The organism is Bacteroides sp. B1-V-101, assembly GCF_023656585.1.
GTDB classification, from domain to species: Bacteria; Bacteroidota; Bacteroidia; order Bacteroidales; family Bacteroidaceae; genus Bacteroides; species Bacteroides thetaiotaomicron.
Window position 1 is genome coordinate 1 of record NZ_JAMOKH010000038.1, and the last position, 57,671, is coordinate 57,671.

General features: G+C 43.8%; 40 protein-coding genes (1 of these 40 running past the window's edge). 26 read left to right on the forward strand and 14 right to left on the reverse strand.

What is annotated here, in order from left to right:
- Window positions 1–122: 122 nt before the first annotated feature.
- On the reverse strand, window positions 123–2,261 hold the full coding sequence (locus NBH01_RS21205; protein WP_250700283.1) for a glycoside hydrolase family 31 protein: 2,139 nt from the start codon (window positions 2,259–2,261) through the stop codon (window positions 123–125).
- Window positions 2,262–2,524: 263 nt separating this feature from the next.
- On the opposite strand from NBH01_RS21205, the gene NBH01_RS21210 reads away from it, so the two are divergent.
- The 6 genes from NBH01_RS21210 (at window position 2,525) to NBH01_RS21235 (ending at window position 9,897) form a co-directional block, all read left to right on the forward strand.
- Window positions 2,525–3,328 carry an alpha/beta hydrolase gene (locus NBH01_RS21210; RefSeq protein WP_185981466.1) on the forward strand — a complete coding sequence of 268 codons (804 nt, stop codon included), beginning with the start codon at window positions 2,525–2,527 and terminating at the stop codon, window positions 3,326–3,328.
- Window positions 3,329–3,438: 110 nt separating this feature from the next.
- Complete coding sequence (locus NBH01_RS21215) at window positions 3,439–4,764, forward strand: ATP-binding protein (protein WP_225678765.1); 1,326 nt, start codon at window positions 3,439–3,441, stop codon at window positions 4,762–4,764.
- Window positions 4,765–4,926: 162 nt separating this feature from the next.
- Window positions 4,927–6,573 carry a glycoside hydrolase family 32 protein gene (locus NBH01_RS21220; RefSeq protein ID WP_074858350.1) on the forward strand — a complete coding sequence of 549 codons (1,647 nt, stop codon included), beginning with the start codon at window positions 4,927–4,929 and terminating at the stop codon, window positions 6,571–6,573.
- A 52-nt stretch (window positions 6,574–6,625) separates the two neighbouring features.
- A complete protein-coding gene (locus NBH01_RS21225) occupies window positions 6,626–6,967 on the forward strand; it encodes a cupin domain-containing protein (protein ID WP_011108621.1) in 342 nt (113 codons plus the stop codon).
- 128 nt (window positions 6,968–7,095) lie between these two features.
- Window positions 7,096–8,043 carry a cysteine synthase A gene (cysK, locus tag NBH01_RS21230; protein WP_008767344.1) on the forward strand — a complete coding sequence of 316 codons (948 nt, stop codon included), beginning with the start codon at window positions 7,096–7,098 and terminating at the stop codon, window positions 8,041–8,043.
- Window positions 8,044–8,136: 93 nt separating this feature from the next.
- The gene (locus NBH01_RS21235; protein ID WP_225678764.1) at window positions 8,137–9,897 is read left to right on the forward strand and encodes a CotH kinase family protein; all 1,761 of its coding nucleotides are present in this window, start codon (window positions 8,137–8,139) and stop codon (window positions 9,895–9,897) included.
- A gap of 173 nt (window positions 9,898–10,070) precedes the next feature.
- Here the strand turns inward: NBH01_RS21235 and NBH01_RS21240 are convergent, their stop codons facing one another.
- From NBH01_RS21240 to rnr, 3 genes are all read right to left on the reverse strand, one after another.
- Entirely contained in the window at window positions 10,071–10,250 is a 180-nt protein-coding gene (locus tag NBH01_RS21240) for a hypothetical protein (protein WP_055219021.1), read from the reverse strand.
- A 1-nt stretch (window position 10,251) separates the two neighbouring features.
- Window positions 10,252–10,731, reverse strand: coding sequence for a pyridoxamine 5'-phosphate oxidase family protein (locus tag NBH01_RS21245; RefSeq protein WP_117978333.1), 480 nt, complete (start codon window positions 10,729–10,731; stop codon window positions 10,252–10,254).
- 148 nt (window positions 10,732–10,879) lie between these two features.
- Entirely contained in the window at window positions 10,880–13,036 is a 2,157-nt protein-coding gene (gene rnr, locus NBH01_RS21250; protein WP_008761713.1) for a ribonuclease R, read from the reverse strand.
- 263 nt (window positions 13,037–13,299) lie between these two features.
- Between rnr and NBH01_RS21255 the strand changes: the two genes are divergently transcribed.
- A complete protein-coding gene (locus NBH01_RS21255; RefSeq protein WP_250700284.1) occupies window positions 13,300–14,307 on the forward strand; it encodes an NAD-dependent epimerase/dehydratase family protein in 1,008 nt (335 codons plus the stop codon).
- Window positions 14,298–15,263, forward strand: a complete 966-nt coding sequence (locus NBH01_RS21260; RefSeq protein WP_008761715.1) for a phosphatase PAP2 family protein — start codon at window positions 14,298–14,300, stop codon at window positions 15,261–15,263. Before NBH01_RS21255 ends, NBH01_RS21260 begins: the two co-directional genes overlap by 10 nt.
- A gap of 2 nt (window positions 15,264–15,265) precedes the next feature.
- On the opposite strand, the gene dusB is transcribed toward NBH01_RS21260, so the two are convergent.
- Entirely contained in the window at window positions 15,266–16,258 is a 993-nt protein-coding gene (gene dusB, locus NBH01_RS21265) for a tRNA dihydrouridine synthase DusB (protein ID WP_011108618.1), read from the reverse strand.
- Between the two features lie 137 nt (window positions 16,259–16,395).
- Between dusB and NBH01_RS21270 the strand changes: the two genes are divergently transcribed.
- The 4 genes from NBH01_RS21270 to NBH01_RS21285 are packed head-to-tail and all read left to right on the forward strand — an operon-like array spanning window position 16,396 to window position 20,485.
- On the forward strand, window positions 16,396–17,679 hold the full coding sequence (locus tag NBH01_RS21270; protein WP_008761719.1) for a peptidase U32 family protein: 1,284 nt from the start codon (window positions 16,396–16,398) through the stop codon (window positions 17,677–17,679).
- Between the two features lie 3 nt (window positions 17,680–17,682).
- The gene (locus tag NBH01_RS21275; RefSeq protein ID WP_008761720.1) at window positions 17,683–18,087 is read left to right on the forward strand and encodes an acyl-CoA thioesterase; all 405 of its coding nucleotides are present in this window, start codon (window positions 17,683–17,685) and stop codon (window positions 18,085–18,087) included.
- Window positions 18,084–19,205, forward strand: a complete 1,122-nt coding sequence (dprA, locus tag NBH01_RS21280; RefSeq protein WP_250700285.1) for a DNA-processing protein DprA — start codon at window positions 18,084–18,086, stop codon at window positions 19,203–19,205. Before NBH01_RS21275 ends, dprA begins: the two co-directional genes overlap by 4 nt.
- A 29-nt stretch (window positions 19,206–19,234) precedes the next feature.
- Window positions 19,235–20,485 (forward strand): thioredoxin family protein, encoded by a 1,251-nt coding sequence (locus NBH01_RS21285; RefSeq protein ID WP_195741178.1) that lies wholly within the window; start codon window positions 19,235–19,237, stop codon window positions 20,483–20,485.
- A 100-nt stretch (window positions 20,486–20,585) separates the two neighbouring features.
- Here the strand turns inward: NBH01_RS21285 and NBH01_RS21290 are convergent, their stop codons facing one another.
- Both NBH01_RS21290 and NBH01_RS21295 read right to left on the reverse strand, forming a co-directional pair.
- Complete coding sequence (locus NBH01_RS21290) at window positions 20,586–21,641, reverse strand: NHL repeat-containing protein (RefSeq protein WP_011108615.1); 1,056 nt, start codon at window positions 21,639–21,641, stop codon at window positions 20,586–20,588.
- A 13-nt stretch (window positions 21,642–21,654) separates the two neighbouring features.
- Entirely contained in the window at window positions 21,655–23,763 is a 2,109-nt protein-coding gene (locus tag NBH01_RS21295; RefSeq protein ID WP_011108614.1) for an NHL repeat-containing protein, read from the reverse strand.
- Window positions 23,764–23,870: 107 nt separating this feature from the next.
- On the opposite strand from NBH01_RS21295, the gene NBH01_RS21300 reads away from it, so the two are divergent.
- From NBH01_RS21300 to NBH01_RS21335, 8 genes are all read left to right on the forward strand, one after another.
- On the forward strand, window positions 23,871–25,382 hold the full coding sequence (locus tag NBH01_RS21300) for a putative Ig domain-containing protein (RefSeq protein WP_008761722.1): 1,512 nt from the start codon (window positions 23,871–23,873) through the stop codon (window positions 25,380–25,382).
- A gap of 469 nt (window positions 25,383–25,851) precedes the next feature.
- Entirely contained in the window at window positions 25,852–26,073 is a 222-nt protein-coding gene (locus tag NBH01_RS21305; RefSeq protein ID WP_008761724.1) for a DUF4248 domain-containing protein, read from the forward strand.
- A 959-nt stretch (window positions 26,074–27,032) separates the two neighbouring features.
- The gene (locus NBH01_RS21310; protein WP_008761725.1) at window positions 27,033–27,530 is read left to right on the forward strand and encodes an HU family DNA-binding protein; all 498 of its coding nucleotides are present in this window, start codon (window positions 27,033–27,035) and stop codon (window positions 27,528–27,530) included.
- A 271-nt stretch (window positions 27,531–27,801) separates the two neighbouring features.
- A complete protein-coding gene (locus tag NBH01_RS21315; protein WP_250700286.1) occupies window positions 27,802–29,079 on the forward strand; it encodes a DUF3575 domain-containing protein in 1,278 nt (425 codons plus the stop codon).
- A gap of 7 nt (window positions 29,080–29,086) precedes the next feature.
- Entirely contained in the window at window positions 29,087–30,043 is a 957-nt protein-coding gene (locus NBH01_RS21320; RefSeq protein ID WP_048692154.1) for a DUF5119 domain-containing protein, read from the forward strand.
- Between the two features lie 52 nt (window positions 30,044–30,095).
- On the forward strand, window positions 30,096–31,079 hold the full coding sequence (locus tag NBH01_RS21325) for a fimbrillin family protein (RefSeq protein ID WP_118307068.1): 984 nt from the start codon (window positions 30,096–30,098) through the stop codon (window positions 31,077–31,079).
- A gap of 340 nt (window positions 31,080–31,419) precedes the next feature.
- Complete coding sequence (locus NBH01_RS21330; RefSeq protein ID WP_016269112.1) at window positions 31,420–32,262, forward strand: helix-turn-helix domain-containing protein; 843 nt, start codon at window positions 31,420–31,422, stop codon at window positions 32,260–32,262.
- Between the two features lie 346 nt (window positions 32,263–32,608).
- Window positions 32,609–34,135, forward strand: a complete 1,527-nt coding sequence (locus tag NBH01_RS21335; RefSeq protein ID WP_008767327.1) for a sulfatase — start codon at window positions 32,609–32,611, stop codon at window positions 34,133–34,135.
- A 71-nt stretch (window positions 34,136–34,206) separates the two neighbouring features.
- On the opposite strand, the gene NBH01_RS21340 is transcribed toward NBH01_RS21335, so the two are convergent.
- The 6 genes from NBH01_RS21340 to NBH01_RS21365 all read right to left on the reverse strand — a co-directional run bounded on the left by NBH01_RS21340 (window position 34,207) and on the right by NBH01_RS21365 (window position 42,422).
- Window positions 34,207–35,436 carry a DUF4934 domain-containing protein gene (locus NBH01_RS21340; RefSeq protein WP_225680558.1) on the reverse strand — a complete coding sequence of 410 codons (1,230 nt, stop codon included), beginning with the start codon at window positions 35,434–35,436 and terminating at the stop codon, window positions 34,207–34,209.
- A 161-nt stretch (window positions 35,437–35,597) separates the two neighbouring features.
- Entirely contained in the window at window positions 35,598–36,353 is a 756-nt protein-coding gene (locus NBH01_RS21345; RefSeq protein WP_008761731.1) for a succinate dehydrogenase/fumarate reductase iron-sulfur subunit, read from the reverse strand.
- 36 nt (window positions 36,354–36,389) lie between these two features.
- Window positions 36,390–38,369, reverse strand: coding sequence for a fumarate reductase/succinate dehydrogenase flavoprotein subunit (locus NBH01_RS21350; protein ID WP_008761732.1), 1,980 nt, complete (start codon window positions 38,367–38,369; stop codon window positions 36,390–36,392).
- A gap of 37 nt (window positions 38,370–38,406) precedes the next feature.
- Window positions 38,407–39,111 carry a succinate dehydrogenase/fumarate reductase cytochrome b subunit gene (locus NBH01_RS21355; RefSeq protein WP_008761733.1) on the reverse strand — a complete coding sequence of 235 codons (705 nt, stop codon included), beginning with the start codon at window positions 39,109–39,111 and terminating at the stop codon, window positions 38,407–38,409.
- 120 nt (window positions 39,112–39,231) lie between these two features.
- Window positions 39,232–40,107, reverse strand: a complete 876-nt coding sequence (locus NBH01_RS21360; RefSeq protein ID WP_032814147.1) for a helix-turn-helix transcriptional regulator — start codon at window positions 40,105–40,107, stop codon at window positions 39,232–39,234.
- Window positions 40,108–40,865: 758 nt separating this feature from the next.
- A complete protein-coding gene (locus tag NBH01_RS21365) occupies window positions 40,866–42,422 on the reverse strand; it encodes a sulfatase family protein (protein ID WP_113748024.1) in 1,557 nt (518 codons plus the stop codon).
- Window positions 42,423–42,746: 324 nt separating this feature from the next.
- Here NBH01_RS21365 and NBH01_RS21370 point away from each other — a divergent pair, with 324 nt between their 5' ends.
- Window positions 42,747–43,712, forward strand: a complete 966-nt coding sequence (locus NBH01_RS21370; protein WP_008767322.1) for a glycoside hydrolase family 18 protein — start codon at window positions 42,747–42,749, stop codon at window positions 43,710–43,712.
- Here NBH01_RS21370 and NBH01_RS21375 read toward each other — a convergent pair.
- Entirely contained in the window at window positions 43,681–47,811 is a 4,131-nt protein-coding gene (locus NBH01_RS21375; RefSeq protein ID WP_130041099.1) for a hybrid sensor histidine kinase/response regulator transcription factor, read from the reverse strand. The genes NBH01_RS21370 and NBH01_RS21375 overlap by 32 nt on opposite strands.
- Window positions 47,812–47,995: 184 nt before the next feature.
- On the opposite strand from NBH01_RS21375, the gene NBH01_RS21380 reads away from it, so the two are divergent.
- The 5 genes from NBH01_RS21380 to NBH01_RS21400 form a co-directional block, all read left to right on the forward strand.
- A complete protein-coding gene (locus tag NBH01_RS21380; protein WP_117979851.1) occupies window positions 47,996–50,683 on the forward strand; it encodes a hypothetical protein in 2,688 nt (895 codons plus the stop codon).
- Between the two features lie 354 nt (window positions 50,684–51,037).
- Complete coding sequence (locus NBH01_RS21385) at window positions 51,038–52,336, forward strand: IPT/TIG domain-containing protein (protein ID WP_117978494.1); 1,299 nt, start codon at window positions 51,038–51,040, stop codon at window positions 52,334–52,336.
- A gap of 22 nt (window positions 52,337–52,358) precedes the next feature.
- On the forward strand, window positions 52,359–55,454 hold the full coding sequence (locus NBH01_RS21390; protein WP_074858381.1) for a SusC/RagA family TonB-linked outer membrane protein: 3,096 nt from the start codon (window positions 52,359–52,361) through the stop codon (window positions 55,452–55,454).
- 39 nt (window positions 55,455–55,493) lie between these two features.
- Window positions 55,494–57,476 (forward strand): RagB/SusD family nutrient uptake outer membrane protein, encoded by a 1,983-nt coding sequence (locus NBH01_RS21395; protein ID WP_250700287.1) that lies wholly within the window; start codon window positions 55,494–55,496, stop codon window positions 57,474–57,476.
- A gap of 48 nt (window positions 57,477–57,524) precedes the next feature.
- Window positions 57,525–57,671, forward strand: partial view of a BT_3044 domain-containing protein gene (locus tag NBH01_RS21400; RefSeq protein WP_225695094.1) — the 5' end (the start) only. 741 nt of this gene lie beyond the right edge of the window; 147 of the gene's 888 nt are visible here — the first part of the coding sequence; it begins with the start codon at window positions 57,525–57,527; its stop codon lies off the right edge, out of view.

Below are 57,671 nucleotides of genomic sequence, written 5' to 3' on the forward strand. Positions count from 1 at the left end.
GAACGATAGAAATCGCCAAGAAGTTCAAGCTGATAAGGACTAAAGGTCATGTCACTCTTTTTCATCTTTTATTCATTTTAGTTGATACTTATAGTAGTCAACCAAATCCAGGGTAAGACAAATCAATTGATGAACTCGTAATCTGTCAGTTGATATCTTTTCTGCTTGTATTCTTTTGTTCTTTTAAGTTTTACCTTTCCTTTTGCGGCTTCCAGCGTTACTTCGTTGAATTGTCCTTTTTGGAAATCGTAACTTATACCGTCATCTTCGAGAAGGAGGAACGTTGCCGAAGGAGCGCCGTATACTTTGCAATGCAGATCTAATACGGTTTGAGCATCTACATAGGGGACAGGTGCGGCCAATGGCAATAACGTTCCCTGGCGGACGTAGAGTGGCAACTGATCTAATTCCGTCGTAATCTCATATTCACGGTTGCCTTCATATTTCTCATTGGTATTGAAGTTGTACCATGTTCCTTCGGGGAAGTAGACCGTTCTCGTTTTCTTGTTCTGGTATAAAGGGGCAGCCATCAATCCGTCTCCCATCATATACTGGTCACTGATAGTGCGCAAACGTTCATCTTTGGGATAATCCATCAATAACGGACGGAAAGGAGGTACACCTTCTTTATAATATGTATAAAAAGCACTGTACAGATAAGGAATCAGCTGCATACGCAGATTAATCAGTGTGCGGGCATATTCTTCATACCTCTTTGCTTCCGGCAGGAACTCGCCACGTTCGTTCTTTCCACGGTCGAATTGCAGCCACGGAGCGTATTGCAGATACCATGCATTGACCATAGCCTGCGGAGAAAGAATCACCGTTTGCAGACGATGGAAGAAATCTTCGGCAGAATGTGCCTCACGCACTTCAGGACACCACAACAGTCCTCCGAATGCCGAGTTGCAAAGTGCCTGAATGTACTCTTTGGGATCGTATGTATCACTATAAAGTACAGCGTTGCGTGAAGACATGAACATACCGGACGACCGGTAATCCTGATAGGTGCGGGTATTTTTTTCACGATAGATACTGTCCATCGCATTCACATAAAGGGAACCGAATACCTGGTGCATCTTTTCTCCGTCGATGCCCGAAGGGAACTGTGCCATATCCGGGAAGCACCATGTGGCGGAAGCAAAAGATATGTTCGAGTTGTCACATTCGTCCAGTTTGAAGCCGGAGATGCCTTCTTCTATCAGTGTGCGGTGGTAATCGGTAAATATTTTGTGTGCTTCCGGCTGGATGAAGTCCGGTACCAGTCCGTTCCATACAAGGAAATCGCCTGAGTAGGGCTCCAGCGCCTTCCGGATGGGGGAAGAAGGATGAACATACGCGTGTTCCCACAGGTTTACTTTGTATCCTTTCTGCTGCAACTGGTCCAGCATTTCTTTGTGCCTTGGAAAACGGTCGTCGCTCCAGCGATAAGAACAGGAGTAAGTGGCCGTCTGCCATCCCGGTTCGAGTCCCAGTACGTCGCACGGAATCTGTTTCTCGCGGAAATAGTTGGCAAAACGCATGACGGAGTCTTGCGTCGCATCTCCTTTGACACGGTATTTGAATCCGAGTCCCCACATCGGAGGAAGACATCCGCCGCCGGAGAGGAGGTTGTATCTCTTGACTACATCCAGCACTTCCGGTCCGGTGATGATAAATACCTCAATGCCTTTGGCGCCGGGTACGTCGATATGGACTTTATTTCCGTTGCTTCTGTTCTTATACAAGTCTTCTGTGGTGGTAGCAATGTGTTTTCTTTCTTCCGCTTGCAGTTGACGACTATGCTCGGTTTTCTGATTGGAGCCGCATAGGAAAGTGGTATACCGTGCCGTGTTGACCAGAATACCGTACCCTTTGGTAGAGACGTAGAATGTCTGCGGAGCATGTGTATATCCGAGTCCGTTCAGCGGATTGTCGTTTACTATCGGGCGCTTGCGCAGGCCACGCTGACCGAAAGTTTCGAATTGAAGTCCGAAACCGTATATTTGTTCGTTGTCCTCCAGAGGGACTTCGATCAGACAGCCACGGTCGGTTATCTTTATTTGCACTTCGTCGGGGCTGAAGGGCGGCTTTGCAGCCGGGAGTTGTTTCATTGCTTCTACGGCAGGTTTCCCACCGAATAAGGAATAAGGGGTAAAAGTGTCAATTTCTCCCGCTTGCAGCTTGATGATTCCCGGAGCAATTTCTTTTTGAGCGAATGCTTGTCCGGCAAACAGGAGACCTACTGTGGATAGAAAAAGGTTGAGTAATAGTTTTCTCATTATAGTTTATTTTATCATGGTTATATTAAAATAGACTTCTGAAATGCGATTTTCCACTAAAATGCAATAAAAGAATATTGCAAATATAGGAATAAAACAGATGCGGTATCAAGTATTAATACCTGAGAAGTCAGATAAAGTGACCTGTCATGGCATATATTAATGTTTGTGACGGGAGATATTAATATCTTCTTTTTTTGACCGTGATTCTAAAAATAAGGTTTTATATTTGTCCTTGTTTAAGAATGAAAAAGAATAAAACCATGAAAAAGAATTGTTTTCTCCTTCTCTTTTTGCTTTGTACCTGCCTCGTTCAGGCACAGGATACGTATCGTACCGACAAGGATGTACCTTACATTTCCGGCTCCGAAACAGATGCTTATCGTCTGGAACGTTGTAAACTGGATGTTTATTATCCCGAGAATAAAAAAGATTTTTCCACCATTGTATGGTTTCATGGCGGTGGTATGGAAGGAGGAAGTAAATTTGTTCCCAAGGAACTGACGGATCAAGGCTTTGCAGTAGTGGCGGTTAATTATCGTCTGAGCCCGAAAGCAAAGAACCCGGCTTATATAGAAGATGCCGCCGAAGCTGTGGCATGGACATTCAAGAATATCGAAAAGTATGGCGGTCGCAAGGATCGTATCTTTGTTTCCGGCCATTCGGCGGGAGGTTACCTTACGTTGATTCTGGCAATGGATAAGAAATACATGGCTGCATACGGAGCCGATGCGGATAGTGTAGCTGCCTATCTTCCGGTCAGCGGGCAGACAGTCACTCATTTTACCATCCGCAAAGAACGTGGCCTGCCCAACGGAATCCCCATCATTGACGAATTTGCTCCAGTAAACAAGGCCCGCAAGGATACCGCCCCTGTTGTACTGATTACGGGGGACAAGAATCTGGAAATGGCTGACCGATACGAAGAGAATGCACTGCTGGCATCGGTATTGAAGAATATCGGCAATCGGAAAGTCTCTTTATATGAACTGCAAGGATTTGACCACGGTCAGGTGCTCGGCCCTGCCTGCTATCTGATCGTTAATTATGTGAAGAGGTTCAAGTAATAGACCTGTGATATTCTTTCATTTGATATGGATAATGTGTATATTTGCACGAAACTCGTATCAAAAATGTGTAAGTTCTCACATTTCTGATATTAAAAATGTGATTCGGTATGTTTGAAAGAGGAATTATTCAGCTGTTAGCGGCTTGGAAAACGGATGTAAACAGGAAGCCTTTGGTTATTCATGGGGCGAGACAAGTGGGCAAGACATGGGCTTTGAAGTATTTCGGTCAGAAATACTTTGAAGATGTTGCCTATTTTAGTCTGGATAAAGATGAAAGCGGACTTTGCGATATCTTTAAAACGACTAAAGACCCCGAGCGCATTATACAGCAATTGTCCTTTTTGCATGGACGAAAAATTAATCCTCAAACTACTTTACTGATATTGGATGAGATTCAGGAGTGCAATGAAGCGTTGAACTCTTTGAAATATTTCTGCGAAGAAGCACCCGAATATGCAGTGGCTTGCGCTGGTTCTTTACTTGGAATTTACCTGAATCACATAGGCAATTCCTTTCCGGTTGGAAAAGTAAATCATCTGTCTATGTATCCGCTGACTTTTACGGAGTTTCTGAATACGAAAGATCCGGCGATGTATCAATATATGTGCTCTGTCAAAGAAATAGCGCCTCTTCCCCAAATCTTCTTCGACAAACTGCGGGAAGCCTTCATTGCCTATTCTATTTGTGGCGGTATGCCCGAACCTGCTTCTTTGATGGTTGACTTTAATGATATGCAAAAAGTGGATTCATCGCTTCGGGATATATTGAATGACTACGCTCTGGACTTTGTGAAACATACTACACCTACGTTGGCGCCCCGTATCAATTATGTATGGAACTCTCTGCCCTCTCAATTGGCGAAAGAAAATCGTAAGTTTGTTTATCAACTGGTTCGTCCCGGAGCACGTGCGCGTGAATACGAAGATGCTATTTTATGGTTGGAACAAGCTGGTCTTGTCAACAAAGTCGTTCTGAGCAAGTCACCCAGACTGCCACTGAAAGCCTACGATGATTTGAGCACTTTTAAGCTCTATGCATTAGACATAGGGTTGTTGAGGCAATTGTCCGAACTGGATGCAAGTGTCTTGCTATTGTCCACTCCCGGATATACGGAATACAAAGGGGCATTGGCAGAGAATTATGTATTGCAAAGTCTTACAGCACAATTTCAGGCTTCGTTCCGTTACTGGACTTCCGGTAATAAAGCAGAAGTGGATTTTTTACTTCAGCATGGTAATCATATTTATCCGGTAGAAGTGAAAGCAGACCAGAGTATAACAGGTAAAAGTCTGATTCAGTACGAGAAACTTTATCAACCTGCTTGCCGGATTCGATATTCGATGCTGAATTTGAAACAAGACGGCAATCTGATTAATATTCCTTTATTTCTTGCGGATAAGACGAAAGAACTGCTGAATAATAACGTGGGATAAAGAATAGAGAGAAACGGCCAAGTGATGAAAAATACAGGTCATTTAAGGAAAATATCTGTGAAATGTAACGTTTCTCATAGTCTGTGAATCATTTATTATATCAGAAATCGGTCGTATTGGCTACATTTACTCCGATTTTACAAACTAATAAATAAAATAGCTATGAAGACATTAAGCAGAACTGTACTTACTCTTTTTGTTTTATCCTTCTCCTGTTTGGCAGCGATAGCCGGAGAAGTATCTTTTAAAATAACCAAGCAATATCTGAACTTCCCCATCTCCCATAAAGAGAACAGAGGAAGGATGACTTTTGAAGTAAACGGCAAGCCGGATTTATCCGTCGTTATCCGTCTGGCGCCGGATGAAGCGGAATACTGGGTGTTTAAAGATGTGTCGGCTTTCAAAGGAAAGACGATCAAGATAACCTACGACGGCAATGAGAAGGGATTGAGTAAAATATACCAGTCCGACGAAATCGAAGGACAAGCTGAACTGTATAAGGAAAAGAATCGTCCGCAATTCCACTTCACTACCCGGAGAGGCTGGATCAATGACCCTAACGGATTAATCTATTATGAGGGCGAATACCACCTGTTCTACCAGCACAATCCTTTTGAAAGAGACTGGGAGAATATGCACTGGGGCCATGCGGTCAGCAAGGACCTGATACACTGGACAGAATTACCGGACGCTCTGTATCCCGACCATTTAGGAACGATGTTCTCCGGTTCGGCAATCATCGATTATGATAATACCGCCGGCTTTAATAAAGGCAAGACTCCCGCCATGGTTGCCGCCTTCACCGCTGCCAGCAGTGACAGACAAGTGCAGGGGATAGCCTACAGCCTTGACAAAGGACGTACCTTCACGAAGTACGACAAGAATCCGGTGATCAACTCCAAGGAGAAATGGAACTCTCAGGACACACGCGACCCGAAAGTGTTCTGGTATGCGCCCTCCAAGCATTGGGTACTGGTACTGAACGAGCGCGACGGACACTCCATTTATACCTCTTCCAATCTCAAAGACTGGAAATACGAGAGCCATGTTACAGGCTTCTGGGAATGTCCCGAATTGTTCGAACTGCCGGTTGACGGTGACAAGAACCACACGAAGTGGGTGATGTACGGTGCTACCGGTACGTATATGCTAGGCTCTTTCGACGGCAAAGTATTTACTCCCGAAGCCGGAAAATACTGCTATACCACCGGAAGTATCTATGCAGCCCAGACCTTTACCAATATTCCGGCAAGCGACGGCAGACGCATCCAGATAGGCTGGGGAAGAATCTCCCACCCCGGTATGCCTTTCAACGGAATGATGATGCTCCCCACTGAACTGACTTTGCGTACCACCAAAGACGGCATCCGCCTTGTCAACGTTCCCGTAAAGGAGGTCGAATCTTTGTGTAAGCCTCTTCGTTCCTGGAAATCTCTTTCTTCGGATGAGGCCAACCGCCACTTGAAAGAGTTTTATGATGCCGACTGTCTCCGCATTAAGACAACGATCAAACTCTCTCATGCCACGGATGCCGGATTCAACCTTTTCGGCCAGCGCATGATCGGCTACGACATGAACTCCAATACCCTGAACGGCCGTTTCTACTCTCCCCAAGACCCGACCAGCATGGAGTTGAGTGCCGATATTTACATTGACCGCACCTCTATCGAAGTATTTATCGACGGCGGACTGTATTCTTATTCCATGGAACGCCGCCCTGACACTAACAACAGAGAGGGACTCCACTTCTGGGGAAACCGTATCGAAGTGAAAGACCTGCAAGTCTTTTCCGTAGAATCCATTTGGTAGACGGAAATCAAAAGCTATCTTTGTTTTCAGTTATTTAAATAGGAAAGAGAATATGAAAACGCGTAGTGAAGTTTTTCAGTTTGAGAAAGAGTTGAAATGGGAGCACCCCGCTCCGGGAATCCGTCGTCAGATAATGGGATACGACGGACAGTTGATGATGGTCAAGGTAGAATTTGAGAAAGGAGCGGTCGGTACGTTGCATGAACATTACCACAGTCAGGCTACCTACGTGGCAAGTGGAAAGTTTGAACTGACCATCGGCGACCGGAAAGAGATACTGTCGACCGGCGATGGCTACTATGTAGCACCCGACGAACCGCATGGATGCGTCTGTCTGGAAGCGGGAGTATTGATAGACACATTCAGTCCCATGCGGGCTGATTTTCTGGAATAGTTCCTGATGAATGGTAGGTTACCGGATAATGATGGTATAAATTTACCACATATATGGTATTTCCTGTCAACAAAAACTGCACTATCTTTGTAATATCTTAAAACAAAGGAAATTAAAAACAGATATATATGGAAAAGATTGCAAGGAAATTGACGGATTTGGTAGGTAACACTCCGTTGTTGGAACTAAGTAATTATAATAAGAGTAACGGCTTGAAGGCTCGTCTGATCGTGAAAATCGAATCATTCAATCCTGCGGGCAGTGTAAAAGACCGCGTGGCATTGGCAATGATTGAAGATGCCGAAGTGAAAGGCGTCTTGACTCCCGGCGCAACGATCATCGAGCCTACCAGTGGAAATACGGGAGTAGGATTGGCATTCGTTGCTGCCGCCAAGGGGTACAAACTGATTTTGACGATGCCCGATACGATGAGCGTCGAACGTCGTAACCTTTTGAAAGCTCTGGGAGCGGAACTCGTGCTCACTCCCGGTGCCGACGGAATGAAAGGGGCGATTGCCAAAGCGGAAGAGTTGAAAGCTGCCACTCCGGGCAGCGTTATCTTACAGCAATTTGAAAATCCTGCTAATCCCGCTATGCATCTACGCACTACCGGACTGGAAATATGGAGAGATACCGAGGGGAAAGTCGATATCTTCGTTGCCGGTGTAGGTACTGGCGGGACAATTAGCGGAGTAGGAGAAGCATTGAAGATGCGCGATCCCAGTGTGAAGGCGGTGGCGGTAGAACCTGCCGACTCTCCGGTACTGTCCGGCGGAAAGCCCGGACCTCACAAGATTCAGGGAATCGGCGCCGGTTTCGTACCGAAGACTTATAATGCTTCTGTCGTAGATGAAATTATTCAGGTGCAGAATGACGATGCTATCCGTACCAGTCGTGCGCTGGCGGAGAAAGAAGGGCTGTTGGTCGGCATATCTTCGGGAGCAGCCGTCTATGCGGCTACCGAACTGGCGAAACGTCCCGAAAACGAAGGGAAGATGATCGTAGCCTTATTGCCTGATACGGGAGAGCGTTATTTATCCACTATCCTGTACGCGTTTGAAGAGTATCCTTTGTAAAGGAACGTTTTTTTTGAAAGAAATATAGAGAATAATCCTGTGGTTACTTGGCAAAACCGTATATTTGCCAAGTAACCATTTTTATTTAATACTATGCAAAACAAGACGTTAGGGATTCTGATGATTATTCTCCTGCTGCTTTCTGCCTGTAAAGATGAAGAAACTCCTCTCTCTTCAACGAAGCAATTAATCAGTTTTTCGATTCAGAAGAGTGACAATCAAGGTAAAATTAAGAATGATGTGAGAGGTTCCATTAAAGGGAATGTGATAACGCTGTCAATGGATCAATATGATGACCTGAAGTCATTGATTGCTACATTCAAGTATGAGGGAACGTCTGTAAGTGTGAATGGAGTCGGGCAGGAATCCGGCATCACTTCGAATGATTTTTCCCGGCCGCTGATGATTCTCGTAGAAGCAGAAGACGGCAGCAGGGAACAATATACAGTCGAAGTTGTCTTGAAAGATGCGCAGGTGTTATCCGAATTTCGCTTTTTGAGAAAAGATAATGCTTTGCTGACTGCTGATGTCTCATGTACGATTGAAGATGAGACTATTGTATCTTCCTACACATTTCCACAATCGAAACTGATTCCTGTCTTTACGACTGATGCCGTGAAAGTAATGGTAGATGATGTAGAACAGGTCAGCGGTGTGACGGAGATTGATTTCACCTCTCCAGTCACTTATCAGTTTGTGATGCGGAATGGAGAAGTAGTCCGATACATCCTGACGCTGGACTTTATCCTGATTCCTCAGTTTACGATCACGACAGAAGACCCTAGTATAACGGAAATACCAAGTAAGGATTATTATTTGAATGCGACTCTCACCGTGGATGGCAAGGGGATTTATGAGAACTATACAGGCAAGACAGAGGTGAAAGGAAGGGGAAACTCCACATGGGGATATCCGAAGAAACCTTACCGGTTAAAGCTTGATAAGAAATCTGAGATTTGTGGTTTGGGAAAAGCGAAGAATTATGTATTACTGGCTAATCATATCGATCCTACCTTGATGCTTAACTCAGTTGCCTTCAAAGTCGGGCAATTGCTGAATATTCCTTTCACCAATCATGCCATTCCGGTGGATGTGGTTCTGAATGGCAAATACAAGGGTTCCTATCTACTGACGGAACAGATAGAAATCAAAGAAAACCGTGTGGATTTGGATGAGAATAACAGCGTGATGTGGGAGCTTGATTCCTATTTTGATGAAGATCCGAAATTCAAGTCCGAAGCATTCAATCTTCCGGTGATGGTGAAAGACCCCGATTTGACTACAGAGCAGTTTGAGTATTGGAAGAAAGATTTTAATGCATTTACCGTGCAGTTTGCAAAGGAGCCGTTAGAAGGAAATATGTATGTGGATATGATTGATATTGAATCGGTTGCAAAATATCTGATTACCTTTAATTTAGTACACAATATGGAGATTAACCATCCGAAAAGCATCTTTATTCATAAAGAGGGGAAGGGTAAGTATGTTATGGGACCGATCTGGGACTTTGACTGGGCGTATGATTATGAAGGTAAAGAGACACATTTCGGGAGTTATGAAACTCCGCTCTTTTCTGATGATATGAATGGAGTGGGAACCGCTTTTTTCCGACGCTTCCTACAAGACAGTCGGGTGAGAACTATTTATAAAAACTTTTGGCAAGACTTTAAGTCAAATAAATTAAATGAGTTGTTGCAGTATATAGATGATCAGGCCAAGCTTATTAAACCATCTGTAACGAGAAATAGTGAATTATGGGAAAACACCCGTTCCTTTGATGCGAAAGTGATAGAACTGAAGAATTGGTTGAAAAATAGGGCAGAGTATATAGATGGTGAAGTAAATCAATACTGATAGAGTTTCATATATTAGCATTTCACTTCTCAGTCATTGACACTTGACTTTCGTTGACACTTGACTTCTCAGATAGAGGCTGACTAAAAAGTCGGTTGTATCTCTATTCTCCTCCTTCGGGAAGGAGGAGTACCCGTAGGGGGAGGTGGTAGGTGAATACATAACTCTGTCATTTACAATAAAATAGGAACATACATCATTTTTCCTACCACCTCGGTCTTCGACCACTCCTCCTTCCGGAAGGAGGAGAGTGTAGATACTCCCGACTTTTTAGTCACTCCCTGCCTGATAGACTGACTTATAACATCATGAAAATACATGATTTTGCAAGTGATTCCATGAGATTTGTACATCTCATGGTTTTTCGTCTGCCCGCAGACCGAAAACTTTTCCTGTCATCTGATCTACAGGTACTTTCCATACTTTGACATTCCGTACGGCAGGATCGGAATAGCTGAACTGATCCTTCGTGTAATGGCGCATGATAATGTCCAGTGCACGGCGCTTTTCCTCCATATCTTCTATGAATTCTACTTTTCCACGGCACATTGCACTCTCCGAGCGCATACTGTAGCTGCAAGCTACCTGCTTGTGCTGATAGACAAGTTTGTGTCCGAGGCTGAACGTGATACACACGTTGTTATTACGTTGCAGCATTTCTATCTTTCCCCCTTCGGGGCCGGAATGGAGGTAAAGAGTATCGTTTTCATAACCGAAGTTCATAGGAACTACGTATGGATTGCCTTCTAAGTCTGTTATGCCTACAAAGCAGGCATCAGCTTGAAGAATAACGGATTCGATTCGTTGCTTGTCTTCGATAACGATTGTTTTCATTCTAATGTCGGTTTTTAAAGGTTTGTGCCAAGCCTTTGGCACAGTTGTGCCACCGCATTGGCACTACTATGCCAAGCCCTTGGCACAAGCGTGCCAATAGGGTGGCACAGAAGAGTATACTATTAATTCGTTTTTACAGTACTTGTTTCTATTTCTCAATCAGCGCAAAGTCTAATTGCTTCTTCTCCAGATTGGCGCGTGCCACACGAATGGTGATGGCATCTCCCAGGCTGTATATCTTGTTCTTACGGCGTCCGCGGAGGCAATAATTCTTTTCGTCGAATTCATAATAGTCATCATCCAGGTCACGGATCGGAACCATGCCTTCGCATTTGTTCTCGTTGAGTTCAACGTAAAGGCCCCATTCCGTAACACCGGAGATCACACCGTCATAAATCTGTCCGAGACGTTCGCTCATGAATTCTACCTGTTTGTATTTGATAGAAGCACGTTCGGCATTGGCTGCAATCTGTTCCATGTTCGAACTGTGGTCGCAGAGGTCTTCGTATTTGCTTTCGGATACGCTACGACCGCCGTCCATATACTTCGTAACCAAGCGGTGTACCATCATATCCGGGAATCGGCGGATGGGTGAAGTGAAGTGGGTGTAATAGTCGAATGCCAGTCCGTAGTGACCAATATTGTGCGTAGAATAACGCGCTTTCTGCATGGCGCGGATGGATACGGTTTCAATCAGGTTTTCCTCCTTCTTGCCATGAATATCGTCCAGCAAATGGTTGATAGACTTTGATATATCTGTTTTCGTTCCGCTTGTACGTACCTTATAGCCGAAGCGGGCGATGAACTGTGACAGGTTTTCCAACTTTTCCGGATCGGGCAGATCGTGGATACGATAAGGAAGTACTTTAGGTTTCTTGTTTTTAGGCACTCGTCCCACTTTCTCTGCAACTGTTCTGTTGGCAAGCAGCATGAATTCTTCTACCAGCTTGTTGGCATCTTTGGATTCTTTGAAGTATACGCTGATAGGTTTTCCCTTTTCGTCGATTTCGAACTTCACCTCATAGCGGTCGAAGTTGATAGCTCCTGCTGCGAAACGTTTCTCGCGAAGTGCTTTGGCGATGGTATCCAGCATGAGAACTTCTTCTTTAAAATCGCCCGTTTTCGTTTCGATGATCTGTTGCGCCTCTTCGTATGTGAAGCGACGGTCGGAGTTGATGACGGTATGTACGATGCGGGAGTCTCTTACTTCTCCTTTTTCGGTAATGTCAAAGATGACGGAGAATGCGAGTTTCTCTTCATTCGGACGCAGGGAGCAGATGAAGTTGCACAGGCGTTCGGGAAGCATCGGAATGGTGCGGTCCACCAGATAAACGGAAGTCGCCCGCTTCTCTGCTTCTTTGTCGATGATGCCGCCTTCTTTTACATAGTGAGTCACGTCGGCGATATGTACGCCTACTTCCCACAATCCGTCTTTGATGGGGCGGATCGAAAGTGCGTCGTCGAAGTCCTTGGCGTCTTTCGGGTCGATGGTGAAAGTCGTTACCTTACGGAAGTCTTCGCGTCTGGCTATCTCTTCCGGAGTAATTTCTGCGGGGATCTTATCAGCTGCTGTTTCTACCGCTTTCGGATATACGTAGGGCAGGCCGAACTCAGCGAGGATAGCGTGCATTTCTGTTGTATTGTCTCCTGCTACCCCGAGGATGTCGATCACTTGTCCGATAGGATTCTTTGCTTTGTCGGGCCATTCGGTTACTTTCACGATTGCCTTGTCACCGGTTTTTCCTCCTTTCAGCTTCTCTTTCGGGATGAAGATGTCGTTGGCAAGCGTACGGTTTTCCGTAACTAAGAATGCATACGACTTGGCTACTTCCAGTGTACCTACAAAGGTGTCATTGGCACGTTCCAGAATCTCGATGACTTCTCCTTCCGCGTCTTTATTCTTCCGCTTGGCGTAGAAAGTGATCTTTACTTTGTCATTGTTCATGGCATGTGCCGAATTGCGTTCGGCAACAAAGATCGGATCGCCTCCACCTTCGGGGATAAATGAGTTCTTTCCGTTGCTCTTGCGTTGGAAGGTACCGATCATCTCCGTTCCGTGATTGTTGAGGCGGAACTTTCCTTTTTCAATTTCGGAAATATAATCGTCATCTGAAAGGTCGTGTAACAGGTCAGCGCATAGCATTTTCTGCGGATGGGTAGTGAGATGCAACTCCGAGAAAATATACTTCATACTAAGCGTTTCGCTGGGTTTGGCATGGAAAAAGTCTATCAATAACGCTGCCAGCTCTTTCTTACTCATCCTTTTGCCGGCCTTTTTCTCTTTCTTTTCTTTCTTTTTCGCCATAATGTATAGAATTGATTTATTTGAAAATTCTTTGATGGGAGTACAAAGTAAACAAATATTTGAATTTGATAGTTATGAATTGGATAAAACTTTCGCTGACTTCGATAATTTCGTCCTTATTAAAATAAAAAGTATTCCTTCTAAGGTGATTTAGGAGGAATGCCTATAAGAGAGAATAATTGAGAAATGCAAAATGGCTTTTATTTTATATTTATTGTATCTTTGTAGCATCATTCTTTTCTTATACATTGAGGTTATAATTAATGGAGAGTATCTTAATAACAGGAGCAAGCGGATTTATAGGAAGTTTTATTGTCGAAGAGGCATTAAAACGAAAGTTTGGTGTGTGGGCGGGGATTCGTCCTACCAGCAGCAAAAAGTACTTGAAGAACCGGAAGATCCACTTTCTGGAACTGGACTTTGCCCATCCCAATGAATTACGTGCCCAACTCTCCGGACATAAAGGAACCTATAATAAGTTTGATTATATCATCCATTGTGCGGGAGTCACGAAATGTCCGGATAAGAATACCTTTGATTATGTGAATTATCTACAGACCAAATACTTTATTGATACACTGAAAGCGCTGAATATGGTTCCGAAGCAATTCATCTATATCAGTACGCTGAGCGTATTCGGGCCTGTACGCGAAAAAGACTATTCGCCGATAGAAGCCGATGATGGCCCGATGCCTAATACTGCCTATGGTTTTAGTAAGCTCAAGGCTGAACTCTATATTCAGAGTATTCCCGGTTTCCCTTATGTCATTTATCGCCCTACAGGAGTTTACGGCCCTCGTGAACTGGATTATTTCCTGATGGCGAAGTCAATCCGGCAGCATGTTGACTTCTCTGTCGGCTTCCGGCGGCAGGACCTGACTTTTGTTTATGTAAAAGACATTGTGCAGGCCATCTTCCTTGGAATAGAAAAAAAAGTGACTAGAAGAGCCTATTTTCTGACTGACGGGAAGGTGTATAATAGTCGTGTATTTTCGGACTTAATACAAAAAGAACTGGGTAATCCGTTTGTTATTCATGTGAAATGTCCATTAATTGTGCTAAAAGTTATATCTTTGCTCGCTGAATTCATTGCAACACGTTCCGGCAAGAGCAGTACGCTGAATTCTGATAAATATAAAATAATGAAACAACGTAACTGGCAATGTGATATAACCCCTGCCATTAATGAGTTAGGGTATGCTCCCGAATATGACTTGGAGAAGGGAGTCCGTGAAACCATTGACTGGTATAAAAACGAAGGATGGCTTTAGACTTATTTAAGCGAGTGGAAACCCGGAAGGGGTTGTTTGCTGTGGAGAAGATAACATTGATTTATAATCTGTTGACCTCCATTTTGATTCTGTTCCTGTTTCAGCGAATGGATCATCCATGGCACATGTTGCTGGATAGGGCGATGATCGCTGCAATGACTTTTCTGCTGATGTATCTTTATCGGTTGGCTCCTTGCAAGTTTTCGGCGTTTGTACGTGTTGCTATTCAGATGAGCCTGCTTTCCTACTGGTATCCGGATACGTTTGAGTTTAACCGGTTCTTTCCGAATCTCGACCATGTGTTTGCTATAACCGAGCAGTTTATCTTCAATGGGCAACCTGCTATCTGGTTCTGTCATACATTCCCGCATCTTTTGGTCAGTGAAGCATTCAATATGGGATATTTCTTTTATTATCCGATGATGCTCATTGTGACGGTGTTTTATTTTATCTATAAGTTTGAATGGTTTGAGAAGATGTCGTTTGTACTGGTAACTTCTTTCTTTATCTATTATCTGATTTATATCTTTGTTCCGGTAGCAGGGCCGCAGTTCTACTTCCCGGCTATAGGTTTTGATAATGTATCTAAAGGAATTTTCCCGGCTATCGGCGATTATTTCAATAACAATCAGGAGTTACTTCCCGGTCCGGGCTATCAACATGGCTTCTTTTACAGTTTGGTAGAAGGTTCGCAGCAAGTGGGAGAGCGTCCTACGGCAGCTTTCCCCAGTTCGCATGTCGGTATTTCTACCATTCTTATGATTATGGCATGGCGTGGAAGTAAGAAGTTGTTTGCCTGTCTGATCCCTTTCTATATGCTGCTTTGCGGGGCTACCGTGTATATTCAGGCACACTACGTTATCGATGCGATCGTAGGTTTCTTCTCTGCATTCTTGTTGTATGTTGTGGCGACGTGGATGTTCAAGAAGTGGTTTGCGCAGCCGATGTTTAAGTAAAACTAATCTAAAAGAGAATTTACTTTTTCAGGAATTGTTTCGAATATCCGGAACAATTCTTCTTTCGTTTCTGCCCGCAACATGGCAATACGAGTCTCTTTAAAATTAGGAATCCCTTTGAACAACGGACTGGCAGCCAAGTGGCGGCGCACGTGCAAGATGCCCCTGCGTTCATCAAGCAGATTCACACTGTCAATCACTTCCTGGCGAAGTACCTCCATACACCATTCAAAGCTGAGTGGCGGCAATTCCTCCCCTGTTTCCAGATAATGCTTTACTTCCTTGAATATCCAGGGACGTCCGAAGCTGGCACGACCGATCATGACGGCATCTACTCCGTAGCGGTCAAAACACTCCTTGCAGCGTTGGGGCGTTGTCACATCTCCGTTGCCAATGATAGGAATGTGCATCCTTTGATTGTTCTTTACTTCTCCGATCAGTGTCCAGTCTGCTTCTCCGGTGTACATCTGCGCACGGGTTCTACCGTGAATGGTCAGTGCGGCAATGCCGCAATCCTGTAGTTGTTCTGCCAGATCTACAATGATTTTATTGTTGGCGTCCCATCCCAAACGGGTTTTTACTGTGACAGGTATTTTGACTGCGTCCACTACGGCACGGGTAATTTCCAGCATCTTCGGAATATTCTGCAGCATTCCTGCTCCTGCTCCTTTTCCTGCTACTCTCTTCACGGGGCAGCCGAAGTTTATGTCGAGAATATCGGGCTGCGCCTGCTCTACGATCTTCGCAGCTTCGACCATCGTTTCCGTATCTTTACCATAAATCTGAATGGCTACAGGGCGTTCTTCATCGCTGATACTCAGTTTCTGTGCAGTCTTGCTGACAGCGCGTATCAGTGCATCGCTCGATACAAATTCAGTATATACCATGTCAGCTCCGAACTTTTTGCACATCAGGCGGAAAGCAGGATCTGTCACGTCCTCCATCGGGGCGAGTAGTATAGGGTGTTCTCCCAGGTCTATATGGCTTATTTTCATAATCGATACTTCTTTTTGCGGTGCAAAGGTACGGATAAAAACTGAAAGAACTATTTGTTGAGGTAAGTTTCACGGATACGGATTAATTCGTACCTTTGCATTCTCCTATCACATTTAAATGATTATCAGATAGTAAAATGAATATAAAAGATTTTGAAATAATGGCGCCTGTCGGTTCGCGTGAATCCCTTGCGGCAGCCATTCAGGCTGGAGCCGATTCTATCTATTTTGGTATAGAAAACCTTAACATGCGTGCCCGTTCTGCCAATACGTTTACCGTTGATGACTTGCGTGAGATAGCTCAGACGTGTGATGAACATGGAATGAAAAGCTATCTGACCGTTAATACCATTATCTATGATAAGGATATTCCTTTGATGCGTACCATTGTGGACGCGGCTAAAGCGGCAGGAATATCAGCGGTGATCGCTGCCGATGTAGCGGTAATGAACTATGCCCGTCAGATCGGTCAGGAAGTACACCTGTCTACTCAATTGAACATATCGAATGCGGAAGCCTTGAAATTCTACGCCCAGTTTGCCGATGTCGTAGTGCTGGCCCGTGAGTTGAATCTGGAACAGGTGGCCGAGATTTATCGTCAGATTCGGGAAGAGAATATCTGCGGTCCGAGCGGAGAGCAGATTCGTATTGAAATGTTCTGTCACGGTGCCTTGTGCATGGCAGTCTCCGGTAAGTGCTATTTGTCTCTGCACGAAATGAATCACTCGGCCAATCGGGGTGCCTGTATGCAGGTATGCCGCCGTTCTTATACGGTTCGCGATAAGGAGACGGATGTGGAACTGGATATCGACAATGAATATATCATGTCACCGAAAGACTTGAAGACCATTCATTTTATGAATAAGATGATGGATGCGGGTGTGCGTGTATTCAAGATTGAGGGACGTGCCCGCGGTCCTGAGTATGTGCGTACGGTGGTGGAATGTTATAAAGAAGCGATAAAGGCCTATCTGGATGATACGTTTACAGACGAAAAGATTGCCGCTTGGGATGAACGTCTGAAGGCAGTCTTTAACCGTGGCTTTTGGGATGGCTACTATCTGGGACAACGCTTGGGCGAATGGACACGGAATTATGGTTCGGCCGCTACGGAACGTAAAATCTATGTGGGCAAAGGTATCAAATACTTCTCCAATATCGGTGTCTCTGAGTTCTTGGTAGAAGCTGCCGAAGTCAGTGTAGGTGACAAGCTGCTGATAACGGGACCTACCACCGGCGCAGTCTTTATGACACTGGACGAAGCGCGTGTCGATCTGAAGCCGGTAGAGACGGTAAAGAAAGGTCAGCGTTTCTCAATGAAATCAGAGAAGATACGTCCCAGCGACAAATTATATAAATTGGTATCTACCGAAGAATTGAAGAAATTCAAGGGACTTGATGTAGAACAGAAAAGAGGATAAACGATGAGCCAGTATATCTACGAATTGGAGATGAAGGTGCGTGATTACGAATGTGACCTTCAGGGGATTGTCAACAATGCCAATTATCAGCATTATCTGGAGCATACCCGCCACGAGTTTCTGACCTCGGTAGGTGTTAGCTTTGCGGCGTTGCATGAACAGGGAGTCGATCCGGTAGTGGCACGTATCAATATGGCTTTCAAGACTCCGTTGAAGAGTGGGGATGAGTTTGTCTCCAAACTGTATATGAAGAAAGAAGGCATCAAATACGTATTCTATCAGGATATCTTCCGCAAAAGCGATCAGAAAGTAGTAGTGAAATCCACTGTTGAGACGGTATGTGTGGTAAACGGACGTTTAAGTAACAGCGAATTGTTCGACAATGTCTTTGCCCCATACCTGAAATGACCAATAACGAACAAGAACAAATATATAGCATCGCTCTGACAATGGTGCCCGGTATCGGGCACATTGGAGCGAAACGTCTGGTAGAGGGCATGAAGAGTGCCACCGATGTGTTCCGCTTCCGGAAAGAACTGGCGCAGCGATTATCCGGAGTACATGAATGGGTGTCGGATGCACTGGACTGTCCGTCAATTATTGCCCGTGCTGAACAGGAAGTCGCATTCCTGCAAAAGAATCATATCCAGTGCCTGACATTTCACGATGAGGCATACCCTTCCCGCTTGCGGGAGTGTGAAGACGCTCCTGTTGTATTGTTTTATAAGGGAAATGCCGATTTGAATGCTCTCCATATCATTAATATGGTGGGCACCCGCCACGCTACTGATTACGGTACGCAACTCTGTACTACTTTTCTCCGTGACTTAAAAACTTTGTGTCCTGATGTATTAATTATCAGCGGCCTTGCTTACGGCATTGATATCAATGCCCACCGGAGTGCATTGGACAATGACTTGCCTACAGTCGGTGTATTAGCTCACGGACTGGACCGTATTTATCCTTCTCTTCATCGTAAGACAGCCGTTGAAATGCTTGATAAAGGTGGATTGTTGACAGAATTTCCCGTCGGTACAACACCGGATAAACACAATTTTATCAGTCGCAACCGTATTGTGGCCGGTATGTGTGATGCTACGATTGTGGTAGAATCGGCTGCCAAAGGCGGCTCTCTGATCACAGCCGAGCTTGCGGAAAGCTATCACCGCGACTGTTTCGCCTTCCCTGGTCGTGTGACCGACGAATATTCAAAAGGATGTAACCAACTGATCCGTGACAGTAAAGCATCCCTTCTGTTGTCTGCCGAAGACTTGGTGGAGGCGATGGGATGGACGTTGGATTCACATCCAGTAAAGGTAGAGAATGTACAGCGCAGCCTGTTTCTGGAACTGACAGAAGAGGAGCAAAAGGTAGTTCATACGTTGGAAAAACAAGGAAACTTACAGATTAATACCTTAGTGGTAGAGACAGATATTCCCGTACATAAAATGAGTGCAATTCTCTTTGAACTGGAAATGAAGGGAGCCGTACGGGTATTGGCAGGAGGAGTTTATCAATTATTATAAATCTAATAACCAACCTAAAACAATTTGAAATGAAACGACATTTTCTAGTATTCATGGCAGCAGTATGCCTGTTATCCGTTCAGAACACACGTGGACAGCAAATGGTGCCTGCGCAGAAAATCTCCGCAACACCTGCTGCCGGCACACAAATGACTCTTGCACAAGCTGATGGGATTGCTTTTCGTGTACTTTCTTTTTCTGAGGCTTTAAAAAGAGCGGAGGTGGAAGACAAACTGCTTTTTGTCGACTGCTTCACGACTTGGTGCGGTCCTTGCAAGAGGTTATCCAAAGTAGTTTTTAAAGATTCCCTGGTTGCCGATTATTTTAACCGTCATTTTGTGAATCTGAAGATGGACATGGAGAAAGGTGAAGGAGTGGAACTCAGAAAGAAATATGGGGTACACGCATATCCTACCCTTCTTTTCATTAATTCAAGCGGTGAGGTCGTATACCGACTGGTAGGTGCTGAGGATGCTCCTGAATTGCTGAAGAAAGTGAAACTGGGTGTAGAGTCCGGTGGACTTTCGGGACTTAAGAAACGTTATGAAGCTGGTGACCGTGATTTGGCTTTTATCTGCGGATATATCAATGCGCTTTCTGCTGCCAACCGTGAACAGGAGGCAGGAAAGGTGGCAGCTGATTTCTTGCAGGGAAGTGAGCAGAAAATGCTGGAAGATGAAGATTACTTCTTGGTATTCTATTACTATGTGCATGATGTCAACTCTTCCGCATTTCAGTATGCGGTAAACCATAAGAAAGAAATTACTGATAAATTTCCCCGTCAGGCCGCTTCTCTCGACCGCAGACTGCTCGAAGACTGGATAGCCGGTTCATATGCCTACCTGAAAGTGGACGAGTCCAATCACTGTACATTTGATGAGCAGGGACTGGATGCCTACGTGGCGAAGATGAAACAGATGAATGTGGCGGAAGCTGACATGATAGGCGAGAGTCTGCGCCTCAGCAGAGACGGTATAATGAAGCAATGGGATTCATTTGTGAAACGTGGCGATAAGATACTTGCTTCGCACACCATTTTGGGTGACGAAGGGCATTTATTGCAATGGGTGAACTGGCTCAATAAGGAATGTGCAGATATGTCATTGCGTGAGAAAGCTGCTCAGTGGTGTGATAAAGCCTGCGAAGAATTGATAAAGAAGAATGAGGAGATCAAAAAGAACTTGCCTCCCGGAGCTATTCCGGCCATCTCCATGGTAGACCATAAAGGGCAGTTACTACAAGTGGCAGAGAAGCTGAGAAAACTGATGCAACAAAGTTGAGACCCTGTAGGGATTCATAAATAAGAGGGTGTGCCAAAACTCCCCTTTTAACGAAATCATCCTCGCTACAACTATCTTTGTGGCGAGGATGGATTTTTAATTAATATTCCCGTATTTCATTCTTATAGATTTTTACTTCTACCAGCTTTTGGGCGTTTACATCCGAGACCCAAAGAGTGTTTTGGTCTACCAGCAGCTTCTCGGGTTTCTTAAAAGTATATCCTTTGACGGACTTAAAACTGTTTTCCCAGTTCCCTTTGGTTCGGTCATAGATAAATAGAGACCCGTTTTGGGCAGATAGAATCATTCGATTTTCATGCAACGCGATGCCGCAGGGATTGAAGCTCAGAGGGAGCGTTTTTTCTGTGTCAATCAGTATCTTCTGATCTCCTTTTTCTATCAGTGTGGTGTCGATGGCTTGAATTTTCTGATTGCCGTATTGCCCGAAATCAGCAAGATAAACGATACCGGTGGAATCCTGCACCATCTGATGAGAATGGAAACCGTTATTCACATCCATTCCATCTCCTTTACTGCGGCAATAGAAAGGAACTTTCTGATAATTCTCCAAAGTTACGTCAGCTTCCCGGTAGACTAACAGATTCTTTTTGGTACGAATCATGATATTTCCGTCCGGTGTGATAGCCATAGCGTGAGAGTGTACCATCTGATTGATTCCGTCTCCCCAGTTACCTGTGCCGATGCGTGTGATGAACTCCAGCGTCCGTACATCGAATACATCTATTCGGGAACTTATGTTTGCAAGGTACAGCCGGTTACCGGATATTCCGATCGCTTCAATCTTATCCGGAAACTTCTGTTCTGCCTCTTTATATTTCCAGCTTTTGAGCGAAGCCAGATGTCGGTTCTTGTTCCGGTCATAAAGTTCCAGACTAAAAGCTCCGCTTTGAATATTGGCTACAAAAAGAGTATCTCCTTTTATGTAAGTAGGTCCGGGGGTGAATTGACCTTCAGCCAAGGCGAAGTCTGTGGCGGATAACTGTCGTGCCGCTTCGTATGAATAGTAATAATAGCTTGTATATGGCTCTGCGGGTTTTGTAGCCGGGCGGACTTCCGGGTTTTCTTCTTCCGAGCAACTACCTGTGATTAATGCCATTAGTAACAGACATCCGGTATATAATTTTTCTTTTCTCATGTCTTCTTTTTTTTTAATTCAACTTTTCTACAGGGATTCCCGTTACTGTATGTGCATTCCGGTCTACTATGAACAATGTCTGCCGTGCCATTGACATCTTTTCCACGTTACTGAAGGTGTGTCCTTCGACAGTTGTGTAATCCTTAATCACAGTCCCTGTCTCCGGATTGACTTCGGCCAGGGCGATAGGCTGATTCTTGCCTGTAGCAAAGGAGACGAACATTCGTTTGCCGATAAATGCAATGTCGTACGGCGAATAAGAGGTCAGATTAATGACCCGTTGGGCTTTCCATTCCACCTGTTCGCGCATTGCCTGAAGGTCGAATACATAAATCTTCTTATTTCCCTGGTGGGTGGTATAAAGTAACCCGTCGTTGCCGATTGTCTGCCCGTAAGTACCCATTGCCTCTCCCATATTCGATGTCCGGCAATAATTGGGCACATTTTTGAAGCTTTTTCCGGGGACAATATCGTCTTCGATAAATACACATACCCGTTTCTTATCTCGGATAAACACACATCCCCGGTGTACCAGTACATCGAAAGCATGAACCGTTTGGTTGCTTCCTTCTCCCCAAGAGCCTGTGCCGATGGTTGCCACCAGTTCAAAAGTCTTTTCATCAAAAATATCAGTCCGGCTTTGTTCGTTTGTAACGTAAATCTTACCGTGGGCTACGGTCACGCCGTTCGGTGTTGCGGCAAATCCCTTTGTTGCCCCTCCTTCCGTCCACTCTTTCAGGCTTTTTATGTGCGTCAGTTTGCCGTTCTGCTCTTCCAGAATCTCCAGACTGAAATTTCCGCTGGCATTGTTCACGATGTAGATTCGGTTGCCATATACACAGACATCCTTGGGCGCAAAAGTCGATTCCGTGGCTTGGGGAATATCTTTGTAGGTGATGATGCAGGAGAGTGGTGTTCCTTGCGCAGTATCCTCATCCTCTTCTTTCAATATCGGCGATAGTCCACCGTCGATTGCATCCAGTTCAGGGTCTTCAATGATGTATCGGGAAGCGTTGTATTTTGAGCTGCCATAAAGTTTGCCATAGCGGCGGGTGTGCATGAATCTTCGTGAGTACACCGGAAGTTTCTTTTCGATGCATAGTTTGTTGTATACGGTGGCGCAGAGGGTAATCCATCCGGTTCCCGTTTGTTCGTAAGTCATGTTTCCGCTGTGCCCGTAGCCGAGGCAATGACCCAACTCGTGAAACGTGGCGCTGGTGTGCGCTCCGTCGTCTGCGTAGTGTTCCAGAAAGCACCATTCGTTGAGTCCATAAGTTTCTCCGCCTCCCAGTCCGTCTACGGTTGTCACTTTCCCGATAACGAAGCCGGAGTGGTTGATTACTTTTTTGAGGAGCATATCGATGTCAATAACAGTTTTGTTGGCGTCACTATGCAGTTTGCCTCTGTATTTTTCCAGTTCTTCGGCAAATTCCTTTGACGAGAACATATAGCCGTAGTTCAGCATCATTGCTACCGCTTCCCGGGCGTGAGCCGGATAAAGTGGATAGGCCCATGAACCGGTCTGACTATAGGCGGAGAAACGTACGTTGTATTTGGACTTGGTGGAAAGCAGTTTTTGATAGTATTTGTCATTACATTCTATTTCCAGTTTGAAGTCGGCTGCGGACAGGTGTGGATTTGCCATAATCTGGATTTCTTTTCCTGAACGGGTGATGTAACGCTTGCTTTGCGTCAGCATCGGCAGTTCCTTATGAAATTCAGTGAAAGCTGGGAGCACATCGAACTTTGCCAGTTGGAATGCTTCTTCATATCCGCTGATGGTTGCCCACACAGTCACCTCCTTGACAGGACGGGGCGAATAGAAACGGATAAATAACTCTTGCTGCTCGGTGATGCTGACTTGCAGGGGCTGGTTTACTCTGAATCCCCGCTGGGTGTTATTGAATAGAATCGTGGCAGGCTCATCATCCTGAAGCATTAATTTGAAAACATCCGGAGTCAGGTCTTTCTCTGCTATCCGGATTATTCCATACGGGTTCTCTGTTGTTTCGCTGTCTGTGTCTGCCGGCGTTTCTATTAAGTCGTCTTTGGTGCAGCTTTGCAGTCCCCATATACAGAAAATAAGAAAATAGGTGAAACGAAAGATTCTGTGGAATATCATATTTCTTTTTTTAGTTTGCGGGCGGCAAAGGTATAAAAAAAATGTTTATCACCATTCATCCTGCTTTTTTTCCCTTATCTTAGTGGCGTAATAAAAAACAAACAACTATGAATCAAACACGTTGTATTGTAATTTTGTCTATTCTTGCTCTTTTTGTAGCAAGCGTATCTGTTGCCGGAAATATCTCTTTGCCGGATGCTTCTCAAAAGGTTTTTGAAGGAAAACCATGTATTAACTCTCCCCGGGCGATTGGCAATTATCCTGCCAGTCCTTTCCTCTTTTATATTCCTACTACCGGTCAGCGGCCGATGGAATGGAGTGCGGAGAAACTTCCGAAAGGATTGAAACTGGATTCGAAAACAGGGATTATCACAGGATCAGTAGCTTCTAAAGGTGAATATACCGTCACTCTTAAAGCTAAGAACGCATTGGGGACCAGTACGGAAAAGCTCGTGATCCGCATTGGTGATGACCTGTTGCTGACTCCTCCCATGGGTTGGAACAGTTGGAATACTTTCGGGCGACATCTCACCGAGGAGTTGGTTTTGCAAACTGCGGATGCGCTGGTAGCCAACGGAATGCGGGATTTAGGCTATTCCTATATTAATATCGACGACTTCTGGCAGTTGCCCGAACGGGGAGCTGACGGACATTTGCAGATCAATAAAGATAAGTTCCCGCGTGGAATAAAGTATGTGGCAGATTATCTGCACGAACGTGGCTTCAAACTCGGAATTTATTCGGATGCAGCCGATAAGACTTGTGGTGGTGTATGCGGCAGTTACGGCTACGAAGAAGTGGATGCGAAAGATTTCGCTTCGTGGGGTGTCGATTTGTTGAAGTATGATTATTGCAATGCTCCTGTCGACCGGGTGGAGGCTATGGAGCGCTATGCAAAGATGGGAAAGGCGTTGCGTGCTACGGGACGTTCCATCGTGTTCTCCATTTGTGAGTGGGGACAGCGCGAACCTTGGAAATGGGCAAAACAGGTAGGCGGACATTTGTGGCGCGTTTCGGGAGATATAGGCGATGTCTGGAACCGGGAAGCCAACAAGTTGGGCGGGCTTCGTGGTATCCTGAATATTCTTGAAATCAATGCTCCTTTGAGTGAATATGGCGGTCCTTCCGGTTGGAATGATCCGGATATGCTGGTAGTTGGTATCGGTGGTAAGAGTATGAGTATCGGATATGAATCGGAAGGTTGCACCCACGAACAGTATAAGTCTCATTTTGCATTATGGTGTATGATGGCTTCTCCATTACTTTGCGGAAATGACGTGCGAAGTATGAATGACAGTACATTGCAGGTTCTGTTGGATAGGGACCTGATTGCTATCAACCAGGATGTGTTGGGCAAGCAGGCGGAGCGCAGCATCCGTGCAGATCATTATGATATTTGGGTAAAGCCGTTGGCTGACGGTCGCAAAGCGGTAGCTTGTTTTAACCGGGCGGATACTCCACGTACTATAGAATTAAATTCAAAAACGGTGGAAGACCTGTCTTTGGAGCAGGTGTATAGTCTTGACAGCCGTTCTATGGAAAATGCTGCGAATAACATAATGGTGGACTTGGCGCCTTACCAATGCAAGGTTTATATCTGTGGAAAGCCGAAAAAATAGTCAATGACAGTACTGGAATGACAGTAATAAATCTCTGAGGTAAAATAAAGAAAGGTTGAGGCATAAAAAAGGAGCAACGCCTTGCTCCAACCTTTGTTAACCTTAAATCTAATACTATGAAAAAAATCACATGACAAATGTAAGTCTTCTTGCTATTCCTTCCAAATAATATTCTTGTATTTGCGTCTCTTTTGATTTCTTTCACGGATTTTCACTGTTATCGCACACAATGGGTCTGAATTGAGGAATCTCAGCCTTTTTATTAACTAACAAGTTTGTTACTAACAAAGTTGTTAGTAACAAACTTGTTAGTCATTGACGATGCAATCCTTGCTTATGTGCCAGTACTCCAGTTTTTTAATTTGTTATTAACGCTCGAAGGTCTTGAGGACTTGACAAAGGCTTTTTTATGTTGTATATTTGTAGTCGTAATAACAACAATAAAACTCAAATCAAAACTTAGAAACGAATGAGAGGAATCTTATCTTTTGCTGCACTGGCTGCGATGTACTTCCCCGGATGTACAACGAGTAAAAATGCGGTGCATTGTCTCAGCCGATGGATTAAAGGTTGTAACCCGTTGGTCAAAGAACTTATACCGACAGGTTACTTGCCGTACAATCACCGGTTTTTGACATCAAAACAGTATAAGATCATAACAAAACATCTAGGAGATCCTTATGAGGATTAGGGCATAAGTAGCTCGGAAATGAGCAAAAGGCTGCAAACTTTTACGGAGTTTGCAGCCTTTTTTGTTGCATAAATTCAAGAAAAAGAGATTTGAAAGGCGTATCGGCGTTTTTAATAAACTTGGGAACCGTTTCTAATAAACGATGAAAGAATTTATTAGAAACTCAAATACGGTTTTAGTATACAGTGTCTATGTTTTTCATTGTGGGTAAATCGGGAGAAGGCAGTATCGTATTCATTGGATTAGTATATTGGTAAATTTGCATGACTATTTTTACCTTTCTCTCATAGACCGTTTTGTATGACAAAGTATCATGTTGCTTTTTTGTTGGTTATACTATAATGCAGCTAATTTGTACGTAATTCTATTTGAGCAAACAGAATAATTCGTTTATTCGCATATGATAAATACCGAAATGAGTATTATTGCTCTATTATATATATGTATATTCGGTTTTCTAAAATTATAAAGCTATGAGAAAGCACACTTTTCTATTTATTATCTTTTTGTATGTTGGCATCTGCATACAGGTTAAGGCAACAGATCAAAGAGGAGAATATCTCGTCATAGGTAAAGATACATTGGAAATGCTTACTTGACCATTGGGAGATAGTGAGACTCTGAGTAAGCAGGTAAAGAATTGTATTTCGAAGCGCTCCTTCTCTACTGATTGCGGGCGGGGGTATGTCGGTATATGGAGACTGGAAACCGACAGACTCTATTGGGAGAAACAGCAATGAACGCACTTTGGAAAAAAAATATTCATCTGTATAGTCGATTGAAAATAAGCGAATTACTTTAGGATATTTACTGCTTTAAAGCCATTGAAAGGAGACACAAGGGGGACTAAAGGGGACTGGACGGTTTGCGCCCTGTTATATCTTTGCAGAGTCATTCAGACAAAACGGAATGGCAAACAGATAACCTTTATTTTTTTAACCATTTAAACTTTAACAATTATGGCTTTAGAGTATGTAGTAACAAAAAGAGTGTTCGGTTTTGACAAGGACAAAAACGAAAAGTATGTAGCAAAGTCGGTTCGTTCCGGCAGAGTAAGTTTTTCCAAGATGTGTGGCAAGGTGAGCCGTCTTTGTGGAGTTCACCGCAAAGTTGTGGATCTGGTCGTCAGCGGTCTTGTCGATATGATGGCGGAGGACATTGACGACGGAAAGAGTGTTCAGATGGGTGAGTTCGGCATCTTCAGCCCTACCATTCGCGCTAAGAGTGCGGATGACGAGAAGGAAGTATCATCTAAGTCAATCGTCCAAAGAAAGATCCTTTTCTATCCTGGAAAAATATTCAAGACCACGTTGGATGATATGAGTATTACCCGTCGTGCGGAGTTGGATACGGACTATACGGACGGAAGTAGTAACAATGGCAGCGGTAGCGTAAAACCTAATCCCGGTGGAGACGGAGGAAAGGGTGATGAAGAAGCGCCGGACCCGACTGTATAAATCTTCTGTACTTTCTTTTTAGGTAGCAGACAGCGTGGGAAAGGCTTATTGAAAAGTTGCAAATGCACAGATAATCGGTTATACTCGATTTTCTGTGCATTTTTTCTTTATATAATGCCTTGGTGTATCTATTGTTTCCTCCTTATTTGCTTCTAAACTTGCAAATTCGTTCCAATCGTTTCACAGAACCTTCCATGTCCTGTTTTTTGTTCTGCTAGTATGATTTAGTTTATATTATAACTTCTATATTTGTTCACAGAAACGAACAATTATGCAACACGGAATCTATACATGCGTTATTCTCATGGCATTTCTTGCTTTATCAGAAAGTGTGTATGCAGTGGTTCCGGTTTTCACGATTGCGAGTGACACTATCAGGCGGGTGGTGATATATTTCGATCAGGAAGAAACAGATGTTGATTCCTGTTATAAAACTAATAATCAAGAAATTAATGTTTTAGATTCTTTGCTTGAGGAAAGAATAAATTCAAGATATATCACTGCGCTCAATGTGGTCACTTTTGTATCGCCTGACGGAGATTCGGTTTACAATGCCGCATTATCTGTCCGAAGAAACAATTCGATGAGAGAGTTCTTAAGGCAACGTTATCCGTATGTTGATGTCGAAAAGATTAAACTTACTTCTGAAGGAGAAGACTGGTCTGAACTTCGTAAGTTGGTGGCGTCGGATTCAGACTTGCCGGACCGGGAAGAAGTCTTGATGTTGATAGATTATCATCGGGATAACATCGTGAAGCGAAAAGAACTGTTGCAGAAGTTGAATCAGGGAATGGCTTACCGATATATTGTCCGCAACGTGTTACCTAAGTTGAGACGCGCTGAGATTACGGTTGTCCGCAAAGTTCCGGAAATGGAAAAGAATATTTTTGAACCGGTATCTTCTGTCTCCGGATTGTTTGTTTCAAAGCAGGAAGAGGCGCTTCCGAGCGATCAACCTGATAAGCCGGAGGGAGAAAGTAAAGAGAGTATGGCTTATGAGGTGGTAGTGTCGGAGGCAGAAGGGCCGGTTGAAAGTAAAACGGTGCTTGCAGTGAAGAATAATCTGTTGTACGATTTGGCGTTGGCGCCAAATCTGGAAGTAGAGATTCCGGTAGGCAAAAGGTGGTCTTTAAATGCTGAATACAAATGTCCGTGGTGGCTGAACAGTAAACATGATTTCTGTTATCAGCTTCTTTCGGGAGGAGTGGAAGGACGTTGCTGGTTGGGCAATCGTCAGAAGCGCAACCGGTTGACAGGGCATTTTGTTGGGCTTTATGCTGAAGGTGGAATTTACGATTTCCAGTGGAAGGGCGACGGTTACCGGGGCGATTATTACGGAGCTGCGGGAGTGACCTACGGGTATGCGCGGCAACTGGCTCGCCATCTGTCGCTCGAATTTAGCTTCGGCATCGGGTATCTGACAACAGAATATAAGAAATATACTCCTTACGAGGGGGATATCGTGTGGACAACTAGTGGACGTTATAACTTTATAGGTCCTACCAAGGCGAAAGTCTCTCTGGTATGGCTGATAAAAAGAGGGAGATAAGGACGTTATGCAAGATACAAGATACATACTTCTTGTGCTTCTGTCCTCGCTGCTGATGCTGACCGGATGTAGCCGTCGCGAACTATTGGATGATTATCCCGTAAGCGGGGTAGATATAAAGTTAGATTGGAACGGTGTTACCGATAAGTTGCCGGAAGGGGTTCGGGTGATTTTTTATCCGAAGAGTGCGGAAGGCAGAAAGATTGATACATACCTTTCAGTAAGAGGTGGAAAAGTAAAGGTGCCGCCGGGGCGTTACTCGGTAGTGGCTTACAACTACGACACTGAAACGGTGCAGATCAGAGGAGAGGAAGCCTATGAGACGATTGAAGCATTTACAGGCTATTGCAATGGTCTGGGAATAGCGGGAACGGAAAAAATGGTATGGGGACCTGATCCCTTATACGTAGTGCAGATCAATGATTTACATATAGCGAACAGTGAAGAAGAGCTTCTACTGGATTGGAAACCGAAATTAGTGGTAAAGACCTATTCTTTCAAGATCAAGGTGGAAGGGCTGGAATATGTTTCTTCAATTGTAGGCAGTGTGGAAGGTATGGCGGGTTGTTACTGTTTGGGCAGATGTTGCGGGATGATGAACGATGCTCCTATCTACTTTGAAGCGCAAGGGTGTTCGGGCGAAGTAACGGGTAGTTTTACTGCTTTTGGGTTACCGGAAGGGGCGATGAGTCGGGCAAGTCTTGCTATAAAGTTTACGCTGGCATTTGTGAAGGTGGATAATACGGTACAGAAGATAGAGGTTGATATAACGGATGTGATTGTTAATTCGGAGAGTGGTGAAGGGGGAGGCAACGATGAGCCTTCTAAAGATATAGAGTTACCGCTTGATGATGATGAGGTGAAGGTTGATAAGCCGGAAAATTCGTCTGGTGGTGATGGTGGTATTGGCGGTGATGTTGGTGATTGGGGGGAAGAGGAGGAGGTGCCTTTGCCCGTAATTTGAGATAAAGCATAAGCAAAATATAACAATATTATAAACTTAAAAAAATACGATTATGAAAAAGGTATTATTGGCGATTGCAGCAGTTGCAACAATTACAAGCTGCTCACAGAATGAAGAATTTGAGAATCCAGCACAGAATGCGGAGATAAATTTTAGTACTATTGTAAGTAAATCTACAAGAGCCGTTATAATAGAGAATAAGGACTTTAAGAAATTTACAGCCTATGGGTATTCTCATGGTGAAACGAATTTTACGGGAGTTGTTACATCTACTATAATGTCTAGTGCTGAATATACTAAAGGTGAAGATGGAGGCTGGACTACATCAGGGCGTTATTATTGGCCGACATCTGGTAAGGTTACTTTCTTTGGATATGGAGGAGTGGCTACTGCAACGTATGCTAAAGAAGACGGTAAGTTTCCTACTTTAAAATATACTGTGTTAACGGATATTAATAAGCAAGAAGACTTACTAGTAGCACAGCAAGCTAATAAAAGTAAAGAAAACAATAATCCTTCTGTTAATTTGAATTTTAAGCATGCATTGGCTCAAGTTTACTTTAAATTGAAAGGTAATGACGCAGACCTTACATATACAGTTTCTAAGATTGAACTAAATAAGGTAAGAACAGAAGGTACTTTCACATATGGGGGTGATCCTGATACATCTATTGGACAGTGGGCTGTAGAGGATAACGCTTCTACTGGAAATTATGCAATCACATTAAATGATCAGAAAGTTATAGGAGAAGCAGAAGCCACAATTTTAAATGATGCCTTAACACAGGTAATGATTCTTATGCCCCAATCCTTAGCCGGAGTAGAAGTTAAAGTAACATATAGTGCAGAAAAGGGTGGCCTTGAAGTTCATAGTGCGAGTGAACCTGTTACGGTAAAATTGACAGGGAACTGGGAAGCTGGTTCTAAAACAGCTTATGTATTATCTTTAAATGGTGATGCTATAAATTTGACAGGGTCTTCTGATGACACTTCATGGTCAGAAAAAACAGATGTAAATACTGATGTAAATAAATAATTTGGACGTATTTATTAAGAAACAAATGTCTGTTTTGATTATTTGAAAATAAAATATTCCGGGGACTTTATCTGATGATATTTCAGATAGTCCCCTAATTTTAAATTAATTCTAGTTATGTTTGAAAGTCAAAATCTAGTGTAAAATTTATATTTAGGAATTTTTGATAATATAAAATAGTGAATAGCTTTTTTAAAAGTAAAAATACTCTCCTTTTTATATTACAAAAAAAATGTAAAAATAACCTCTTTTTCACTTTTCCTCCCTTTTCTATTGCCATGTAAAAGATTTCATATATTTTTGTTGCAAACAGGAACAAATCAAACGCCAACACAAATATATGTCATCAATCTGTCAGGGTACTTGGGATTGTCAGAACTGTCCGAAAGCCGTAGACAATGCTATCATTCACACTACCCATACAAGGGGCTACCATCAACCAGCCCGGAAGTGTGAAGATAATTTCATCCTTTTTTTGATAAAGGGAGAGCTCTTGGTTAATAGTCAGGAGTATGCAGGTACGATGTTGAAAGCAGGTGAATTTATTCTTCAGGCTATTGGTTCAAAATACGAGATGCTTGCGATGACCGAGTGCGAATGTATCTATTATCGTTTTATTCAGCCGGAACTATTCTGTGACTTCCGTTTCAATCATATCATGAAGGATGTACCTTCTCCGCTTATCTATTCTCCTTTAAAGATAATTCCTGAATTGAAATACTTTTTGGATGGTTCCAAATCCTATTTGAGTGAAAGTAAAGTCTGCCGGGATCTGCTGTCTTTAAAGCGCAAAGAACTGGCGTTTGTGCTAAGCTACTATTATTCGGATTATGACTTGGCTAGTTTGGTGCATCCACTCTCGAAATACACCACCACTTTTGAATACTTCATCCTTCAGAACTATAAGAAAGTAAAAACGGTAGAAGAACTGGCTCAACTGGGAGGTTATACCGTCAGCACCTTGCGGCGTATCTTCAATAATGTATTCCACGAACCGGTATACGAATGGATGCAGGCGCGACGTAAGGAAGGTATTTTGGATGACTTGAATAACTCTGAGTACAGTATCTCCGAAATATGCTATAAATACGGTTTTGAGTCTCTGCCTCACTTCTCCAATTTCTGTAAGAAGTTCTTTGGAGCTTCTCCACGTATGCTTAGAACAAGCAAGAAGAACGTCTGATAATTTTTCAGAGAGAAAGTCAAAAACTATTTTTTTCTTTGTGGGTGTAGTACATTTGTTGTATATTGCTAGCTGTTTCCTTTAAAACCAGTCTAATACATCTTTATTATAAAGTCAGATCACTTCAAATAAAGCCATGATAAGGTGGATACGGAAATTAAATTTTTTATTTCAACGAATTAAAATCAGGTTTCAAAGCAGAATAATAACATGATAGATTATGCTGAATGAATGAAAGATAATAGGATATTTTTCTAATACTCTTTTGTGTAATCAGAAGAGAATCAGGGTTTGAAATCTATTATGGCACGTACAATACTAGGATATAAATCATAAATACTATGTAATGAGAACAAAACGAGCTTTTAAGGAATTTTGTGTATTGGGTGGTTTGGCATCTTCCGTTTGCGGAGTAGCTCAGGAGCGCCCGAATATTATTGTTTTCCTTGTAGATGACATGGGACTTATGGATACGTCGGTTCCTTTTATCGCAGATGAGAGTGGTCAGCCGGTGCGTCATCCGCTGAATGACTGGTATCATACTCCGAATATGGAGAGACTGGCTAAACAGGGTATTTGTTTTTCTACTTTTTACGCACAGAGCGTGAGTTCCCCTTCCAGAGCTTCCATCATGACCGGACAGAATGCGACCAGGCATGGAGTCACTAACTGGATTAATGCTGAGAGCAACAACCGGAATCCTTTCGGACCGCCCCAATGGAACTGGAAAGGTCTCAGAAAAGATATGCCTACCATGCCGAGAGTCCTGCAACAAGCCGGATATAAAACCATTCATGTAGGAAAAGCACATTTCGGCTGTATGGGAAGCGAAGGAGAGAATCCGCTGAATATCGGCTTTGATGTAAATATCGCAGGTTCCGGCATTGGACATCCCGGCAGCTATTATGGCGAATGGGGATACGGGCATATCAAGGGACAGAAGATTAGAGCAGTTCCTGACCTGGAGAAATATCACGGTACAGATACCTTCCTGAGTGAAGCGCTGACTATAGAAGCGAATCGGGAGATCACCAAAGCCGTAGAAGAAAAACGACCTTTCTATCTGAATATGGCCCATTACGCAGTTCATTCACCTTTCCAGGCAGACAAACGTTTCTTGTCACGCTACACCGACCCGGATAAGAACGAGCAGGCAAGAGCTTTTGCTACATTGATAGAAGGCATGGATAAATCATTAGGCGACATCATGGACCAACTCGAAAAGCTGGGAATTGCCGAAAATACGCTGATTCTCTTTTTAGGAGATAACGGTGGTGATGCTCCATTGGGAGATGAACGTGGCTATGGTTCTTCCGCTCCGCTGAGAGGTAAAAAGGGGACGGAGTTTGAAGGTGGTATGCGTGTTCCTTTCATCGCAGCTTGGGCAAAGCCTGAGAAGAAGAGCAAAGTACAGAAGAACTTGCCTATTGAAGTAGGAAGTATGCAGACACAGTTGGGCACAATCATGGATATCTATCCGACTGTTCTGTCTGTGGCAGGATGCGAAGTTCCCCAAAACTACGTGATAGACGGATTCGATCTGAAAAAGCAACTGAGCGGTAAGGTGGACAAGAAGCGTCCCGAGTCTTTCCTGATGCACTTCCCTCACGCACACCGCGGCAGCTACTTCACCACCTATCGCATGGGCGACTGGAAACTGATTTATTATTATCTTCCCGAGACTCCGAAACAACCCAAAGCCTTGCTTTACAATCTGAAAGACGATCCGGAAGAAAGGAATGAGCTGTCTGCCGCACATCCGGATCAATGCAGAGAGATGATTCGGGAAATGTCCGCCCGGCTAGAAAAGGAAGGAGCTCTTTATCCGGTGGATAAACAAGGAAATGAGTTGAAGCCTTTTGTTTACTTTTAAATAGGTGCTACTATTTCAACTGTCTGTTTTGCCAAAGCATATCTATTAGGCAAAACAGACAGAATTATATATCATTTGTCAGATACAATTGCTATGACCGGATTGGCATCCTCATCCAATTGGCTCATCCAATGGGGAATATTCTCATTTTTATTGTCAGATTGTTTTTGAGAAGCATCAGGAATACTGGCAGCTTCCAGAATAAATCCATATTCTCCTTTATAACTGCACAATGCCGACAGGTCAACTTTCAGTTCCTGCTCTGAAGTGAGATCGTCAACAATGAATTGCTGGCACTTTGCAAACTTAGTTTGCTGTGTTTCTTTATTATACAAACCATTATAGACTTGTTTGTTTTTTACGTATTGAAAAAATACAGAATGTGTGTTTTCCAATACATAAGCTACGTAGATACTTTGCGGATTACTATACCATAAAGGATTGGCGGATGAATGATCTGTATCTGTATGAAAAACCATATATGGATATAGTTTCCTGTTTTTAATTGTGTATATCGTGTCTGTGAAGGTTTCTCTGAAACGTACTTCATTCTCGGACGACCATAGGCTGGGATTATAGAGAGGCAGCAGTAATTCTCCTTGCTCCTTATCTTTGATAATCATTACCCCTCTTCTTCCCAGATTTCCAAAGAAACCTGCTCCTCTTTTTATGATAGAAAGGCTGGATATATTATCCGGAGAAGGGATAGAGGGCGATTTTAATAAATTGGGAATTGAATCCAGCTTTTCTCCAAAGGAGTTGAGGAAAAGCAAAGAGTTGCTGGATTCCAATCCTATACTACTATTACAATGGGCAATAATGGTAGAGTCGGAAAACGCGAAAAAGTCGGGTGCGGCAGGTATATGTGGAATTTGAATTTTCCCGGTCATTTCTCCTTTCTGATTATATTTTAGCAGCTGGTCCGGTGCGCGAAAGAAGTAAAAAAGACCTGCATCATCTATCCAGTAATTTGTCGAGCTATATCCACTTGGATCATCACCGATATGGCCTATACTGCATATATACTTCCCGGTCTGTTTGTGGAATAAGAAACATTGGTCTGTAGTGCTAAGCACAATCTTATCTTTCAGTAGCGCTATATGGGGATTGTCTCCTATCAGGCATACTTCGTTGGTTTCCAAAGGTACATAACGTACAGTATTTCCGAAGTCAGATAACTTTAGGCTTTGGGAATCAGTTGCATCCGTAAGATTTACAAATAATGTATCCTTGGCATTCTCCTGATTTGTGATGCATGAGGTTAGTAAGACTACTATCCATATCAGCAATAATTTATTCATCGTATTTAATTTATTTGATTGTCTGGCCTTATGTCACAAAGAAAAGAATAAAAAACGGATAATGAACAAGCTATCTATAAATAATTGGTCAGTAAAAAGAAAATCCCCCGCCAGCCAACGCCGACGGGGGATTTATGCTATTAATCAAATCAAGCTCACGCTTAGTCTTTCAGTTTAGCGATGATGAAGTCGCGGTTCAGGCGGGCGATGTTGCTGATAGAGATGTTCTTCGGACATTCAGCCTCGCAAGCGCGGGTGTTGGTACAGTTACCGAATCCGAGTTCATCCATCTTAGACAACATAGCTTTCGCACGGCGCAGAGCTTCCGGTTTACCTTGCGGAAGCAAGTTCAGCTGGCTGACCTTTGCAGAAACGAACAACATGGCAGAACCATTCTTACAAGCAGCTACACAAGCACCGCAACCGATACAAGAAGCGGCATCCATAGCTTCGTCAGCGATGGGCTTCGGGATCAGGATAGCGTTGGCATCCTGCGGAGCACCTGTACGAACGCTTACGTAACCACCGGCCTGCATGATCTTGTCATAAGCAGTACGGTCTACCATCAAGTCCTTGATGACAGGGAAACCGGCCGAACGCCAAGGTTCAACAGTGATGGTGTCACCATCGTTGAAACGGCGCATGTAAATCTGGCAAGTAGTAGCACCTGTTGCAGGACCGTGCGGATGTCCGTTGATGTAAAGAGAACACATACCGCAGATACCTTCGCGGCAGTCGTGGTCGAATACAACCGGTTCTTTTCTTTCGCTGATCAGCTGTTCGTTCAGAATATCCAGCATTTCGAGGAAGGAAGTATCACCGGGGATATCTTTCATTTGGTAGGTTTCAAAAGCGCCTTTAGCCTTCGGGCCTGCTTGACGCCATACCTTCAGTGTAAATGATATATTTTTATCCATTTTCGTCTAATTCTTTTAAATGTTTAACTTCACCGATTAGCTCTTGTAGTTACGGGTCTGAACCTTGATAGCTTCGTATACCAGCGGTTCTTTGATCAATACAGGAGCCTTTTCATCGTCACCCTGATATTCCCAGCAAGCTACGTAGAAGAAGTTTTCGTCATCACGTTTTGCTTCTCCTTCTTCAGTCTGGTATTCTTCACGGAAGTGACCACCACAACTTTCGTTACGGTTCAATGCGTCGTAAGCAACGAGCTCGCCCATAGTGATGAAGTCATACAGACGGATAGCCTTGTCGAGCTCTACGTTCATACCTTCCTTAGAACCGGGGATAAACAGATTGGTTTCGAATTCCTTGCGGACTGCTTTCAGTTCGGCGATACCTTTCTTCAGGCCTTCTGCCGTACGTCCCATACCTACGTATTCCCACATGATGTGACCCAGTTTCTTGTGGATAGAATCAACTGATTCTTTGCCCTGGATGCTCATGAATTTGTCGATCTTAGCTTGAACAGCCTTTTCTGCTTCGGCAAATTCGGGAAGATCGGTAGAGAAACGAGGAACAGTAATCTGATCTGCCAGATAGTTCTGGATAGTGTAAGGCAATACGAAGTAACCGTCGGCCAGACCTTGCATCAATGCGGAAGCACCGAGGCGGTTTGCACCGTGGTCGGAGAAGTTACATTCACCGATAGCGAACAGACCCTTGATGGTAGTCTGCAGTTCGTAGTCTACCCAGATACCACCCATTGTGTAGTGGATAGCCGGATAAATCATCATCGGATTATAATATTTCACACCACTGATTTCTTTTGCCAGTTCGCCCGGATTAACGTCAGTGATTTCTTCATACATGTCGAAGAGGTTACCATAACGCTGAAGCACTACATCGATGCCCAGGCGGTTGATAGCTTCAGAGAAATCGAGGAATACGGCCAGACCTGTGTTGTTCACACCGAAACCTGCGTCGCAACGTTCTTTAGCTGCACGGCTGGCAACGTCACGCGGAACCAGGTTACCGAATGCCGGATAACGGCGTTCCAGGTAGTAGTCGCGGTCTTCTTCAGGAATATCACTTCCCTTGATTTCGCCTTTCTGCAATTTGATAGCGTCTTCTTTCTTCTTCGGAACCCAGATACGACCGTCGTTACGCAGAGATTCGGACATCAGAGTCAGTTTGGACTGCTTGTCACCGTGTACCGGGATACAAGTCGGGTGAATCTGAACGTATGCGGGGTTAGCGAATACAGCACCCTTGCGGTAGCAAGAGATAGCAGCTGTACAGTTACAACCCATAGCGTTGGTAGACAGGAAGTAAGCGTTACCGTAACCACCGGTAGCGATTACTACGGCGTGAGCAGCGAAACGTTCCAGTTCGCCGGTGATTAAGTTCTTGGCGATGATACCGCGAGCACGTCCGTCGATGATCACAACGTCCTGCATTTCATAACGGGTGAACAGCTTCACCGTACCTACGTTTACCTGACGGCTTAGTGCGGAGTAAGCACCCAGCAACAGCTGCTGACCGGTCTGGCCTTTAGCGTAGAACGTACGTGATACCTGTGCACCACCGAAAGAACGGTTGTCCAGTGTACCGCCGTATTCGCGTGCAAAAGGAACACCCTGGGCTACGCATTGGTCGATGATAGCGTTGGATACTTCGGCCAGACGGTAAACGTTGGCTTCACGTGCACGATAGTCACCACCTTTTACTGTATCGTAAAACAGACGGTAAACGGAGTCACCATCATTCTGATAATTCTTTGCAGCATTGATACCACCCTGTGCAGCGATAGAGTGTGCACGGCGCGGAGAGTCCTGAATACAGAAGTTGAATACTCTGAAACCCATTTCACCGAGGGATGCAGCAGCAGAAGCACCTGCCAGACCCGTACCCACAACGATGATATCCAAACGGCGTTTATTAGCGGGGTTCACCAATTTCTGGTGAGCTTTATAGTTGGTCCATTTCTCAGCCACCGGGCCTTCTGGAATTTTTGAATCTATCTTGATCATAATATTATTTACAATTTAATCATTTACAATTTACTATTTAGCAAGCACCGCCACAAAGGAGTGATTTCACGAAGAATACCACTACTACGAGTGCGAAACCGAGTACTACAATCGTAGAATAGATGTTAGAAATACATTTCCAACGATTGATCCATACCTTGTTGTTCCATCCCAGTGATTGCATGGAGCTCCAGAAACCGTGAGTCAGGTGGAACCACAAAGCAAACAGCCAAATGAGGTAGAGCACTACATAAACCGGACAAGAGAATGTCTGCTGGATGTGATATGCACCGTTTGCCGCATAAGCCAGCGTCAGTGTATCAGCGTGCATGTCCAGGTTGTGCATCAGTTCCGGCAACTGCATTTTTGCCCAGAAGTTGAAGAGGTGCAAACCGAGGCCTACGATAACGATAATGCCTAACACCAACATGTTTTGAGAAGCCCACTCTACAGTTTTCGGTTTGTCGACTACTGCATAGCGTTCGCTACCGCGCGCTGTGCGATTCTGCATTGTCAGCCAGAACGCGTAGATGATGTGAATAATGAAAAGAGCAGCCAGTGCTGCGGTAGCTACCAGCGCATACCAGTTTGCTCCCAAAAACTCACAAATCATGTTGTAACCATCAGCCGAGATGATTGCAACTAAGTTCATCGCCATGTGAAATGTTAGAAACAGGACAAGGGCGATACCGGTAACGCTCATCACCACTTTCCTTCCTACAGATGAATTACTTAACCACATAAATGATTGAATTTAAATTATTTAATTGTTAGAACTAAAATTTCGACGTTTTACACCTCTTACAGACTGCAAAAATAGGGGAAATAGATTGATTGACCAAAGAATTAAAGAAATAATTCCTTAATCGGTGATCTTTCCGATTTTTTCGCCATTGGCCGCTTTCTTGCGCAAGGCGCGCGGGGTGTCTCCGAAGGAGTCTTTGCAGAAGTGTGCAAGGTGGGACAGCGAGTCGAAACCATACCGGTTGCAAATCTCTGTAATCCGCATATTAGAGTGCTGTAGGTCTTCGAGGATGCCTTCCCGTTTTTTCTCCAGCATCCATTCGTAGACGGGCACGCCGTATAAGTTTCGGAAGAGACGGCGGAAGGTGGTGGTGTTATAGCCTCCCAGATGTGCGAATTCTTCGACGTTCTTTGCTTTGCTGTAATTCTGCATGACAAAGTATTGGAAACTTTCCGTATAGGTGCTGATCGGGTAGAAGAAAGCCCTCAACTGGGGCAGGGGATAGTAATTGGTGATCATATACACCATCTCCTGACATTTCAGGTCGATATATTTGCCGCAGGCGGGAGTCGACTCGTCAAGGTATGCGGCTACGTCGTTGATGAGATAGAACAGGCGCGGGTTCATCACCATTGGGGTGTAGGTCAGCGGGCCTTCTGCCTGGTCGATGATTTCACGGTAGCGGTTTTCGCATAGCAACGGCAGTTCGTTGAACCAGAAAAGGATGTATGATACGTCCGTCAGTGCCAGTATCTCGTATTTTGAGCCGATGGCTTGCAGGATAAACTGTTTCTCGTGTAGTGTCGTTCCGGGATGTTCGTCACTGTTGATCAGCAATTCGCCCTCGATCATAAAGAGCATGCAGTTTTGCGTGCACTTATCCTTCGGAATATGCTGCCCTCTGAGCAGATTTCTGTGAATAAGAGTACTTTCCATCGCTTTGGGGCATCCTGAGCAATCTGTATGTTGAGCACAAAGTGAGTCTTTTGACATGGGTTTTATCCGTGAATCGTTGTCTACAGGGACAAAGATAGTCGTTTTTTGTGAAAATAAAATTCTTTCTTCCATTATGTTTTAGCAGAAACGGGGATATGATTGTCTTTATTGGTTTTGTTTGCACAACTTTGAAGTTTCACGGACTCCTGAATGGCGTTCTTTAATACATTAATACATTTTTATCTGCCATCTGCAGCATTTTCTTCATCCCTTTACATGATATATTCAGAACAAGTAGTTTCATCATTAGTTCCACCTGTTGAAACCAAGTGTTTCAAGGCATGAAACAAACTGTTTCAAGTAATGAAACTTCTTGGAACAACTGTCGATTTCGTTCATATGACAGCTCGATTCAACTCACTTGACCGCATAAGTTGCTCTGATTGACCTGTCCGTTCGAAAGGTATTATTTCATTTTTCAGTCAATAATGGATGACTTCTCAGCTGTTAATACCTGATTTCTCAATTATTAATAGCTGACATGACAATCGTTAATAGCTGACGCGTCAGATGTTAATACCCAGTAAATCAAAGTATAATGTAGGATAAACGACCTATATGCCGTGGTGGCAGAGTGAGAGCAAACCTTTGCTCTCACTCTGCCACCATACTTGCTGTAATGCTTGAAATGCCGATGAATAAAGGGATACACGCGAATAATGAGAGCGTTAGGGCAAAACTGCTATCTTTTTCACTTGTAGCAGCTGCCTAAGTTCAAGTTATAAATGCGACAGTTCAGTTTCCGTACCAGTCACTTACTTATTATAGTATTTTTCAAGCAGTTCCTGCATTTCCGGATATTTCCCGTCCGTATCTCCGGTTTCTTTGCGAAGTCTCAATAAGTCCTTCTTCATCTGTTTGATGACAGGTGCATATTTCGGATCGTTGTATGCATTATGATTCTCGTGCGGATCGTTCTGCAAGTCATAGAAGTCCCATGACGGAGTAAAGTCGAAGTTCTCCGTATCAGTCATGTCCAGATTTCGGGCATAATAGAAGATCAGCTTGTAACGGTCTGACCGGATGGCGAAGTGTGCGGGACGAATAGCGTGATTGGTCCAGTAGCGATAGTAGATTTCTTTTCGCCAGTCGGTCGGCGTGTTGCCTTCCAGGTTGCTGACGAAGCTGTCTCCTTGCACATTCTCCATCTTTACTCCGGCAAATTCTGCCAGCGTCGGTGCGAAATCGACATTCAGTATCAGATCATCCAGACGTTTTCCTGCGGGGACCTTATTCGGATAACGGATAACGAAAGGCATACGAGCCGATTCTTCATAAAACATCCGTTTGTCGAAGAAGCCGTGTTCGCCTAGGAAATAGCCTTGGTCGGAGACGTAGATGACGATGGTATTGTCGGCGATATTCATTTCGTCCAGAGCTTTCAGGAGTTTGCCGATGTTGTCGTCGACGGTAGCGCCACAACGGAGGTAGTCACGGATAAACTTTTGGTAGGAAGCACGTCTGGCGGCTGTCCGTTGCATCCCTTCGGTGCTGAACGGCAGTCCGGGGTAGCGGCACCACCACTTGTCGGGATCCTGTGATGCGATGCGCCAGCGGCGTTCCAGTTCTTCCAGTGTCTGTCCTTTGAAAGAACGGCCGTTGGTTTCCGGTCCCCAGTCCAGCAGGTTTTCGGGTTCGGGGAAGGTGACACCGTCGTAGAGATGCTCCATGCGTATCGGGTAGTCGTAGGGTTCGTGCGTTGCTTTGAAATGGCAGCACATCAGGAAGGGTTGATTGCCGTCCTGCTCTTTCATCCATCGGATGGCTTTCTCGGTGACGAGGTCGGTGGAGAAGCCGAGCACCCGTTCGCCGAACTGGTGGTTGCCGGGCCACGGGTCGGTGCTCTCTATGAAAGTCGGGTCACGGTATTCGCCTTGATCGTAGAAGATGGAGTAGTAGTCGAATCCTTGCGGTTGCGACTGGATATGCCATTTGCCGACGAGTCCGGTGTGGTATCCGTTGGCTTGTAGCAGGGTGGCAAGGGTGGGGATGGAGGTGTCCAGTGAGTCCGCAAGGGTGTACAGTCTGTTCCGGTGACTGTATAGACCGGTGAGGATACTGGCACGGCTGGGTGCTGAGATAGAGTTGGTGCAGAAACAGTTGTCGAGCACTACCCCTTCTTTTGCCAGCCGGCGGATGTTGGCGTTGTGGGCATATTCTGCCAGTACTCCGCCATAGATGCCCCAGGCTTGGGAGGTGTGGTCGTCACTCAGGATAAAAAGGATGTTGGGGCGTTGTCCGGCAGGTTGAGCGCCTTGCAGGTGCGTCATGGTTCCGGCTGCCAGCAGACCGGTAAGTACGAGTTTATTCATATACGTATAGATGTTGCATTTCTTCAAAAGTCAGTCTAAGTTAGACGGTTGCTTTCATGTAGATAAATGATCATATGAACTGATTTTATGCCTAAAGATAGTGATTGTTATTCACTTTGTATTATAATCCGGAAAACTTTTGCGATTTAATGTAATTGATTCCGGTAAAACACTTAATTCCCTTTTTAAAAGGATGTTTTTGTTTTACATCTCTCAATAAGAAACTTTATGTTGATTTTTGGAAGTATTATAGTGATTTTTGAACATTTGTTTTCTTTGCCTGTACCTACTTTTGCGATCAAAACCCATTAATTATCAATTATTATGCTACTACCAAGAAAAATTGTATTTTTCCTTCTCTTGTTTGTCGGATTATCGTTGTATGCGCAACAAAACTGCTTCATTAGTTCGTATGTACGGGGTAATTTCTACAATCGCGGACGTATTTCTGCCGAGAGTTTAAGGGCGAGTGATGATTTGATTTTTCTGAACGTCCGTCCCAATAAAGACGGGTCGCTTTCGTTTGAGAATCCCCGTATCTTTGAGAATGGGAAAGGAGTGACTAGTTGGGAGGAATTGATAAAGTCTGTCCGTGCGGATGTGAAAGGAACAAAGACAAAACTTCGTCTGGGCGCTGCCAGTGGCGAGTGGAAAGCGATGGTTGCAGATGAGGCGGCCCGTGTTGCATTTGCCAAAAACATAAAGAAGATACTGGAAAAGAATAAGCTCGATGGCATCGATCTGGATTTTGAATGGGCGGAGACTGAAAAAGAGTATGAAGATTACAGTCTGGCTATTCTGAAGATGAGAGAGGTATTGGGAGATAAATATGTGTTCAGCGTATCCCTGCATCCTGTGTGTTATAAGATTAGTAAAGAGGCGATTGCTGCGGTCGATTTCATTTCTTATCAGTGTTACGGTCCTTCGCCGGTTCGCTTCCCGATGGAGAAATACTGTTCGGATATACAGATGGCGTTGGCTTATGGCATTCCAAAGGAAAAGCTGGTGGCAGGCGTTCCTTTCTATGGCGTGACAAAAGATGGCTCAAAGAAGACTGAGGCTTACTTCAGTTTTGTGCAGGACGGGCTGATTACGGGGCCGGCACAAAACGAAGTAACCTATAAAGGAGACGTGTATGTCTTTGACGGGCAAAATAATATCCGTGCCAAGACACGTTATGCGATGGACCAGCAGCTCAAAGGAATGATGAGCTGGGACTTGGCTACGGATATGCCGCTGAATGACAGCAGATCGTTGTTTAAGACGATGGTGGAGGAGTTGGGGAGGTGAACTGCTTCAGATAATCTGAAGGAGAGACACCAAACTCATCCTTAAAACATTGACGGAAGTAGCCTGTACTGTTCATTCCTATTTTATAGGCTATTTCCGAGATATTATATTTTCCTTCGAGGAGTAACCGTTCCGCATTCTGCATTTTTACTTTCCGGATGTACTCGTTCGTAGAAAGTCCGGTCAGTGCTTTCATTTTCCGGTAGAGCGTAGAACCGCTCATACACATCTTGTCGGACAGATAAGTGATGTCGATCTTTTCCGAAGAAAGGTTATCCTCAACCAGTTGCGTGATTTTCTCAATGAATTCGTTATCCAGTTTGCTGAGCGCCTCGGTGATTATGGAACGCTTTTCATCCAAATGAGAATTGGGGTTATGATTCGTTCCGGCCTGCTGGAATTGAGCAATCAGTTTCTTTCTCGAATCAAGCAGATTGTTGATGCGGCTTCGCAGCAGTGAAGCACTGAAAGGCTTGGTCAGATAAGAATCCGCTCCCACTTCGTATCCTTCTTCTTTATCCTGCAATGAATCTTTGGCCGTTAGCAGGATGACAGGGATGTGGCTGGTACGCACATCCTCTTTTAGTTGACGGCATAGCGTGATGCCATCCATTACCGGCATCATGATATCGCTTACTATAATATCGGGAATACGGTTGAGAGCCTGCTGTTTCCCTTCCTCACCGTTGCTGCCTGTGATTACTTCGAAAGAGTCGGAGAAAGATTCGGCGATGTATTTCTGTATATCTTCATTGTCTTCTACAATCAGCAGGATAGGTTTGCTCGTTTCCGGTTCCGTATTTTGAGAATCTTCCGGAACAGCTTCTGATATCATTTCCTCCTCTGTTTGCTTCGTAGAGTCTCCATGCAAAGCGTTGGGGTAGATATTGTCTGTTAATAAGCTGATATAGAAAGTACTTCCTTCGTTCTGTATGCTTTCCACCCGGATTTCGCCTTCGTGCAGTTCTACAAGATTTCGGACTAAAGCCAGTCCGATACCTGTGCCGGATGCCTGATGCTTGCCGCTTTCCTGATAGTAACGGTCGAAAACATGAGGCAAGGCTTCCGCAGAGATTCCGTATCCCGTATCACTGACTTTAATCTCCGTATAAGTGACCCCGTTTCGTGTGGTGGGATACAAGCTCAAGGTTATTTTTCCCTGTTCCGTATATTTGATGGCATTGGAAATCAGATTATCAAGGATAATGGTGATGATTTCTTTGTCAAAGAACAGAGGCATCTCTTCTTTTTCTATTTGAATCTGAAAGTCAATCGCTTTCTTTTGGTTGAGTTCTTTGTATTTGAGTCCGATTTCATGAATCAGGGGCACAATGTTGCCTTTACAAACACATAGCTTTTTGTTCTGCGTTTCCGTTTTCCGGAACTCAAGAATCTGATTGATCAGGTTGAGCAGCCGGAGGGCACTCAGGTGGATGACAGAAAGTTTCTGCGCCTGTCTGGTCGGCAGTGACGTGTCTTTCTGCATATCTTCCAGCGGACCGAGGATCAGGGTCAGTGGTGTGCGCAGCTCATGAGTGATGTTAGTATAGAATCGCAGGCGTTCCTGATTCAATTCTTGTTCTTGTTCGTGGTTTTTCTTTTCCAGGGTATAGAGACTTTCGAGGTCTATTTTCTTCTTATAGGCATGGATAATAGTATAAATAATGCTGATAGTGATCAGAATATAAATAAGTTTTGCCCACCATGTCAGCCAGAGAGGAGGGTTGATATGTATCCTGAGAGAGGTCGTGTCCTCCGACCAGTCCTGATTGTGCAGGCGGGCTTTTACCAGAAACTCATACTTGCCGGGAGGAATATTACGGAAGGTGACGCTGTTTTGCTCGTTGATCGTATACCATGAGTTTTCAAGTCCTTTCAGCATATAGGCATATTCCACCTGGTTGGCCAGTGAATAGTCCTGTACGTTGAAAGTAAGATTAAAACTATTTTGTTCATGAGTCAATTCTATCTCTCCTTCGGAGATGGGAATAGCGGTTTCGTTCTTCTCCCGACTTGTGAGTCGTCCGGGAATTCTCACTTTAGTGATAACCACAGGAGGAATCTGCGGACTGTTTATGGCAATATCGGGGTTGAAGAAACACAATCCGTTGATAGAGCCGAAATAGATGAGCCCGTTATGGTCTTTGGTAACGCATCCGCTGATGAAACTTCCTTGTGGGATGTTGTTGGAGTGATCGTAGGTATAGAAACATTTTTTAGAGGTGATATAGCAACTGATACCGGTATTGGTACTTGCCCAGATGTTGCCGTTCTTATCTTCACTGATAGCTCTTATGTGTGTATTGGGCAGTCCTTCTTTTCTTTGAAAAACCTGATAGTCAAAATTACGGGCTGAAGGAAAACATACCAGTCCCTCACCGGTGGCAAGCCACATCTGGCCTTTGCTGCTTCGGTATATCTGATTAATCGTATTGGAACAAAAACCTTCGTATTGGTTGAACTTCCTGACCAGTTGCATATCCGGCGTATATATCCCGACTCCTCCTCCGAAAGTTCCTATCCAGAAACGTCCTTCACTGTCTTGGGCAATGCTGCGTACAAAGTTTTCCAGCAACTGGCTGTTGGAGGTGTCATAATGATGAATCACCTTCTTGCTGGCAAGGTCTATAACGAACACCCCTGCGTGAGTCCCTATCCATATCTTTTTATTCTTGTCTTCATAGAAGACGCGTACGTCGAGAAGCTCATTCTTTTCCAGTTCGATGATCTGAAACTTCTTCAGTCTTGTATTGTAATAGCTGATGTTGCCCAGATAGGTGCCGAACCATAGGTTGCCTTCCGAGTCTTTCAGCGAACAAAGCACTGAGTTGGACAGGAGTTCTCTGTTTTCTTTATTGTAAATGGCCACCCGTTTTCCGTTTTCGAATACGTTAATACCTCCTCCGTCAGTTCCTATCCACAATTTTCCTTGTCCGTCATCGCAGACGCTGCTAACGACTTTGTTGCTCAGCGAACTTTCATTCATTTGGGTGGGTGAATAGCTCCATGTATGGAATGCGGGAGGAGCATTGCTGATAAAATTGATTCCTCCTCCCCAAGTCCCTATCCAGATATTATTAAAAGAGTCTTGAAAGATATACCGTGCGCTGGCGTTGGACAAACTGTAGTTATTGTCCCCTTCGCGGATAAACTCAAAGCGTATTTGTTCGGGCAGCAGAAACTGATTTTGCTGTAAGTCCAGTATCATGATTCCGTTCAGTTCTGTTGCAATCCAGAGTTTGTTGTCTTTGAGTTGTTTGATGGAGAAGATATAGCTTGACAATGCTCCGTGAATATTCCCCGGGTTGTTATGAAAGTTGGTAAATGTTTCTGTATTGGCATTGAACAGGGCTAGTCCTTTGCTGGTTCCGATCCATATATTTCCGTTGGTATCTTTATAGATACAACGCACATCGTTCCCCGGAAGGCTGTTCGGGTTTTGAGGATCATGGACGAAGTGCTTCACGGATTTGTCATTCAGGGAGAGGATGCTCAACCCGCCTTCTACGTGTCCGATGTATAGTTTGCCATCCTCAGCCTCCGTGGCTGTCCAGGTCTGCTCAGAGGGAAGGGCGGGTACTGTGCTTTTGTTATAATGAGTGAATTTCCCGGTAGCGATGTCCAGATACTCTATACCTCTGTAATAAGTACATACCCATAACCCTTTGCCGGCTTGTACGGATGAGGTAATGTGAGTGACATCGTTCGTTATCAGACTTTGTGGGTCTTCCGGATTATATTGGTAGACGCTGAAACTTTGTGTCTCGTAATTATAAGCGTTGAGTCCTGCCCGCTGGGTGGCTATCCAGATAACAGGCTGCACGGGATCGGCGTACACTTCATTGAGTTCGTTGCCGGTAATGCTTTGAACAGAAGAAGATTGCTCCTCTTTATAGTAGGTGATAAAGCGGGTTCCGTCAAACTTATTCAGCCCTTCTTCGGTGGCGAACCACAGAAATCCCTGCTTGTCCTGCGTGATACTCAATACATAATTGTTGGATAAGCCTTGTTCTATTCCCAATCTTTGGATGAGGTAAGGGTGGGCTGCCGCAAATGTGGCGGATAGCAGGAGGAAGAAAGCCGCAATGTATGTTTTCATCGTTTCAGATATTATGTATTCCTTGATATTCACTCTCAAAAGTACAAATAAATCTTGTATTTAGTATAGACAAATGATTCATTGCATGATTTTCTACCCTTTCTGCATGATTTTTACAGCGAATAAAATAAAACAACTGTAATTTTGCAATCAATCAAATAACCGAATCTAATACTTGCAGAAAATGGAATCTGATTCTTTACACGAACATGATAAAAGCTGGAAGGCATTTTTTATTACCACTCTGTTCATCTTGTGTACAGCGAACGTTTATGCGCAGTCATCCGATACAATCTTTTCCCGATATTTCCGTTATGCACAGAACTTCGCAGATTCGTACCCTCGCGAGAAAGTGAGTCTTCATTTGGATAATGCAAGTTATTACCTTGGTGATACGATTTGGTTCAAAGCGTATGTAGTGACGGCTGAACAAAACTTACCGACGACGATCAGCAAACCTTTGTATGTAGAATTACTGGACCAGTTGGGAAATGTCGTAGAGCGGCAAATTATTCAGCTTACGGATGGGGAGGGAACGGGACAAATCATTTTGAACAATACCTTCTTTACCGGTTATTATGAAATGCGTGCCTATACAAAGTGGATGCTTGCTTTTGATAACCCTTCCTGTTTTTCCCGTGTATTACCCGTCTATCGGAAACGGCTGAGCGATGAAGAGACTCCTCGGAGTATAGCTACCTATCGTATGGACGCTTCGATGAAACAGCGGCCGAAGGATAAAGAGAAGAAGTTTACAGTCCGCTTTTTTCCGGAGGGTGGACAATTGGTGAAAGGCATATCTTCGATTGTAGCTTTTGAAGCCACCAGCCGTGACAAAGGAGCTGCTGATGTAGAGGGAACAGTGGTTTTGCCGAGTGGTGAAGAACTGGCGCATATCCGTTCATTTCATGACGGGATGGGTTACTTTGAGTATAAGCCCGAAGAAAAGGCGGGTGTGGCAAAAATTGATTATGAAGGCTCCACTTATCAGTTTGACCTTCCGGAAGCTCTTCCACAAGGATATGTACTCCGAATCGATAACCGGCGGGAAATGTTGGATATCACTGTAGCCCGCAGTTCACAGGCAATGAAAGACACACTGGCTGTTTTTGTATCTTCTCAGGGGCGACCTTACAAATGTATGACACTGGACTTTGAAGATGAATTGAACTGCCAATTCCGGATTTCGACTAAAGAACTACCGCCCGGAGTGCAACAGATATCTCTGGTCAATCTGAAAGGGGAAACGTTATGCGAGCGTTTTTGTTATGTGATGCCGCGTTCTTCCATGCTCCTTGCCTGTAAAACGGATCACGCCCTGTATCGTCCTTTTGAGCCGGTGACTTGCCGGATTAAAGTGAGAGATCATCTGAATCGTCCGGTACAGGCCAATCTTTCTGTATCTATCCGCAACGGTGTGGAGTCTGATTTTCGGGAATATGATCATTCCATTTATACGGATTTGTTGCTTGTCTCCGATCTGAAAGGCTATATTCATCAACCCGGTTTTTATTTTGAGAACCAGTCTGCTGAACGTTTCAAAATGTTGGATGTCCTCCTATTGGTACGTGGCTGGCGGAAGTATGACCTTTCCCGACTGATAGGTAAACGTCCTTTCTTGCCTCGGTATCTTCCGGAGACCTCGCTGACCCTGTATGGACAGGTCGAATCTTATTTCGGTAAGGCGTTACGGAATGTCGGGGTGAGTATTCTTGCGCGCAGGGATTCGGTCTCTATTGCAGGTATGACAAAAACGGATTCATTGGGGTATTTTAGTGCGCCGGTAGATGGTTTTAGCGGTTCTATGGATGCTCTCATACAGACACGGAACGAGGGAAAGAAGTGGAACAAGCAGGCAGTCGTGAAGTTGTTCCGTAATTTTGAGCCTTCCTTACGGAAGCTTGATTATTATGAGCTGAATCCGGAATGGAAAGAGACGGGTGATTTGAAACAGTTGTTGGACACCTTGGATATTGCTTATAAAGATTCTGTATTCGGACCGGATCATCATTTGCTGGATGAAGTGGTGGTGAACGCCAAGCGTCTGAACTTGTTATTGAAGCAAACTGAACGCTTTGAAAAAGAGATTCTGGGTTATTATAATATAACGCAGGTGGTAGATAAAATGCGTGATAAAGGAGAAGCGGTGTACAATCTGCCTATGCTGTTGAAGGAATTAAATCCTAATTTCAGATTGAGTGATTCATTGAGCCTGCACTATAATAACTCAAGAGTTTTATTTATAGTCAACGGCGGGGTTTTATCTTATGGTAAAACGGATTATGTGTTGGACAAAGATGTGGATGCTATTAAATCTATCATGCTTTATTATGATCAGGCAGGAGGGGAATCTGTTTTTGTGATGAACAAGCAGAGTAATAGAGTGACGAAATTTACAGCAAATAATTTTTGGAGTGGTCGCTGGCAGGATGGAGATTTGAGTGAGTTGCCTTTGCAGGATGCTATAGGTGCGGATTCCGGACCAGATGCACTTTGGGGTGAGAAAGATAGAAAGACTATGAAGAAAGGTCCGTTGCAGAAATCGTCAGTAGTAGTTTGCTCCATCACTACGATTGATGACTGGGACCCGAACAAAACTTATAAAGCCCGGCGGGGGATTCGTCATACCTATATACAAGGATATAATGAGCCCTTGGAATTTTATTCACCAGCTTATCCTGATGGCGCTCCTCTCTATACGGAAGATTCTCGCCGCACACTATACTGGAATCCGAATGTGAAAACGAATGAAAAGGGTGAAGCAGTCATTCGATGCTATAATTCCGATAATTCGGCGCCGTTAATAATAAATGTAGAGACATTGTATAAAGGTAGTCCGTCATCATTGAATATCTACTCTATAGATTATTAAACTCGATCTATATTATTCATATTCATATAAAGTCCTGCTAAAGAGGAAGAAAGGAGTTGTGTTTCTTGCAGCCAACGTGTGTAAATCGTTTATGAATGATTCTCTACGTTTTTTGAATGATTTTTATAATGTAAAATCTACACTCATTCGTATCTTTGCTGTAGATAACAACGAAATAAACTAATATTATGAAAATGAAAACTAATATAATTTTTAAAAAACTAAAGTCATTCGTTAATCGGTGTCTTTTTCCTGATTATATGTGCTGTTTTATCTTCTTGCGTTTATAACGCTGATATGCCAATAAAGAATTTTTAGTGAACCAATAATTTAATATGTAAAAAGAAAAACGTTATGAAAAGACTATTTCTTCCCTTATTAGGGTTTTTGTCGTTGGTGCTGATGTGCTGTAATGACAACAAGGAATCAGGTACGGATTCCTATGACCCGAACAAACCTGTCACTATTGACTATTTTACGCCGGACACCGGTCGGGTAGCAGAGAAAGTGATTATTATAGGTAATAACTTTGGAAATGACAAATCTGCGGTAACCGTATTATTTACTGATAATATGGAAAAGGAGAACAAGGCTGCCGTAGTGGGAGTAGATAATACTACGATTTATTGTATGGCACCACGTCAGGCAGAAGGTTTCAATAAGATTACGGTTAAGGTGAATGATCAGACTGTGGTGGCTGATGAGACTTTTAAATATTCTGTGTCTGAGAATGTATCTACTATTGCCGGTGATTTTGTACAAGCTGATGGTGCCGGTAAAGATGGAAGTCTGGCTGAGGCAACTTTTGGGCAGATGTTTGGTGTAGCTTGCATTGATGAACAGTCGGGTATCATAGGTCAGGCATGGAATAATAACAGTATACGTTATGTCTCTATAGACGAAGATGCTGTGATTACTATCCAAAACGGTCCTGTGGTTGGAAAAGTGGCGGTATCCAATGATAAAACATTGGCTTATGGTGCTACCATTAATGGAGCTAATACCGTTTATGTTTATAAGAAATCGCAGGCATGGGTTCCTTCTCGACTAAGTGATATCAGTTCAGGTACCGATGTTTGGGCTGTGGCTTTGAATGGTGATAACCAATGGTTGTATTATGTTACGAGAAATGGTCGTTTGGGACGTATTGAAGTCAATAATCCAACTCATAATGAGATTTTGTTTGAACATAATGATTTTAGTGGCGGTCCTTTCGCTTACATCGCTTATAGTGCTTTTGAAGATTGTTTCTATGTAACTACTGATAAAAATAAGATTCTGAAAGTTTGGGTAAAAGAAGATGGTACACATGCTTACGAGCAGATTAACCAGAATAATACAGGAACTACAGATGGTTTTCTGACTGATGAGGCAAAATTCCAGTTTTTGCGTGGCCTTACAATAGATGAAGATGGTAATATTTTCGTTTGTCAGGAGAATAATCATGTGATTCGTAAAATAGCTTATGATGAGAAAATGGAAAAAAGATATGTAACTACTATTTTGGGTACAGCTGGTGTAAAAGGTGATGACGATGGTTCTCCTGATATTGCTTTATTTGCAAATCCCCAAGATATCAGTTATGACGGGAATGGTGGATTTTGGATTGCTCAGCGTGAAAATCCGGCTTTAAGAAAGTACTCAGTAGAATAAACACATTAATCAGGAATTAATCATGAAAAAAATAATAAGCATCTTATTTATATTATGCGGCATCTTCTCTTCTATGGCCTATGCGCAGGGAGGATTGACATATTCCGGTACTGTCATTGGTGAAGATGGATTGGAACTTATAGGTGTGAGTGTTGCTGTGAAAGGGACATCTATCGGAGTAATCACCGACTTGGACGGAAAGTTCCGTTTGAATAATATTCCTCCCAAATCTACCGTTGTGTTTTCCTATGTAGGTTTTGAGAATAAAGAAGTGAAAGTAACCGAATCTAAAGAGCGTGAGACTATTGTATTGAAACAAAGTATCAGTAGTTTGGATGAAGTAGTGGTAGTAGGTCGTGGTTCACAGCGTAAAGTTTCTGTTGTGGGAGCTATTACTTCTGTTGATCCGGCACAGTTGCAGGTTCCTGCTACTTCCGTATCCAATATGCTTCAAGGTCGTGTGCCGGGCATCATTGGTGTGACTCGTAGTGGTGAGCCGGGCAATAACTTCTCTGAATTTTGGGTACGTGGTATCAGTACGTTTGGGGCAAATGCTTCGGCGCTGATCTTGATTGATGGTGTAGAAGGTGACTTGAATACACTCGACCCTGCAGATATTGAAAGTTTCTCAGTTTTGAAAGATGCTTCGGCAACTGCCGTATATGGTGTGCGTGGTGCCAATGGCGTAGTAATTGTAACTACCAAGAGAGGTAAAGCTGGTAAGTTAACTGTAAACTTCAAGACAAATGCCACATATTCCTATTCTCCCCGCATGCCGGAGTATGTAGATGCAGTGGGCTATGCAAACCTTGCTAATGAAGCACGTGTTGTCAGAGGTAAGAATCCGATTTATACTAATTCTGAAATCCAACTGTTCCGTTCCGGTCTCGATCCGGATCTTTATCCGAATGTGAATTGGAGAGATGTGATTCTGAATGACTATGTGATTGACAATCAACATCACCTGAGTCTTTCTGGTGGTGGTACCAATGCACGTTATTATGTAAGTATGGGTATCATGAACCAAGGAGCTGTTTTCAAACAAGATAAGTCGGTAAGTAAACATAATACTAATGTGGATTACCATCAATATAATTTCAGAGCGAACGTAGACGCCAATATGACTAAAACAACTCTACTCTCTTTGAATATGGAAACGATTATCACTAAACGTAATTCTCCGGGATATGGTGATAATAACAATGCATTATGGTCGGCGCAAGCTAATCTTCCGGCAACAATCGTTCCGGTGAAATACTCCAATGGTACTCTTCCATCATTTGGTAGAAACTCGGATGAGGTTTCTCCTTATGTACAGTTGAACTATACAGGGTATAAGATCAGTGAAACACAGGCCACCCGTATGAATGCCAGTCTGAATCAGAAGTTGGATTTCATCACAAAAGGACTGTCTGCAAGAGGCGTATTCTCGTTTAACTATACCGGCTACTTTGACCAGTATCGTACCAAGACTCCGGACTTATATTACGCCACAGGAAGAAAGCAGAATGGAGCATTGATCTCTAAACGTACATCGAGTGCTACTGATATGACTTACAGCGATTATCGCCGCATTGCCCGTCAGTATTATTTTGAAGGAAATATCAATTACGAAAGAATCTTTGGCGAAGACCATCGTGTGACCGGATTACTTAATGCCTACCGTCAGGAAAATAAAGACTCTTATCTGAATAATGATGATGACGACACCACATTGGATGAAAGAATTCGTTCCATTCCTAAACGTTATCAGGCTATTTCTGCTCGTGCTACTTATTCTTATAAGGATACTTATATGTTTGAATTCAATGTAGGATATACCGGTTCCGAGCAATTCAAGAAAGGCAACCGCTACGGGTGGTTCCCGGCAGTAGCTTTGGGATGGGTGCCTACTCAGTATGAATGGACGCGTGAAAAACTTCCGTTCCTCGATTTCTTCAAACTCAGAGCTTCTTTGGGTAAAGTAGGTAATGACCGTATCAAGAAAATCCGCTTCCCGTACCTTTCTACTGTGTCTACCGATTATAGCTCAGTAACATGGCCTGGTAGCACCGTTGGCGAGAGCCGCGTAGGTGCCAATGACTTGAACTGGGAAGAGACAACCAAAATGGATATTGGTGTAGACCTGAAAATGTTTAATGACAAAGTGGAACTGACTGCCGACATCTTTAAGGATAAAAACAAAGGTATCTTCCAGCAACGTGCCAACATTCCTGAAGAAGCAGGTTTTGTAACCAATCCGTACACCAACATCGGTGGAATGGAATCATGGGGATTTGATGGAAACATAACGTTCAACCATAATTTCACCAAAGATTTTGGAATGACAGTTCGTGGCAACTGGACATTCGCCCGCAATAACGTAACCTATTGGGAGCAATCAGGCGTAGTATATCCTTATCAGTCTTTTGTAGACGTTCCTTATGGAGTGCAACGCGGTTTGATATCTTTAGGTTTGTTCAAAGATCAGGCAGATATTGAAAGTAGTCCTGTTCAAACCTATTCTTCTGATGTGCGTCCAGGTGACATTAAGTATAAAGATGTCAATGGTGATGGTGTTATCAATGATGATGATATTGTACCGTTATCCTATTCGAATACTCCGACTCTTCAGTATGGTTTTGCTGCTGAATTCAGATACAAACAGTTTACTGCCAGCATTTTCTTTGAAGGTGTAGGTAAAGTGCAATATTTCTATGGGGGGTCAGGATACTATCCGTTTGCTTGGGAAACGCGAGGCAATGTACTTAACATTGTAGCTGATCAAAAGAATCGCTGGACACCGAGAGAATATTCCGGTGACGCTAGTACGGAAAATCCGAACGCGCGTTTCCCGCGTCTGACTTATGGTGAGAATAAGAACAATAACCGCCCATCTACCTTTTGGTTGGCAGATGGCCGCTATTTCAGATTGAAAAATATCGAGTTGTCTTATAGATTCACCAGCGCATGGTTGCGAGATAAGATTAGTGTACAGAACGCTACCTTGAGCCTTGTAGGCGAAAACCTGCACGTATGGGATAAGGTGAAACTTTGGGACCCGGAGCAGGCATCGTCAAACGGTGCCGTGTATCCTCTGCAACGGAAATTCACCCTTCAGCTTAATGTGACGTTTTAATCCCGTTTCAATTGTAACATTATCATAAATCGTATAATTATGAATTTCAGAAAAATATATTGCATAGCCGCTATGGCACTGATGTGTTGCACAGGAAGTATGTTTACCTCCTGTGACGACTACCTGGATGTAGACTCATACTTCGATGAGATTTTTGAGCTAGACTCTGTATTTAAACGTAAGGAATATCTGGAAGAATATATCAATGGTGCCGGAAAGTTATTACCTAATGAAGGAGACTTGTGGACCAATGCTTGGTCGCCTTATCAGGGAGCTTCGGACGAGAACTTTACATCATGGAATGACTCCCGTCATAAAGCTATCCAGCTGATGGTGGACGAAGTGACTCCACAGAGTGATTTCTATAATAACTATGGTACTTGGTATAAAGGTATTCGTAAAGCCAACCTCGTCTTGGAAAGAATCAATGAATGTGAGGATATTACTACGAGCGATTTGCGTGACTTTATGGGACGTTGTTATTTCTTGAGAGCTTATTTCTATTATAAACTGGTAGAGGCTTACGGACCTGTGCCCATTGTGCCTGAGATGGCTTATGATGTGGATGCCAGTGCGGAAAGCATGTCATTGGAAAGAGAGACATACGAGAATTGTATTAACTATATCTGCGAGAATTTCGAGAAAGCATACGAATATCTTCCTTCCAGCCGTACGTCTACCCTAGTCAATCTGCCTACTTCGGGAGCGGCATTGGCATTGATGGGAAGAGTAAGACTGATCGAAGCAAGTCCTTGGTACAACGGAAATGAGTTTTATGCTGATTGGAAGCGTTCGGACGGTACCAACTTTATGCCTCAAGTCAAAGACGAATCCAAATGGGGAACAGCCGCTCTTCTTGCCAAACGTTTGATTAAGGGTTCGGAAGCTGGTAGCTTTAAATATAAGCTGCACACTGTTGAGAGAAAACTAGACACAAAACCGCTACCGGAGAATGTGCCTGACGAAAACTATCCTAATGGAGCGGGAGGTATAGATGCGCTTCGTTCTTATGCTTTTATGTTCAATGGTGAAACTCCGGCTTATAATAATGACGAGTTTATTTATATGTGCGGCTACTCTAGTACAGCTGGCGACTCTCCGGCATGGATTGCTACTCCTACGAGCCTGGGTGGTGGTAATGGGTTGAATATTACTTATGCGACTGTGAAAGCTTTCCGTATGGAAGACGGTAGCGACATCAATAACTCACCACTTTATCCCACAAATTACTGGGAAGCCATTGGTGGTAGTTCACAGTCTTTCTCTGACTATACACTTCCGTCCGATGCTGCTAAGATGTTTGATAAGATGGAAATGCGTTTCTATGCCAGCGTAGGTTTTAACCATTGCTACTGGAGCGGACTTTCTTACATCGGAACCGAAGGTAATCAGACTAAGCAGACAGTTACTTACTATGCTAATGGTACTGCTGCACCGTCGTCCGATCATCCTGAAGATTATAACCACACTGGTTTTACCTGCAAGAAGTACATTCATTATGTAGAGGATCAGCTGAAAGGTATGATGAAGTCGAAAACTTTCCCGATCATGCGTTATGCAGAGGTGCTGCTCAACTATGTGGAAGCATTGAATGAGTTGGGAAGTAATACATATACCGACGAAGAGAATGGGATTACAGTGAGCCGTGATGTAGACGAGATGGTGAAATACTTTAATATGGTTCGCTATAGAGCCGGTTTGCCGGGCATTACAGCGGATGATGCAAGGGATGTGACTACGATGCGGGATTTGATTAAGCGTGAAAGACGTGTGGAGTTTTTCTGTGAAGGCAGACGTTATCACGATTTGCGTAGATGGGGAGATGCAATCGATGCATACAATGAGCCTGTAACAGGTATGAACATTGCTGCACGTAGTACAGACCGTAAAGCATTCCATACGGAAACAGTGATCAATAATGTTCGTTCGCACCGTGTATTCTCTTATAAAGATTACTTCCTGCCTATCCCTCGTACAACGATGGATAAGAACCCGAAACTGGTTCAGAATCCGGGATGGTAATTTTGCACACGAAGTACAGAATTAATAATTAAGTAAAAAACGTTTGTTATGAATATCAATAAAATACTATATCCGATACTTTTGTTATTGGTCGTTTTAAGTAGCTGTGATTATGAAAGCCCGCTTGATAAGGAGCAATATAAGAAGACGCTCTATCTGATCGGCGCTTCCAGCAATCTTGTGACTAAAGAACTT

What these genes read in the sequence shown, in the direction of transcription:
- NBH01_RS21205 (WP_250700283.1), bottom strand. Translation starts at nt 2,261, where the DNA reads ATGAGAAAACTATTACTCAACCTTTTTCTATCCACAGTAGGTCTCCTG.
- NBH01_RS21210 (WP_185981466.1), top strand. Translation starts at nt 2,525, where the DNA reads ATGAAAAAGAATTGTTTTCTCCTTCTCTTTTTGCTTTGTACCTGCCTC.
- NBH01_RS21215 (WP_225678765.1), top strand. Translation starts at nt 3,439, where the DNA reads ATGTTTGAAAGAGGAATTATTCAGCTGTTAGCGGCTTGGAAAACGGAT.
- NBH01_RS21220 (WP_074858350.1), top strand. Translation starts at nt 4,927, where the DNA reads ATGAAGACATTAAGCAGAACTGTACTTACTCTTTTTGTTTTATCCTTC.
- NBH01_RS21225 (WP_011108621.1), top strand. Translation starts at nt 6,626, where the DNA reads ATGAAAACGCGTAGTGAAGTTTTTCAGTTTGAGAAAGAGTTGAAATGG.
- cysK (WP_008767344.1), top strand. Translation starts at nt 7,096, where the DNA reads ATGGAAAAGATTGCAAGGAAATTGACGGATTTGGTAGGTAACACTCCG.
- NBH01_RS21235 (WP_225678764.1), top strand. Translation starts at nt 8,137, where the DNA reads ATGCAAAACAAGACGTTAGGGATTCTGATGATTATTCTCCTGCTGCTT.
- NBH01_RS21240 (WP_055219021.1), bottom strand. Translation starts at nt 10,250, where the DNA reads ATGTACAAATCTCATGGAATCACTTGCAAAATCATGTATTTTCATGAT.
- NBH01_RS21245 (WP_117978333.1), bottom strand. Translation starts at nt 10,731, where the DNA reads ATGAAAACAATCGTTATCGAAGACAAGCAACGAATCGAATCCGTTATT.
- rnr (WP_008761713.1), bottom strand. Translation starts at nt 13,036, where the DNA reads ATGGCGAAAAAGAAAGAAAAGAAAGAGAAAAAGGCCGGCAAAAGGATG.
- NBH01_RS21255 (WP_250700284.1), top strand. Translation starts at nt 13,300, where the DNA reads ATGGAGAGTATCTTAATAACAGGAGCAAGCGGATTTATAGGAAGTTTT.
- NBH01_RS21260 (WP_008761715.1), top strand. Translation starts at nt 14,298, where the DNA reads ATGGCTTTAGACTTATTTAAGCGAGTGGAAACCCGGAAGGGGTTGTTT.
- dusB (WP_011108618.1), bottom strand. Translation starts at nt 16,258, where the DNA reads ATGAAAATAAGCCATATAGACCTGGGAGAACACCCTATACTACTCGCC.
- NBH01_RS21270 (WP_008761719.1), top strand. Translation starts at nt 16,396, where the DNA reads ATGAATATAAAAGATTTTGAAATAATGGCGCCTGTCGGTTCGCGTGAA.
- NBH01_RS21275 (WP_008761720.1), top strand. Translation starts at nt 17,683, where the DNA reads ATGAGCCAGTATATCTACGAATTGGAGATGAAGGTGCGTGATTACGAA.
- dprA (WP_250700285.1), top strand. Translation starts at nt 18,084, where the DNA reads ATGACCAATAACGAACAAGAACAAATATATAGCATCGCTCTGACAATG.
- NBH01_RS21285 (WP_195741178.1), top strand. Translation starts at nt 19,235, where the DNA reads ATGAAACGACATTTTCTAGTATTCATGGCAGCAGTATGCCTGTTATCC.
- NBH01_RS21290 (WP_011108615.1), bottom strand. Translation starts at nt 21,641, where the DNA reads ATGAGAAAAGAAAAATTATATACCGGATGTCTGTTACTAATGGCATTA.
- NBH01_RS21295 (WP_011108614.1), bottom strand. Translation starts at nt 23,763, where the DNA reads ATGATATTCCACAGAATCTTTCGTTTCACCTATTTTCTTATTTTCTGT.
- NBH01_RS21300 (WP_008761722.1), top strand. Translation starts at nt 23,871, where the DNA reads ATGAATCAAACACGTTGTATTGTAATTTTGTCTATTCTTGCTCTTTTT.
- NBH01_RS21305 (WP_008761724.1), top strand. Translation starts at nt 25,852, where the DNA reads ATGAGAGGAATCTTATCTTTTGCTGCACTGGCTGCGATGTACTTCCCC.
- NBH01_RS21310 (WP_008761725.1), top strand. Translation starts at nt 27,033, where the DNA reads ATGGCTTTAGAGTATGTAGTAACAAAAAGAGTGTTCGGTTTTGACAAG.
- NBH01_RS21315 (WP_250700286.1), top strand. Translation starts at nt 27,802, where the DNA reads ATGCAACACGGAATCTATACATGCGTTATTCTCATGGCATTTCTTGCT.
- NBH01_RS21320 (WP_048692154.1), top strand. Translation starts at nt 29,087, where the DNA reads ATGCAAGATACAAGATACATACTTCTTGTGCTTCTGTCCTCGCTGCTG.
- NBH01_RS21325 (WP_118307068.1), top strand. Translation starts at nt 30,096, where the DNA reads ATGAAAAAGGTATTATTGGCGATTGCAGCAGTTGCAACAATTACAAGC.
- NBH01_RS21330 (WP_016269112.1), top strand. Translation starts at nt 31,420, where the DNA reads ATGTCATCAATCTGTCAGGGTACTTGGGATTGTCAGAACTGTCCGAAA.
- NBH01_RS21335 (WP_008767327.1), top strand. Translation starts at nt 32,609, where the DNA reads ATGAGAACAAAACGAGCTTTTAAGGAATTTTGTGTATTGGGTGGTTTG.
- NBH01_RS21340 (WP_225680558.1), bottom strand. Translation starts at nt 35,436, where the DNA reads ATGAATAAATTATTGCTGATATGGATAGTAGTCTTACTAACCTCATGC.
- NBH01_RS21345 (WP_008761731.1), bottom strand. Translation starts at nt 36,353, where the DNA reads ATGGATAAAAATATATCATTTACACTGAAGGTATGGCGTCAAGCAGGC.
- NBH01_RS21350 (WP_008761732.1), bottom strand. Translation starts at nt 38,369, where the DNA reads ATGATCAAGATAGATTCAAAAATTCCAGAAGGCCCGGTGGCTGAGAAA.
- NBH01_RS21355 (WP_008761733.1), bottom strand. Translation starts at nt 39,111, where the DNA reads ATGTGGTTAAGTAATTCATCTGTAGGAAGGAAAGTGGTGATGAGCGTT.
- NBH01_RS21360 (WP_032814147.1), bottom strand. Translation starts at nt 40,107, where the DNA reads ATGTCAAAAGACTCACTTTGTGCTCAACATACAGATTGCTCAGGATGC.
- NBH01_RS21365 (WP_113748024.1), bottom strand. Translation starts at nt 42,422, where the DNA reads ATGAATAAACTCGTACTTACCGGTCTGCTGGCAGCCGGAACCATGACG.
- NBH01_RS21370 (WP_008767322.1), top strand. Translation starts at nt 42,747, where the DNA reads ATGCTACTACCAAGAAAAATTGTATTTTTCCTTCTCTTGTTTGTCGGA.
- NBH01_RS21375 (WP_130041099.1), bottom strand. Translation starts at nt 47,811, where the DNA reads ATGAAAACATACATTGCGGCTTTCTTCCTCCTGCTATCCGCCACATTT.
- NBH01_RS21380 (WP_117979851.1), top strand. Translation starts at nt 47,996, where the DNA reads ATGGAATCTGATTCTTTACACGAACATGATAAAAGCTGGAAGGCATTT.
- NBH01_RS21385 (WP_117978494.1), top strand. Translation starts at nt 51,038, where the DNA reads ATGAAAAGACTATTTCTTCCCTTATTAGGGTTTTTGTCGTTGGTGCTG.
- NBH01_RS21390 (WP_074858381.1), top strand. Translation starts at nt 52,359, where the DNA reads ATGAAAAAAATAATAAGCATCTTATTTATATTATGCGGCATCTTCTCT.
- NBH01_RS21395 (WP_250700287.1), top strand. Translation starts at nt 55,494, where the DNA reads ATGAATTTCAGAAAAATATATTGCATAGCCGCTATGGCACTGATGTGT.